Here is a 55,469-nt window from a genome sequence, read left to right on the forward strand (position 1 = left end):
CGGCAGATGTGGCCGCAGGCCCGACGCCGCCCGCCTTCGCTTGGGCCTACAACCCTGAACTAGAGCCCTATCCCTACGATCCCGAAAAGGCCAAGGCGCTGATCGCAGAAGCCGGGGCAGACGGGGCGGAACTGACGTTCTATGTCACCGAAGGCGGCTCGGGCATGCTTGATCCGGTTGCTATGGGCACGGCCATTCAGGCCGATCTTCAGGCCGTCGGCCTCAAGGTCAAGATTGAGACCTATGAGTGGAACACCTTCCTTGGCGAAGTGAACCCCGGCCTTGAGGGCAAGGCGGATATGGCCGAAATGGCTTGGATGACGAATGACCCCGACACGCTGCCCTTCCTTGCGCTGCGCACCGAGGCATGGCCCGACAAGGGCGGCTTCAACTCGGGCTACTATTCGAACCCCAAAGTTGATGCCCTTCTGGAAGAGGCTCGTGTCTCGACCGATCAAGCCAAACGCGCCAGCCTCTACAAGGAAATGCAGGCCATCGTGCAGGAAGATGCGCCGTGGGTCTTTGTCGCCAACTGGAAGCAGAACGCCGTCACCTCGGACAAGGTCGAAGGTTTTGCCTTGCAGCCGTCGTTCTTCTTGCTGCTGGATGGCGTGACCAAGAACTGATCCACCACGATCCCAGCCGCGCGGGGCATTCTTGCGCGGCTGGTGTCGTTTTGGCCGGAGGCAAGGGCATGGCGGGATATATTCTAAAGCGATTGATCTCAGCCATTCCGGTGCTGTTCGGAATTTCGATCATCGTTTTCGTCATCATGGCGATGATCCCCGGCGATCCGGCTACGGCCATTCTTGGATCCTATGCAACACCCGAAAACGTGGAAAAGCTGAACCGCGATCTGGGCTTGGATAAGCCCATGGTGCGGCGCTACGTCATTTGGCTTGGCAATATGCTTCAGGGTGATTTCGGGCGCAGCTTTTCGCTGAACCGGCCAGTGCTGGACGAGGTGATGGACCGTTTCGGCGCCACGCTGGTTCTGGCGGGCACATCTTTCATCCTGTGTGCCCTCTTGGGCATTGCGGCTGGGGTTGTCTCGGCCGCGCGTCAATATGGCTGGGCCGATAAGGCGATCACCTTCGCCGTTCTGCTGGGCATTTCGATCCCGTCGTTTTTCCTTGGCATGATGATGATCCTGATCTTCGCGGTTCAGCTGCGATGGTTTCCCGTTTCTGGGATGTGGCCCATCTACGGCGCGCGCGATCTCAGCGCGCTAATTAGCCACCTGACGCTGCCCGCGCTGGCGCTGGCCGTGGTGGCCACGGGCGTGGTGGCCCGCCTGTCGCGCGCGGCGATGCTTGAGGTGCTGCGGCAAGATTTCATCCGCACGGCGCGGGCCAAGGGGGTTCACGAACGCTCGGTCATTTGGCGTCACGCCCTTCGCGCGGCGATGGTTAGTATCATCCCCGTTCTGGGCGTACAGGCAGGCTTCGTCCTATCCGGCGCGGTGTACATTGAGATGGTCTTTCAATGGCCCGGCGTGGGCCGAATGCTGGTTGATGCCATTCTCAAGCGCGACATTCTTCTGGTGCAGGGCGGGGTGGTTTTTGTGGCGGCCTGCTATGTGGGTTTCAACATCATCGTCGATGTCGCCCAAAGCCTTCTTGACCCAAGGATCAAGACATGAGCGCGTTTTTCAAACTTCTGGCGCGCAATCGCCTAGCGCTGGCGGGGCTGATCGTCATGGGGGCGGTGGTGCTTTTGGCGCTGCTGACGCCGCTTTTGCCGCTGGCCAACCCCGATGTGACCGATCTGGGGAACCGTTTCAAACCGCCCTTGTCCGAAGGGGCGCTGCTGGGCACCGATCATCTGGGCCGCGATCTGCTAAGCCGGCTGATGTGGGGCACGCGGCTGTCGCTGGCCGTGGGCTTTGCCGCCGCGATTATCGCAGCCACTTTGGGCGCGGCGATTGGGATCATCGCGGGGTTTTACGGCGGGCGTACGGATAACGTCATCATGCGCGGCGTCGATATGCTGATGGCCTTCCCCTATATCCTGCTGGCGTTGGCCATTGTTGCGGCGCTGGGGCCGGGGCTGCTGAACGCGCTGATAGCCGTGGCAGCCGTCAACATCCCATTCTTTGCCCGCAACATCCGGGGCATCACCGTGGGCATTGCCCATAAGGAATTCGTTGATGCCGCCCGGCTGTGCGGGATGACCGACACGCGGATCATCGTGGGCGAGGTGCTGCCCAATGTGATCCCGGTGATCGTGATTGCCATGTCGACCACCGTGGGGTGGATGATCTTGGAAACGGCGGGCCTCAGCTTTCTGGGCCTTGGCTCGCAACCGCCGCAGGCCGATCTTGGCTCCATGCTGGGCGAGGCGCGCTCGGCCCTCATCACCAATCCGCATACCTCAATCGTTCCAGGCGCGATGATCCTTGTGATCGTCATGGCCATCAACCTTTTGGGCGACGGCGTGCGTGATGCGCTGGACCCGCGTTTGAAATCCGGGGCGCTGTCTCGGCCCATGCCCACCACGCGGGTTGAGCGTGGCGCGGTTCCCGCGCCCAAGCGCAATGCTTTGCTGTCTGTTCAGGGGCTAGAGACTCAGTTCCACGTCAAGAACCGCATCTACCGGGCCGTTGGCGGCGTTGATCTGACGGTCGAGCCGGGCGAATGCCTTGGCCTGATCGGCGAAAGTGGCTCGGGCAAATCGGTGACGGCCCTTAGCATCATGGGCCTTGTTGCCTCACCGCCGGGGGTGATTACGGGCGGGGCGGTTTATTACAAGGGCGAGGATCTGATCGGCGCCCCGTATGAACAATTGCGGTCCCTGCGCGGTCGCCGGGTGGCCTATATCTTCCAAGATCCGCTGGCCACGCTGCACCCGCTTTATACTGTTGGCGATCAGTTGATCGAAGCGATCCGCGCCCATCATCCCACCCCCCGCGCCGAGGCCCGCGCCCGCGCCATCGAGTTGCTGAAATCCGTGCGCATCCCCAATGCGGACCAGCGGATTGACAGCTACCCGCATGAAATGTCGGGCGGGATGCGTCAGCGTGTCGGCATTGCCATGGCGCTGGCCAATGACCCAGAGGTCATCATCGCGGATGAGCCGACAACCGCGCTGGATGTGACCGTTCAGGCGCAGATCCTGTCGCTGCTGGATGACCTGCGCCGGGATCGGGGCCTTGCGATCATCTTTATCACCCACGATTTCGGCGTGGTGGCGCAGCTGTGTGACCGGGTCGCCGTGATGTACGCGGGCCGGATTGTTGAAGAGGGTCCGACAAAGGCGATCCTCAATCGTCCCGCGCATCCCTATACCGCCAAGCTGATGGCCTGCGTGCCGGAACTGGGGCAGGGGCGACGCGAACTGGCGGCCATTCCGGGCCTGCCGCCGGTGGTTGATGCTTTGCCCCAAGGCTGTGCTTTTGCCGATCGGTGCCACAAGGTTCAGGACGAATGCCGCATTGGCGACATCGGCTTGCGGGATTTGCCCACGGGCACCCGCGTGCGCTGCATCGCGCCGGAAACCACTGTCTCGGAGGCCGCACTATGACCACCGCGCTTGCCATCACCGATCTGACCAAGGACTTCCCGGTTGGAAAGCGTCTGTTCGGCCCGCCGCGCGGCGTGGTTCATGCGGTGCGCCCCGTCACGCTTGACGTGGCCGAGGGCGAAACGCTGGGCATCGTGGGCGAAAGCGGCTGCGGCAAGTCCACGCTTGCGCGGATGTTGGTCGGGCTTTTGCCGCCCACGGCGGGCACGATCAAGATCAATGGCCAGCCGCTGGATAACGCCGACCCGGCGCTGTTTGGGCGCAAGATCCAATACGTGTTCCAAGACCCAATCAGCAGCCTGAACCCCCGCAAAACGATCCGCCAGATCATGGAGGCCCCGCTTAGGCATTTGCACAATATGCCCGCAGCGGACAGGGCGAGGCGGATCAACCAGATCTTCGCCGCCGTGAACCTGCGCGAAGAGTTTCTGGATCGCTACCCGCATGAATTCTCGGGCGGGCAGGCGCAGCGCATTGGCATCGCCCGCGCATTGGCGGCAGATGCGCGGATTGTTATCCTAGATGAGCCTGTCTCGGCGCTGGATGTGTCGGTTCAGGCGCAGGTGTTGAACCTACTGGCCGATCTGAAGGGCCAATTCGGCCTGACCTACCTGTTTATCAGCCACGATCTTGCCGTGGTCGAGGCGGTCAGCGATCGGGTGGCGGTGCTCTATTTCGGCTCGGTCGTAGAGGTGGGGCCAGCGACGGCGGTGTTTTCCCAGCCGCGCCATCCCTACACCAAACTGCTGGCCGAAAGTGCGCCCGTTGTGGGCCGACCGCTGGCCGCGCCCGAAGGCCGGGAAACCGAGCTGCCCGATCCGCTGAACCCGCCCACCGGCTGCGCGTTCCGTGAGCGCTGTTCGAAAGCCAGTGCGATCTGCGCGCAGATTGCCCCGGTGATGACCGAGGTTGCGGATGGCGTGTCAGTGGCCTGCCATCATCCGTTGACTGGCCCTGCCTAGTGGGTCTCGAACCGGGAACCGCGCAAAACAGGCTCTATTCCTGCGCAAGTTGCGTGGTGATCTGGGCTGGCCCCGTGCGACGGGGAGGCGCGTTTGACGGCGGCAATGTGATCCCTTTGCAGGCGATATCAGATCAACGTCGCGGCCAAGTCTTCATCGATCACAAGGTGGCTTGGGTATCCACCTTTGAGCGCGGCGCGGGTTGCGTTGGACTTGGCGACACCGCTGACCACCAACAGACCCGCCATATCGCGCATCAGGGCCTGATCGGCTCCGATCATGCGGTCATCTAGATCGCCCAGAACCGGCGCGCCGCCCGCATCAATAAAACGCCCCGCGATGATGCCCACCGCGCCGCGTTCGGCATAGGCGGCCACATCGGCGGGCGTTGCGATGTTGAACTGCACCACATGGGTATCGGCTGTGCAGGGGCTAAGCGAATATATCGCCTTTGTACAATCGTGCAGACGCGCCAATTGCTCGGCGATGATGGGTTCGGCCTTTAGGCTTTGCGCCAAAGCCGGATCCGAGCACACCGCAGGCGCGTTCAGGTTGATACATTGGCCCGACATGCGCCGCGCGATTTCCGTGGTGCAGCTTTCGCAGGTCGGCAACAGCGGGTTGGCGAGCGAGCCGATCAACTGGCGCACCACCAGCCCTTCAACCGGCCACCATGGCATGCGTTCGGACACAAAGGACACGGTCTGGCCCCAACTGACCCCAAGCGTTTCGCCCGGTCCGACGAAATCCGGCAGGAAGTGCGCCGCCGCGTCACAGACCTGCAACATGCTGTCCATGTCGCTGTCGCCCGCAGGCACAACATAGGCCGAGGTCAGCCCATAGGTTTCACATAGCCGGTCGGCCATTTCGTTGACGCGAAAATGTTCGCCCGCGATCTTTACGCCGACGATCTGCCGTTCACGCGCAAGGCGCAGGTAGGTGATAACCGTGGGCCGCGATAACCCAAGCTTCTTGGCGATGTCGGCCTGATTTATGCCCTTCACGTAATAAAGCCACGCCGCTTCGGCAACGGTTCGATCCGATGGGTGATTGGCGCGCGCCATGACCTATGCCTCCTGTCAAAACGGCGTGAATATGCGATGTTACACGCGGGCGTCAGTGGCGTCAAAACGCAGAACGGGCGCGGTAACCCCGGAATCTTCGGTGAAATCCCGGTCGGGTGTCAGGCCCGCTTGATGCAGATCGTCGTGATAGCCCCTCACGGCCTCCAATGGGGTGACTTGAAGGTCAGCCACGCGGCGCATCCAGCGGATCAGGGTGGTCTGGCATTCGGCTTGATTAATCTTGCGCCCGAACAGCGCGAGCCGCGCGCCGTGCCGTTCGGATTGCGCGATCAGCTCGAACGTGTCGCGATGCGTTGCCCCTGCGCCGCCCAGTACCCCGACCACCATCGACGGATCGTGGCTGCACAGTTCGGCCATGGCCTTCGGGCCGTTGTAGGCGACCTTCAGGAAGGCGGGGCGCTCGGCTTGGGTCAGGCTGGCCATCAGGCGGAGGATGTTGTCGTTCACAAACGCCCCCAGATCGGCATCGGCCACCACGCCGGGAACGTTCGGATTGAACACCTCCAGAAAATGCTGAATGCCACGCGCACGCGCCTCGTCGCGAAAGGCGGCATAGGCCTCAAGCGCCCTCAGGTCACGCTCAATATCGTTCACGAAGGTGATTGAATAAAGGCACAGATCCGCCGGAGCCAAAAATAGGTTCGCCCCGCGATAGGGGTATGACGGGGCCGAATTATAGGCCGCGCCGCGGATGTTGCCCCAGACACAAGTGGTTTCATTGCCGCGAAACGCCGGTTCGATGGCGGTTCCTTCGAAGGCGCGGGTGTCTTGCAGCACCTCCATTGTTCCGGCGGCGGTCAACATGATGTCGACCACATCCTGCGCGATGATCTTGCGCACCTCGTCGATAAACTGCGGGCGGGTACGGGGCGAAAGCGGACGACCGTCCGCAGCGCGGTGCATCCCAAGCGCCGGAACGCCGCCGGTGACTTCTGTGTCTTTTGCGTCGGCGATCATGTAGTCGCCAACCTGATAGGCCCCGGCGCGGATGCGGGCGATCTTTTGCGCAAAGCGTGTCGACATCACTTACGCCCCCAGCAAACTGCGACCCGAAACCGGGTCAAACGCATGGATTTGATCGGGGCGCAGCGCGAAACGCACTGCATCCCCCGGTTTGACGCGGCGAAACTGCGCGGTGACGAATGAGATTTCGCGCCCGTCGACTTCGGTGATGACCTGGCCTTCGGCCCCCATGTTTTCAACCAGAACGACCCGGCCCGCGATGGCGTTGGGCGCACCCGGCTCAACCAGATCCATCGAAGCCGGGCGCAGGCCCAATTCAACCTTTTGCCCCGGACGCAAGCCCGGAAACAGATCGCGCGACAGCGACAGCGCGATGCTGCCTGACCGGGCAACATGGCCGGGCTCAATCGTGGCATCGATGAAGTTCATCGCAGGCGTGCCGATGAAGTCAGCCACAAAATGCGAGGCGGGCCGTTCAAAGATTTCATCCGGGGTGCCCATCTGTTCGATCGCGCCGTCGCGCATCAGCACGATACGGTCGGCGATGGTCATGGCCTCAAGCTGGTCGTGGGTCACGAAGATCGTGGTGGTTTTCAGTTGCAGATGCATCTTGCGAATTTCAGTGCGCAGCTTTTCCCGCAGCTTGGCATCCAGGTTGGACAAAGGCTCATCGAACAGGAACACCTTGGGCGTCTTGATCATCGCGCGGGCCATGGCGACGCGCTGTTGCTGGCCGCCCGACAGGTTCTTGGGTCGCCGGTCCAGAAACGGGGCAAGGCCCAACATGTCGGCGACCTGGGTCAAGCGGGGCGCGATCTCGGCCTTGGGCAGGCCCTGACGGCGCAGGCCAAAGGTGATGTTATCGGCCACGCTCATATGCGGATAAAGTGCGTAGCTTTGAAACACCATGGCGACGCCGCGATCTCCGGGGGGCAGGTCGGTGACATCGGTTCCCCCGATTTCGATACGCCCGCCGGTCACGGTTTCAAGTCCGGCGATCATACGCAGCATGGTCGACTTCCCGCAGCCAGATGGCCCAAGGAAAACAACAAATTCGTGGTCGGGGATGTCTAGGTTCAGCCCATCGATGACGGGATAGTCCCCGTAAGATTTGACGATGCTGCTACAGGTAATATTGGCCATTGATCTGTCCTATTTCCGGCCGCCTTGGACCGAGGTATTGAGAAGGCCCATCAACAGGCCGATAAACACAAGCGGGGGGACAACCAGCACCACGGTGGCGGCATTGATCACGCCCCACGGCACCTCTTTGCCTAGCGATGTGATGGATGCGGCGACCACCGGAAGGGTGGCGTTTTGCGCCGCCAGCGTCAGCGCCAACAGCAGCTCGTTCCACACCAGAACAAAGGTGAAGACGATTGCGCCAAACAGCGAAGGCGCGGCAACCGGTAGGGAAAAGCGCCAGAACACCTCAAGCGGCGAACAGCCCTCCATCGCGGCGGCCTCTTCGATGTCGCGCGGCACCCGGTCAAAGGCCGGAACCGCCAGCCAGATCACCGTGGAAATCGTCGTGACCAGATAGACAAGGATCAGCCCGAACAGCGTGTCGTAAATCCCAAGATCCAGATAGATCACGATAAACGGGATCGCGATGGCGACAGGCGGCATAAAGCGCAGCGACAGCACGAAGAACTGAACGTCATCGCCATACCGGCGCGCGTGCCGGGCCAAAGTATGCGCCGCCGGAATTCCCAGAACCGCACCGATCAGGACCGAGACCGACACAACCACCGCCGAATGCAGCAAACCGTCCCGGATGGTGGGGTTGCGCAGGATCGTTGCGAAATTGTCCAGTGTTGGGTCAAAGATCAGCTTGGGCACAGGCGTTACGATATCCCGCAGCTCTTTGAAGGCGCCCAGAACAGTCCACAGGATCGGCCCCAGGGCCACGACGATCAACAGGGCCAGCAAGGCGCGGGTAAGTGTGGCAGAAATTATGCGGCCCATTTCTTCCCCGCTTTCCAGATGATGGTGAAGGCGATGGTTGTCACCAGCAAAAGCAGCAGCGACATTGCCGAAGCATAGGAAATTCGCCCGCCCATATTGATGCCCATCTGATAGGCATAAAGATCCAGCGTCTCGGTTGCCTTGCCCGGTCCGCCGCCTGTCATCACGAAAATCAGATCAAAGGACCGCAGGCTTTCAACCGCTTTGACAAGGGCAAGGCTGATGAGCGGGCCTTTCAGCATTGGCAGGGTCACATAGGCGTGGATTTCCCAGCGCCGCGCATTGTCCAGCATCGCGGCCTCGATCGGGTCGCGCGGCAGGGTTTCCATCAGCTTCAGAACGATGACCGTAAAGAACAGGCCCCATTGCCAGATATCGACCACCGCCACAGACATCAGCGCCAGCGACGGATCGGCCAGAAACTCAACCGGGCCGATCCCCAGCAATCCGCAGAGGTAGTTGATAACCCCAAGCGAGGGCGAATACATGAACCGCCAGATAAAGGCCGCCGCCACACGCGGCAGCAAAACCGGCACCAGAAAGGCAAAACAGATCAGGTTGCGCCAAAGCGGTTTTTGAACGGTTTCATAGATCAGCACCGACAATAGCACCGCAAGGCCAAGGGTGCCGCTGACGGTGATCACCTCCCACAGGGCTGAGATTTCGAGCGCGTTGAAAAAGCGGCTGTCACGCAGCAGGCGCAGGAAATTATAGGCTCCGACGAAGTCATAGTCAGGGCTGCGCAGCGTTCGGTTCGACAAAGCGAACCAGATCGCCCCCCCGATCGAGACCAGCGCAAGCGTCGCGAGCAGCGCGATCGCGGGCACAAGCGTCAGCCGGACAAAGGTATTTCGGGTCATGGTCATTCCTTGAAGGGTGCGCCGCACCGTTTAGGGCCGGTGCGGCGACGCGCGTTACTTCAGCCGGGCCAGGCTGTCTTCGGCGAAGAACGCGGCTTCAGCCAGCGCGCCCTGAACATCGTCGCGCGTCCCCGAGAAGACCTCTTCGAGCGCAAGGCCAAGGTTGTCGCCGATTTCCGGCCAAGCGGGGCTTGCCATGATCAGAAGGCTGGTTTTTGGGCCAGTGGCCAGCAGTGCGTCGATGTATTCCTGCGGGACAAGGGCCTTGTAGCCATCGCTTTGCAGGGTCGAGACGCGGCCGATATCAGATGCGATGCCCGCATTGATCCGGTTCTGCTCCATTTCCTTGGAAGTGGCCCAGCCGACAAAATCCCCGGCGATGGTCTTTTCGCAATCCTCAGATGCGCCGACCTTGGAGATGGCCCAACCATGTGCCCAACCCGCCGAAGGCAGGGGCGCAGGCGGAGGCGCATAGCCCACCTTGCCGACGACTGCGGATTTGGCGGGGTCTTCCATCCACGGGCCGAACACGTCGCTTTCGATCAGGATCGCCACCTGGCCGCCACGGAACGCCTCAACCGAGTCCGACCAGTTGAAGGTGGCCACGCCCGGAGGGGCATAGGACATCAGGTCGGTATAAAGCTCGGTGGCTTTCACGCCTTCCGCGCTGTTGAAGGCGGGGGCATCGCCGTCCATCCATTCGCCGCCCATGGCGCGGAAAAACGGTGTCCAGCGCCACACGTTCATGCCCGATCCGCGCTGTCCGCGCGCCGACCAGCCATAGGCGCCATTGTCGGCATCGTTCAGGGTTTTGATCGCGGCCACCATGTCATCAAGCGTTGTCGGCACGGCGATCCCGGCGGCTTCAAGCAGATCCTTGCGGTACATCATGACATCGCCGCCGCCCACGAAAGGCGCAAAATACTGAACGCCGTCCACGGTTGCGACATTGCTAAGATCGGTGCGGAAATCGCCAAGATCGTAGGTGTCAGGCACCACATCGGCCAACGGATGAACCCAGCCCGCCTCAACGTATTCGGCAAGGTTGGCCTCATCAATATAGATGACTTGATACGACCCCGCCCCGGTCGAGGCATCAAGACGCGACTTGGCGCGGCGCTCGTTCTCACCCAGTAGGGTGATTTTGACCTCAGTGTCCCATTTGTCGTTGAACTCGGCCAGATGGGCATCCAATGCGGTCACCGCAGGCATGCCTTGGGCGATCACGTTCAATGTGCCCAGCGACCCGACACAGGCTTCTTGTGCAATAAGGGGCACGGCAATCGTACAAAGAGCGGTGGACAGGCTTAATGTCTTGAAATCCATTTTTTCCTCCCATGGATTGGTAATAGTCCCGCGTCACATTGCGGGTCGTGGTTCTGCCAGGGCCAACTGATGCGCATCCAGCGCAGTGAACCGGGCAAATCTCTGGTCATAGAGGTCGGCAAGGGACGCGTCAGGCTCGTAGCGATGCGCAATGCGCGTCATGTTCAATGCCGCCTGATGCAGATCGTCATAGGCCTCAGCCGCCACCGCCGCGCAGATCGCAGCACCCAACGCGCCGACCTCTTGGGCATCGACCGCTTCAACGGGACGCTGACAGACATCGGCAAAGATCTGACACCAAACCGGCGACTTCGCCGCGCCGCCTGCCAAACGGATCACCGGCGGATGCGGGCGGCCAGCCAGGGTGACCGTGTCTTGGGCATGCCGCCGCGCCTGAAAGGCGACACCCTCGTAGATTGCGCGCAGCATGCATCCCAGATCGTCCGCCGCGCCAAGATCAAAGAACCCGCCCTGTTTCGGTGCAGGGCCAAAGACATAGGGCAGGAAATGGCAGCGCGCGCCATGCACCGGGGTCTGAGCCACCAGGGCGTTCGCGGTTTCGAAGTCAACGCGCCCGCCCAGGGCCTTGTCCAAGTACCAACTTAGGTTCGCGGCAGAACACGGGCTGCCCTCGGCCACCAATCGGTGGCCCGGATCGCCATAGATCATGTTCAGGATCGGGTGCGCCTGCCCGTTTGGTGGGCTGTCGACCTCGATCGAATTGATCGACCACGTCCCCGCAATCATAGTGAACACATCCGTGCCATAGGCCCCCGTTCCGAGGGCGCAGGCCGCCACATCCATCATGGACCCCGCCACAGGCAGCCCCTCAGGCAGTCCGGTTTGCGCAGCGGCTTTTGCCGTGATGCGCCCGGCGATGGCGTCGCTGGGAACAATGTCGGGCAGAAGATGCGCGTGGGCATCCAACCCCAGACGGCCTAGGACGGACTGCGCATAGCCGCCCCGCGCCTGATCCATCAGGCCGCCGCCGCTGGCATCTGTCGGATCGGTCAAGGCCTGACCGGTCAGCAAGAACCTGATCGCATCCTTGCAGGACAGCGCCCAACGCGTCCGCGCCATGACCTGAGGTTCAATCGCCGCGAGATGGGCAAACAGCATCAGCGATTGCCCGCCCCAAAGCCGCGTTCCCGTAACGCGGGAAATCAGATCGGCTTCTCCCGATTGGGCCAAGCGCTCGACCAGTGGGCTGGCCCGGTGATCCACCGATACGATGCCGCCGCGCGTTCCGTGCCCGGCCTCATCAAGCAGGAAAAGACCGTTGCCAAACCCGGTGCAGGCCGCTGCGATGATCTGGAAGTCGGCGCAATCGGCCACGATCTTTTGCAAGGCCGCCACCGTCCCCGCCCAAAACTGGCCAAGGTCACGTTCAACTCGCCCGGCGCCAAGATGTTGGGTGTGCACATCCGCCGTGCGCAAGGCAATCTGGGTGCCTTTCAGGTCATAGGCGACCACCTTGACCGCCGTTCCGCCGGCGTCGATTGCGATGATGACAGGCGCGTTCATGCCGCCCCCTCCACGGTTCGGGGAAGCAGGCCGATGATACGCGGGTCTTCCATGGCGGACGCAGATTCGCTGCGGATGATGGCCGCATCCCGGCCCGTTTCCGCGCGCAGGATTTCGGCAATCTCGGCAAGGGTTCGCATCGACAGGCCCTTGCCAAAGGTCAGGCGCAGGCGGCGCAAGAGGATGTCCTCAAGATGCATCGCACCGCGCGCGCGAATGGCATAGACGACCTCGCCACGGCAAAACGCAGGCGCATCGATCAGCGCTTTGGCCCCTTCATCGCGGCAATAGGGGGCAACGTCATGGGCCAAGGCCCCGTATCGTTGCACCAATTGCGCCGCCAGATCGGTTTCAATTCCCTGCGATGCCAGATCGGCAGGAGTGATCGGGGCCGCGCCGGGATAGGCACGTTCGCGCGTGGAAACCTGACGGACGCGGCCCAGAAGGGCCAGAACGCGATCCGTGGTTTCTTCACCAAAGGCCCGAAAGGTCGTCCACTTTCCGCCGACCAGCGATAGAACTGGCGGGGTCAACCCTGCGAACCGGTTTTCTTCCAGCGCATGATCCCGCGCGGCATTTGTCACGGAGGAACCGCCGCTTCCCCGGCGCAACGGGCGGATGCCTGTGGTCAGCGCAACAATGTGCGAAGGCTCGACCGAGATATCGTCAAACAGGGTGTTGATTGCCTTGAGAAGGTAGTCAATTTCGCCCTCGGACACGCAATGGTCATCGGGGTGCGCAGTCTCGACCTCAGTGGTGCCGACAAGCACATTCTCGCCTACGGGGAGGGTGATGACCATGCGCCCGGTGCGATCGTCAAAGTAAAATGCCCGCCCCTTCATCCGCGCATGCAGCGACGGGTGATCGAGGACCAGATGCGCGCCTTTGACCCCGCGCAGATAAGAGGTCGGAGCGCCGAGTTCAGCGTTGACCAAATCAATCGCAGCCCCGGTTGCATTGACAATCACACGCGGACGCAGGGTAAAGGTTAGGTCACCTGCCGGATCGGTAACGGCAATCGCATCGCCATCCCGGCACCAACGGACATGGTTCAAGGCAAAGCTGCGCCCTTGCGCCAAAGCCTCGCCCAGCATCTCGAAGACCAATCCTTCAGGCTGGACAATTTGCCCGTCGTAGTAGGACACAACGGCACGCGTGTCCTTGCCCAGCCCTTTGGGAAACTCGGCGCGCCGCAGAACGGCCCGATGTGAAGGCAGGGGATGGGTGCGGCGGCCCAGTGCTTCGTAGACGCGCAAGGCACCTTCTAGTGCGACATAGGACAGCGGGCCGCTTTGACGGGTCAATCCCAAGAAACGGCCAACCGACCGCCCGAAGCCCGACACCAGATGTTTCAGCGGCACGGTGATTTCCAACGGTTTGACGAGATGCGGCGCGTGGGCGATCAGCAGGTTGCGTTCACGCGCTGATTCAGCGACCAGCCGAAATTCACGCCCTTCAAGGTAGCGCAAGCCGCCATGGGCCATCCGACTGGAGGCGCTGCTGGCGCCCATGCAGAAATCGCCGGTGTCGATCAGGGCGCATGTCACACCATTCAGGGCAAGGTCTCTGAGCGTGGCAACGCCGTTGACCCCGCCGCCGAGGATCAGCACCTCGGGTGTGGCCATCGTTTGTGCCATTGCCAGATTTTCTGCCCGGAACCTGCGCATGTCTCCCCCTGAATGTCATGCAGTCAAACTTTCGAGGCTCAGACAATCAAATAAGTTTTCTTTTGTAAATAGCATTTATCGTTTGTTAAACTTAGGTCGTAGGGAGCGGGTTGGATCGAGGCCAAGCCGGGGCGAGTTGACCCTTCAGGGGTGTTAGGCTGACTGGTCGCTAATCAGCTGCCTTATGGAGAAGCGTGACGGCCCTCAAATCAACAATAAGAACTATACATATAGCTTTTGCCACTTTATGAGATTGCCAAGGTTATTCGTGTTGGTTTGGCTCGCCCAGCCACACAGGACGCAAAGGGGATGCAACGTATGGGGATACAGCAAAAGACCGAGGAGACAGCATCGGTTTCCTATGAGCACCGCAACGGTGTGGCTATCCTCACAATCGACAACCCGCCGGTCAATGCAGGCTCGCACGGGGTGCGGATGGGGGTCGTTCAGGGGATTGAACGGGCCACCGCCGAGGGCGTTTCCAGCGTGGTTCTGATCGGCGCGGGGCGCTGTTTTGTGGCCGGGTCTGATCTGAAGGAATTCGGAAAGCCATTGCAGTGGCCGCAATTGCCCGACGTGATCGCCGCGATTGAGGCCGCACCTTTTCCGGTGATTGCCGCTTTGCACGGGGTGGCCTTGGGGGGCGGGCTGGAACTGGCGCTGGGGTGCGATTATCGCATTGCCGCCACGGGCACCAAGGTTGGGCTGCCCGAGGTGTCGTTGGGCTTTGTGCCGGGGGCCGGGGGCACGCAACGGTTGCCGCGCCTTGTGGGCTTGGCCAAAGGGATTGAGCTGATCTGCAATGCCGCGCGCATTGATGCGCAAGCGGCGCTTGCCATTGGATTGGTTGATGCCATGGCACAGGGCGATTTGCTGGATGCGGCATTGGCCTTTGCGATCCAGCATCCGACAAAGCGCCCGGTGCGGGGGATGACACCGCCCGCAGAGACGGCGAAGGTGATCGACGCCGCCGCGCAAACGGCGATGCGCCGGGGCAAGGGCCGCCCGAATGTGGCTGAGGCGATCCGCCTTGTGCGCCTAGCGGCAGAGCCGGATATGGACGCGGCCTTGGCCGAGGAACGCGCGGTATTTCAGGCGATGCGCGTTGCACCCGATGCGGTGGCGCTTCGGTATCTGTTCTTCGCTGAGCGCCGCGCGGCCATGGTGGATGGGCTTGAGGCCAGTGCTCGGGCCGCAATCGCAACCGTTGGCGTGATCGGCGGCGGCACCATGGGGCAGGGGATCGCGCGGGCATTTCTGCAAGCCGGGCTTTCGGTCCGTCTGGTTGAGCGGGAGGACGAGAGCCTAACGCGCGCTATTTCGCAGATCGGGGCGCATTTGGACGGCCTGCTTGCCAAAGGCCGGATTGGCGCCGCGCAGCGACGTGCGCAGGGCGAAGCGTTGATTGGCGCGACGGACTACGCCGGGCTTGCCGATTGCGACCTCGTGATCGAAGCGGTGTTCGAGGACATGGCCGTAAAGCGCGAGGTTTTGGCAAGGTTAGAGCCTATTTTGGACTCCGGCACGTTGATCGCAACCAACACCTCATACTTGGATATTGACCAGATGGGCGAAGCACTGGCGCGGCCTGACCGGTTGCTGGGCCTGCACTTCTTTAGCCCCGCCGACGTGATGCCCTTGCTGGAGGTGGTCCGCGCTGGCGCGACCTCGGATACCACGTTGGCGACCGGTCTGGCCCTTGCGCGAAAGCTGGGCAAGCAGCCGGTCGTGGCGCGGGTGGGCGAGGGGTTCATTGGCAATCGCATCTATGCGGCCTATCGGCGGCGGGCCGAATTGCTGGTGCTGGACGGTGCCGCCCCCGAGGACGTGGACGCCGCCGCGACCGCGTTCGGTTTTGCCATGGGGCCGTTTGCCGTGTCGGATATGTCCGGGCTTGATATCGCTTGGGCCATGCGCAAACGGCAGGCCGCAACGCGCCCAGCCGAGGCGCGGTATGTGGCGATCCCGGATCGGCTGTGTGAGGCCGGGCGGCTGGGCCGGAAAACCGGCAAGGGTTGGTATAACTACAGCAGTGGCAAGGCGCAGCCCGATCCCGAGGTCGAAGCGATCATCCGTGCCGAACGGGCTAAGGCGGGCATTACGCCCCTGCCGTTCGATATGGCGCAGATCCAGCGCCAATTGCTGGCCGCCATCGTGAATGAGGCCGCTTGCCTGCTCAGTGAAGGCATCGCGCAGCGGGCTTCGGATGTGGATGTGGTTTTTGTGAATGGCTATGGTTTTCCCCGTTGGCGGGGCGGTCCGCTGTATTGGGCGTCGTTGGAACCTGCCGCCATGATCGCCGCCGATCTGGCGGATTTGGCCGGTGCTATTGGCTTTGGTCACACTCAGGGGCCGGTCGCCCAAGTGTTGGACGAAATCCGTTCCCTGAAATCAAATTAACCGGATCAAGGCCCAGTGCCTGATCCACCCACCGACGAAATGAAATAACCATCATGAAACTGCATTGGTCCCCGCGCTCGCCCTATGTCCGCAAGGTGATGATCGTTCTGAAGGAAACCGGGCTAGAGCCTCGGGTCGAACTGTCGCGCAATGTCGTGGCGCTGCATATGCCAACGCCGCAGGCGGTGCTGGCCGACAATCCGCTGGGCAAGATTCCGGTGCTGATCACGGATGCGGGCAAGCCGATCTATGACAGTCGGGTGATCTGCGAGTATCTGGATGGGTTGGCGGGGGGCGGATTTTTCCCCGCTGATAACGCCCTGCGGATGGAGCATCTGACCTGGCAATCCTTGGGCGACGGGCTGACGGATATTCTGTTGCTTTGGCGGACTGAATTGGCCCGCCCGGCGGGCGCGTGGGAGGCGGTGACCGATGCCTGGCGCATCAAGATCCGCGCGGGGATGCGCCAGCTTGAGGCCGACGCGCCGCGGTTGTCGGCGCTGCCTTTGGGGATTGGGCAGGTTTCAGTGATCTGCGCCTTGGGTCAGTTGGATTTCCGCTGGACCGATTGCAACTGGCGTCGGCACTTTCCGGCGCTGGCAGCGTTCCATGCCCAGATGCTAGAACGCCCCTCGGTGCGGGATACGGTTCCTGACGATGACAACGCCGGGGACAACGTGGCCGATATCACCGCCGGGCATCTATGGTTTGACCAATAAGTCCTAAAAACTAGGTTTTGTGATTGATAGCCGCGCACCGCGCCTGTACCCTGTCCGTCAGAAGAAATTCGGGGTGCTGGACATGCCAGATAGCAAGGCCGGAAACGCGACGGTCGCGGCGCTACAGAAAAGCAACGTGTCGCGGTATATCCAATTGGCGGGCCTGTTCCGCCAGCGGATCGAAAGCGGCGAATGGGAAGTCGGCGCGAAGATCCCGACGGTGAAAGAGCTGTCAGAACAATGCGGCGTGGCCACCATGACCATCCGGCAGGCGCTGGCCTCGCTGGAAAAGGACGGGCTGATTGCGCGGTATCGGGCGAAAGGCACCTTTGTTCTGGACCGCCCCAAGCGCGACCTGTGGTGCGAGGTGAAGACTGATTGGACCGGGATGTTGATCGCGCGGGACAATGCGACGATCAACATCCTCAGCGATGATCGCAATGTGTCGCTGCCGCGCTATGAGGGGCATATCGGCAACGCGGCCCCGGCCTATCGGCATTTGCGCCGCCTGCATTCGCGCGATGGCACGACCTTCTTGCTGGCCGATGTGTTCGTCGATGAACGGCTGTGTTCGCAGATCGACGAAGAGGCTTATAGCAAGGTGACGGCGATGCGGTTGGTGTCGGACTTGCCGGGGCAAACCATTGTGGACGCGAACCAGATTGTGACGATTGGCTCGGCCGATCTGGAAACCTCGGACCTGTTGAACGTTTCAATCGGTGATCCCGTGGCCAAGGTGCAGCGGATGGCGGTGAACCAGCACGGCGATATCATCCTGCTGGCCAACGGCATTTACCGCGGCGACATGATGAAGATCGAGGTCAAGCTGCGGTGACCGCCGCGCGGTGCGGCGGCCCCATCGGGATCAGCTTTTGAACACCGGCGCGCGTTTTTCGCGGAAGGCGGCCATGGCCTCGGCGGTATCCTCGGACGTGGACAGGGCCTTGGTCTGCCCCTGTTCAAAGCGATAACCTTCGTAGATCGAAACGCCTTCGGTTTGCTGGAAGGATGTCTTGGCCGCCCGAACCGCCGAGGGGCTGGCCTTGGCGATATCGGCGGCAATGCCGCGTGCGGTGTCCAACAGATCCTCGGGCGCGGTGCAGGCCGAGGCCACGTTCATCCGCAAAAGGTCAGGGCCATAGGCGCGCCGGGCGGTCAGGATCATCATCCGCGCGTCGCTTTCGCCGAAATGGCGACGCACATGGGCGACGCCGCCGGCAAGGCCAACCATCACCTCGGTCATCTGCAAGAACCCCTTTTCTGAGGTCACGATGATATCGCAACACAGCGCGGTCACGCAGCCCGCGCCAATCGCGGCACCGTTCACGGCGGCGATGATCGGCTTGGGGCATTCCAGCAGGCAGTCAAAGCTGGCCCGAACGCGGCGGTTGTGCGCGGTGTAGTGGCCGGGATCTTGGGTCGGACGTTCCGACAGATCGGCCCCGGCGGAAAAGGCCTTGCCCGCGCCGGTGATGATGATGGCCCGCACATCGCTGCGGTCGCCCAACTGGTCAATCACCTCAACCAGTTCATTGCGGAACTGGTTGTTCTGGGCGTTCACCGGGGCGCAGTCGATGGTAACGGTTGCGATATCGTCGCTGACGTCAAGGGTTAGGGTGTCATAGCTGGTCATGTCGGGGTGTCCTGAATTCTAAGGTCAGTCGATCTGAGGGCGCAGCATCTCGAACGAGACCTCTGGCACGGTGTATTCCATGTAGCCCATCCGCCCGAGCGGCTTGAGCAGGCTCACGTCAACGCGCCCGTCGCGGATCACGCGGGGGTCAATGTGGATGCCCACCACCTCGCCGATGGCGATCTTGTTTGTGCAGATCTGGCCGGTTGAGGGGGTCAGTTTCAACACCTGCGACAGGCGGCATTCGATGGCCACGGGGCTTTCGGCAACGCGCATCGCGGGGATGTTGGTGCAAGGCGCGGGCGTCAGGCCCGACGCCTCAAACTCATCGACATCGGCAGGGTAGGGGGCCGAACTTTGGTTCATCGCCTCGCGCAGATCATACGTCGCGATATTGACGCAGAAGGCGCCCGTGGCCTCGGCATTGGTGACGCTGTCTTTGACGCCATCGGATGAGAACATCACGAACGGCGGTCGCCCGGTGATCGCGTTGAAGCACGAATAGGGCGCAAGGTTGTTCACGCCATCCGGGCTGATGGTGGAAATCCACCCGATGGGGCGCGGTACGATCAGGGCCAGCCATGGATTGTGCGGCAGGCCGTGGCTTTCGGTGCGGGGGTCGTAGAACATGCCGTTACCCCTGGGCCGCGGGCATTGCCGATAGAACGCCCGGTTCGGTGGGTAGCGAGACGGAAACCCCCTCGGGCACCGGAACTTGATGCACGTTCAACGTCATCGCAACCATCGAATAGTACCCGATCACGGCAGTCAGCTCGACCGCGCCGACCTCATCCCAACGGCGAACAATGGCGGCGTAAACGTCGTCATCAACATTGCCGGTGGCCACCAGTTGGCGGGCGAATTCATAGATCTCGCACGCGGGTTCATCGCCCTTGAAGTCTGGGGCCGAACAGGTGCGGATCGCCTCACCAATTGCGGGGTCCAGCCCGGCGCGATCTGCATCGCCAAGGTGAATGGCCCATTCCAATTCGCTGTTCCAACGCCGGGCGGTGACAAGGATTGCCAGCTCGTTCAGATGGGTCGGCAGTGAGGTTTCGAAGCGCAGCACTTGGCCCAAACGCTGCCAGCGGTCGGCCAGCATCGGGTTGTGCAGCGCGGCCCGCAGTGGGCCAACAAGCGTTTTGCGTGGGCCCGAGACGATCTGGTCATAGACCTCTTTCTGGGCCGGGGTCATCGTTTCAGGGTCAGGAAAGCTGATGCGGGTGGCGCTGGATTTGGGCTGAGCCGTCATAGGGTTTCCTCCAAATCAAGGGCTGCCAGAATGTCGTGGGTGTGCTGGCCCAGCAGGGGCGGGGCCGTGTCAAAGCGCAGTGGGGCGTTGCGAAAGTTCAGCGGGCTGACCACCTGTTTCAACTGGCCGGCAAGCGGGTGCGGAATATCGCGCAGCATCTTGCGGTGCTTGACCTGCGGTTCCTCAAACACCCGGTCGATGGTGTTGATCGGGCCAGAGGGCACACCGGCAGTGGCGAATTTACCGACCCAGTCGTCAATCGTGCCATGGGCCAAAGCGGCGATCAGGATCGTTTCCAGCGCGGGCAGGTTTTCGACCCGCGCGGCATTGGTGGCGAACAGAGGATCATCGGCAAGGGCGGGCTGGCCGATGGTTTCGGCAAATTTGCGGAACTGCCCGTCATTGCCCACGGCCAATACGATAAACCCATCTGCAACCGGATAGACGTTTTGCGGCTGAATATTGGGGTGGCGGTTGCCGCGCCGCACGGGTGTTTTGCCCGAGACAAGGTAGTTCATCGCCTGATTGGCCAGCATCGCCACGGACACATCCAGCATCGCCAGATCAATGTGATCGCCTTGGCCGGTTTCGGTGCGGTTGGCCAGCGCCCCCAACACACCGATCGCGGCATACATGCCGGTCATGATGTCGATGATCGGCACGCCCACCTTCTGCGGCCCGCCGCCGGGGGCGTCATCGGCATCGCCCGTGACGCTCATCAATCCGCCCATGCCTTGGATCATGAAATCATAGGCGGCGTCCTGCGCCATCGGCCCGCTCAGGCCAAAGCCGGTGATGGAGCAGTAAATCAGGCCGGGGTTTTCTTTCTTCAGGTCTTCATAGCCAAGCCCCATCCGGTCGAGCGTGCCTGTCTTGAAGTTCTCAAGCACGATATCGGATTTCGCGGCCAAGGCCCGCACAGCGGCGCGGCCTTCTTCGGATTTCAGGTCCAGCTCAACCGAGCGTTTGCCGCGGTTGACGGACAGGTAATAGCCCGCCTCTTTCGTCGGGTTGCCGCCTTTGTCTTTCAGGAACGGTGGCCCCCAACGACGGGTGTCATCGCCTTCGCCAAGACGTTCAACCTTGATGACATCGGCCCCCATGTCCGCCAATATCTGTCCGCACCAAGGCCCTGCCATGATCCGGCTTAGGTCTAGCACGCGGATGTGCGAAAGTGGTCCGGGCATTAAGGTGTCTCCTTGTCGGGGGTCGTGTCGTCTAGAAAGGCCAAAAGCGCGGCGTTGAACGCCTCGGGGGCCTGAAAGTTCGGAATGTGGCCAGCGTCTGGAATGGTCGCGAAGCGTGCGTTCGGGGCGGCGCTGAGCTGCGCAGGAACGATCTGGGGCATGGCGCCATCGAGCGTACCGGTCAGGCCAAGGACCGGGCAGGTCAGCGTGGGAACCACATCGGACAGATCATAGCTTTGCAGCGCATGGGTCGCGGCGGCGAAGCCTTCGGCCTTGGTGGCGGCGATCATATCATAGAGGCGTTTGACCATGGGGTCGTTCGGGCCTGTGCCGGGTAGCCAATTCTTGACCGTTTGCGCGGCGATGGCCGTCATGCCGGCGCCTAGGGCGGTGTCGCGGCGTTCGGTCCAAAAGGCCACCCGTGCCGGGGCGCTGCGGCAGATGCCATCAACGGCGACGAAACGGGTGAACCGCGCGGGGCTTTGGGCATGGGCGGCAAGGCCGGTCGGCACGCCCATCGATAGGCCAACAAAGCTGCAATCGGTGATGTGCAGATGGTCCAGCAGTGCCACCAGATCCGCACCGTATTGCGCGAATGTCATCGGCCCGTCCGGCACGCTTGCACGCCCATGCCCGCGTTGGTCGTAGCGCAGAATGCGGTAGCGGGTCGCCAAAGTCGGGATCTGCGCGTCCCATACCGACAGGTCCGTCATGACCGAGTTCGAAAACACCACCCAGGGCGCGCCCTCAGGGCCGTCAATGCGGGCGTGCAGGTGGCCGCCGCTAGGAAGGGGGAAATCAAAGGCGCTCATTCCGTGGTGCCCTCTGCGCTTGCCGCGCGTTTCGGAGCGGCCAAGAAACCGCGCCCCATCACCAGCGCCAGAAGGACCAAGCCGAAGGTATCGGTGCGCCATTCCGGCACCAGCAGGCATAGCCCCCCGACCAGCAGCACCCCGGTTTCAATCCGTGTCGCGGGCCGGGCGAGGAAGTAGATGTAACGCTCGGACGCGGCCGATAGCATCAGGATCGACAGGATCGCGGTGGACACGGCCATTGCGACTTCGGTGATATTGCCCTGAAGGATCAGCGCCGGGTTCAGAACGAACAGGAAGGGCAGCACGAACAGGATCGCGCCTAGCCGCATCGCGGTCACCCCCGTGCGCATGGCAGGCGCTTTAGCAATGGACGAGGCCGCAACCGCCGCCATCGCAACGGGGGGTGTGATATAGGACAGCATCGCCCAGTACAGAATGAACAGGTGGCTGGCCATTACCGAGAACCCGCCCTGCACCAGTGCGGGGGCCAGCACCACAGCCAGGAAGATGTAGCAGGCAGAAACCGTCATCCCCATGCCAAGGATAAAGCTGGTAAACGCCCCAAGGATCAGCAGCAGATAGGGGTTGCCGCCCGCGTATTGCAGCAACTCTCGGCTAAAGGCATTGCCGACACCGGTGATCGACAGCGCCCCGACCACAAGGCCGACACCAGCCAACACGCCCACCAGCATGCCAATGGTGCGCCCGGTCTCCATCACCATCTCAATCACGGGCTTCAGGCGTTCGTCTTTCTTGGCGCGGATCAAGGCCGTCGCCAGCAGCAGAAGGGTGACGTAAAAGGGGGATTTCGCCTCGGCATTGGTGGCCAGCAGCAGGACAACCAGCGCGGCAAGGCTAATCAAGTACACCCAACCTGACCGCAGCACGCGCCAGACCTTGGGCAGTTGGTCACGCGGCAGGCCCTTCAGCCCGTTGCGCGCGGCATAGCAATCCGTCTGGATCAGCAGCACAAGATAGAACAGCAGCGCGGGGATGGTGGCCGCGACCATGATATCGGCGTAGGGCACGTTCATGAACGAGGCCATGACAAAGGCGACCGAACCCATGACGGGCGGCATCAACGCCCCCCCGGTTGAGGCGCAGGATTCCACCGCGCCCGCATAGGCCGCCGGATAGCCGCATTTCTTCATCGTTGGGATCGTCATGGATCCCGTCGAAATGACGTTGGAAATCACGCTGCCCGAGAGAGAGCCGAAAAAGCCCGAGGACAGGATCGCAACCTTGGCCGGGCCGCCGCGCGCATGACCCATCAGCGCGCTGGCCAGATCCATAAAGAACACCCCGCCACCCGAAGCCGTCAGCGCCACGCCAAAGACGATAAAGCCGATCAGCAGGTCGGCAATCACGCGGATCGGAATGCCAATGATGCTTTCCACGCCGAGCGAATGGCTCAGAACCGTTTCAGAGAGCGACAGCTGCACGCCCCACAGGAACCCCGGCATCGCGCCAGTATAAAGCGGGAAGCTGGCGAAGATCGCGCAGATTACGAACAGCGGGAACCCTGCGCAGCGGCGCACGGCCTCAAGCGCCAGAAGCACCAGAAGACCCGCTTGAACAACCACATAGGTTGGCGCGACAAACTCCCACCCTTTGTACAGGATGCTTTCCGAGTTTGCGGCGAAGAACATGCACACGCCAAAGGCCAGCGCGGCCAGCGCCCAATCATACCAGCGCACGCGCGTTGCGTCAGCGTCTCGGGCGGGTGAGGTCAGGAAGGACACGGGCAGGAATAGGCCAACAACGATGTAGTAATAAGTCGTCGAGATGGGGCGGAAGCCAAGGATTTTCAGGTTGAAAATCTGGTTGGTGATGATGCCCAGCCCGATCAGCGACAGGGCAAAAACGGCGAACCATGCAGCGCCAAACAGCCGGGTGTCAGGCTCGGCCCAGGGGCGCATCGGCGGTGTGTGATCGGAGGGGGTGTCTGCGTGCATGGTGCGTCCGAGAGGTTGGGTATTGCGGCGGATTGGCCAAGGGGATTGCCCCGCGCGGGCCTTGATACGGCGGCGCGGGGCATTGGTTTGGTTACTTCAGGTGCTCGGCGCGCCAGGCTTCCCAATAGGCGAGCCAATCCGCGCCTTTGACGCCTTCACGATCGGCCTTGGCGGTTGCCTCATCCCAACCGGCCTTGACCGTTTCGATATGGGCGATGCGGGCATCGTTCCACTGTTGGTCTTTGTCGGTCCAAACACCGACTTCCTTCAGGTACTTCACCGCGCCGGAGTGGAATGGCGCACCCGCCGGGGTGACGCCCGCGATTGCGACCGACCAACCGGGCATGACAACCGATGCGTCTTTGTACAGATCAAAGCTCTGATCCAGCGCCTTGATCAGGTTGTAAACCTCATCCTCGCTGGCATTGGCGTTCGCTGTCAGTTGCGGATAGCGATAGCCCAGAAGATCGGCTGGGTTGTCGTCGGAAATGCTGACACCAACCTTGGCCTGCGAATGCGAGAAGAGGCTGGCGAATTTGCCGACGCGGTCCCAACCTTCGGTATCGGCGGCAGGCATCGATAGCCATTGCACACCGCGCCCGCCTTCGGCTTCACGCAGGAAGGACGAGGTGGGAACGGCAGGGGCGGCGTCAATCTCGCCTGCGACGAAGGCTTTCGCCATCGCGCCGTAAGACGGGTATTCGACCTTTTCGACATCTGCCGTTGTCAGGCCCGCAAAGGCCAGAACGGTTTCGGTGTTCAGCGTGGTCGAGGCGTTGGCCAGAACATAGCCCACTTTTTTACCCTTCAGATCGGCGGGCGTGGAAATGCCGGTGTCTTTGCCGGTCACAAGGCCCACTTGCGACGGACGCCCCAGGATAACGCGCAGATCCTGCGGGCCCCATTCACGTGCGCCGAATTCGAACATCGCGTCGCCCGCGAAGTAGTTTTCGTTGCCCATGAAGCCATATTGCGCGCGGCCCGCTTGCAGCGGTAGCAACCGACCAATCGAGGTGCCCGACGGAATAATCCGAACGGTCAGGCCGAATTTCTTGTCCAGCGCATCCGCTATGGCCGAGGCTTCGACATAGCCTGCGGTGCCAACATCGTAAGACGTCCAGACTTGGGTGCGGGGCAGGGTGACATCCTGCGCCGTCGCGGCGGTGGTCAGGAACGCGGCGGCCAATGCGGCGGCGGCTCCGGTGGTGAATATCTTGCGCAGCAAAATCAGTCCTCCCTGGCTGAGCGATCTTTTATGCGGCGGGTCAAAATGGATCGTCCCGGCCTGCTGTGAGGTGAGGCTTACCCTGTCTTCGCTATAAAAGTCAATGTTATACTTTTTAGAGTATTATGGTTTTGTTCGGTCGGCATATCCAGCACAGCCTAGGCCAGCTTGTTGCGCATAACCCCAGTTGAGCTGCCGAATATCGTTGTGGGCCGGGCCGACAGATAGCCTGCCGTCGTCGTTTTCCTCGGCCATCAGCAGCAACGGTCAGTCCAGTTCAGAGGCCTGTGCCATGAAATCGCGCCTTACGGATGCGGTCCAGCGATCAGGTCGCGCACGATATCTTGGTCTTCGAGTTTCACCCGTCGCCCTTGCAGGCAATGACAGTCAAAGAACCACAAATTTATCTTATTCTAAATTGGATTTTGAAACGTCGGGCTTTGTGTGGGTGGCGGCGCTGAAAATCCGTCTTGTGAAGATTGGCAGGCGGCGTTTTGTCTGCATAAGCAGCGGGACTTGCCCAAGTGGTGACAGCCCAACGCAGCAAATCCGCCCCAAAGGGCGGCGATAGAAAGTAGTTTAAAGCATATTTATGATGTTTGTGAGGCGCTTAACGCAGCTTGGGCGGTGCCCAGCCTTGCGCGACGTTCAGCACCGCTTGCAGCGCCATGGGCACAAAGCAGAACACCGGGGCGATCTTGAACCAAGTCTCGGGGATGCGGAAGACGGGGGTTTGCAGGCCGCGGAATTCCCAGACATTGCCAAGCTGAACCAGAACGGAGATCGACAGTACAATCGTTGCCATGTTGATGATCGTATCGAACAGGCGGCGGCGCTTGCGGCGCTGGCGCTTGATGAACGCGGCCTGCACCTTGGTGCAACAGGGGCTTGGCCTGACCTTGCTTGACCAGTTCACCGTTCTGACGCAACTGCCCACCGGCACGCGCTTGGCCCATCTGGATCTGGACTACCGCTCTCCGCTGAACGTCATCAATTTCAAATCCGTGCCCCTGTCGCGCGTGGCCTAAGAGTTTCTGGGCTGCGTTCGGCAGATCCTGAAACCCTTCGCTTAGCGCCTAGCCCGACAATCGCGCGCCTTCCCAGCGGCCCTCTTGCACCGCTTGCTGTACCAAATCGCAGATCAACGCGCTGATCCGTTCGCGCAGGAATGTGGGCCGCTCATCTGCGGCGGAAACCAGATAGAGCGTGCGGATCGGCGTGGGATCGATCACCGGGCGGGCCACCAATTCGCCGGTGCGCAATTCGTCACTGACCAGCACTTTGGGGGCCAGCGTACAGGCCAACCCGGCTTTCATCGCGTTCAAAGTCCCAGCGATCGAGGCCAGCTGAATCCGCGCGTTCGCCTCAAGCCGCGCCAGTTCGGCGGGGCGGTCCACCAGCGCCCGAGACAGCGATCCGCTTTGCAGCAGGGCAAGGGGCAGGGCGGCCATGTCCTCGAGCCGGATCGGCTGGGACGGATCGCCAATGATTTCGCGCCGCCCGATGCAGAACAGCTCTTCCTCGATCAAGGGCACACGCTGGGTTTGGCCATCGGGGGCGGGGTTGAAGATCAGCGCGGCCTCAACCTCTCCGGTGCGCAGGGCGGTGTAGGTCATGCCTGACAGCCCCTCGCGGATCAGCAGGCGGACCTTAGGCAGATCCTCCATCACGGTGCGCATCAGTCCTGCGCCGATCACGTTGATCACCGAATACGGCATCCCGATCGCGATATTGCCTGCTATCTCGGCATGTCCCAGCCGCACATCCGAGGCGGCGGTTTCAAACGCGGCAAGAATATACTTGGCGTGTTCCAGCAGTTTCAGCCCGGCGGCGGTCGGGTCCATCCCGCGCGGTTTGCGGGTGAACAGCTTGGTGTCCAACTCTTCCTCCAGCCGGGCGATATGCAGGCTGAGGGCCGAGGCGGCGGTGTTGCAATGGTCAGCCGCGTGCGAAAGGTTCCGAAATTCGCAGACGGCGGTGAAATAGCGAAGCTGACGTGTGTCCATGCCTGCATTCTAATATCCAGAATGCTCCTTTCGAAAGGATATAATTTTCAGATCGGTCTTGGGCGGCAATACTGCACTCAACTTGACATGACCGGAGCCCCCGATGACACAAATCCGACCCCTTGAAGGCCTGCGCGTGGTCGAGATGAGCCATATGGTGATGGGGCCGTCGACCGGCATGTTTCTGGGCTTTCTTGGCGCCGAGGTGATCAAGGTTGAGCCGCCGAAAGGCGACAAGACCCGCGATCTGACCGGCATGGGCGCGGGGTTCTTCCCGACGTTCAATCGCGGCAAGAAATCCGTCACGCTGGATGTGAAAAACCCCGAGGATCTGGCCAAGCTGCATAAGCTGATCGCCACCGCCGATGTGTTTGTCGAAAACTTCCGCGATGAAACGCTGGCCAAGATGAGCCTTGCCCCCGACCAGCTGCGCGAGGCCTATCCGTCGCTTGTGGTGGCCTCGTGCAAGGGGTTCTTGCAGGGCCCCTACGAACATCGCGCCGCAATGGACGAAGTCGTACAGATGATGACCGGCATGGCCTATATGACCGGGCCAACCGGGCGGCCTTTGCGAATTGGATCGTCGGCCAATGACATTATGGGCGGGCTGTTCACCGCATATGGTGTGCTGGCCGCGCTGATCGAACGGGGCAAGACGGGGCAGGGGACGGCCGTGCGCTCGGGCCTGTTTGAAAACTGCCTGCTTCTGGTGGCGCAGCATATGGTGCAGTTCGATATCGAGGGCACCGAAAGCCCGCCGATGCCCGAGCGCGTGTTCTCATGGCCGGTCTATGATCTGTTCCCCACCGCCGATGGCCGTCAGATCTTTGTTGGCGCGGCCACCGATGGCCAGTGGGACAAACTGTGCCGGGGCTTGGGGCTTGATCATTTGCTGGATGATCCGCGCCTGCAAAACCGCCCCGATCAGATCAAGGCCCGCGATTGGACCTTGCCGCAGATCGCCGAGAAGGTCGCCGCGCGCCCCTTTGCCGAGATGGTCAAAGTGATGGAGGAGAACGACCTGCTGTTCGCTCCCGTCTCACGCCCGGCGGAAATGTATGACGATCCGCATGTGAACCGGCCCGGCGGGCTGTTCACCTCGCATTACCCGGGCAAGCCGGACTTCCGCGCCCCCTCCCTGCCGGTTCAGATGAACGGCTTGCCCGTGGTGTCGGCCACGGTGGATGTGCCGTCGATTGGGCAGCACAACGCCGAAATTCTTGGGCCGTTGAAGACCGAGGCCGCGGAATGAGCGTTGATCTGAACAAAGCCTACCCCGCAGGCCAGATTGCGATCCGCGAGGTCGGCCTACGCGATGGGCTGCAACTGACCAAGGTCTGGCCCGATACGGCGCAAAAACGCGCTTGGGTCGCGCAAGAGGCGGCAGCAGGAATGCGCTATTTCGAGGTGGGATCGTTCCTGCCCGCCGATAAAGTGCCGCGCTTTGCCGATGTGCGCGATGTGATTGATGAAGTTGCGGCTCAGGGCGCGCATGGCGTGGCCTTGGCGCTGAACCAGCGCGGGGCGACCGATGCGCTGGCCACGGGTGTGGATGAAATCACCGTCGTGATTTCTGCAAGCGCGGCGCATAACGAAGCCAACGTCCGCCGCACGCAGGACCAAAGCCTAAGCGAAATGGCCGCCGTGGCGCAGCTGCGAGCTGATAGCGGAAAAAGCACCATTCTGAACGCAGGCATCGCCATGGCCTTTGGCTGTTCGCTGTCGGGCGATGTGGCCGAAGATGACGTGATGCGCATAGTCGATCGCTGCCTTGAGGCTGGCGTGGATATGGTCGGGCTGGCCGATAGCGTGGGCTATGGCGGGCCGAAACAGGTCGCCCGCCTTGCCCGCCGGATGGAAGAGCGTCTGAACGGCGATCCTTGGGTTTTGCACCTGCATGACACGCGCGGGCTTGGGCTGGCCAATGCCGCCGCCGCGCTGGATGCCGGGTGCCGTGTGTTCGATGCCTCGCTTGCGGGTCTTGGGGGCTGCCCATTTGCGCCGGGGGCCACGGGCAATGTTGTGACTGAAGATTTGGTGTTTCTGGCCGAAACCATGGGCTTTGACACCGGGATCGACCTGCCTCGCCTGATCGAAACCCGCGCTTTGCTGAACCAAGCCCTTGCGGGCGAGGCGTTGCATGGCGCGTTGGCCAAGGCAGGGACGCCGAATTTGCAACGCTGGCTTTAGGGCCGGGGGAAAGGGCCGCTTCACCACGAGGAGGGTGGACGGCCACCACGAAGACAACAATAGTTCAAACGGGAGGAAAACACATGAAACGTAAGGCTTTGACAGTGGCAACCGCTGCCCTGATGGCCGCAGGGGTCGCAGGTGCGGCCAGTGCTGAAACGGCAATGCGCTGTAGCCACCAGCTGCCGCCCGCCCACACTGTTGCCCAAGTGATCGACCGCTGGGCCGCCGAGGTTGAAACGCTTTCGGGCGGCGAGATTGACGTGCAGGTCTTTGGGGCCGATAGCCTTGTGGGCGCGAAGGAAAACATCGTGGCCACCGCCAAGGGCGATATCGAATGCGCCTTCTCGGTGCAGTTCCAGTGGGGCAAAACCCTGCCGATCATGACCGTCACCACCGCGCCTTATGCCTTCTCGGATCTGAACATCTGGCGCAATTGGGACGGCTCTGAGGCGGCCAACTTCCTTGAGGACAAGCTGCGCGGCAAAGGCGTTGAGAACGTGGTTTGGCTGTTCCAGACCAACAGCTCGGTCTTTACCTCGAACGGCAAATTCCTTGCCGCCCCTGCCGATTTCGCGGGTATGAAGGTGCGCGGCCTTGCGCCCGCCTTTGACGCGGGCCTTGGCGCGCTTGGCGCGGCCCCCACGGCGATCCCCGGCTCGGAAGTGTACCAAGCGCTGGCCACCGGCGTTCTGGATGGTGCGATGACCGGGTCAGACGCGGCTGTGTCGCGCAAGTACTACGAGGTGCAGGACCATTTCGTCGTCTCGCCGGTGATCTCGGTCTATTTCCACGGCTATGTGAACCCCAAGTTCTATGCGGGCCTGTCGGACACCGCCAAAGCCGCGCTGGATGAGGCTGGCGCGAAAGCCGCCGTTTGGGCGGTTGAGGCTGCCGAAGCTGGCATCGCCTCGGCCCCCGGTGATCTGGAGGCCAAAGGCGCGCAGGTGCATATCGCGACTGACGCAGAAAACGCCGCGATGGAAGCGGCCATGCGCCCGGCCTTCGATGCGGCCTTCCAAAGCGACGATCCCGACAGTGTCAAACTGCTTGGCCTGATCGACGCGCTGCGCTCGGGCTCGTAACTTCATGTCCGGAACGGATCACAAACTGGGGGCGGCTTCGGTCGCCCCTTTGCCCGAAAGGGTGCTAACGCCGATCGTCTGGCTTGGCGGGGCGCTGAGCGCTGTGCTGATCCTTGGGGCGCTGGCGCTGACGGGTTATTCGGTGTTCATGCGCTATATTCTGGCCCGTCCGCCTGTGTGGGTCGATGACGCCACGGGGTTTCTGCTGGTGGGGCTGGTGATGCTGGGCGTGGCCGAGGCCTATCGGCGCGGCAATCACATCGCCATTGATCTGCTGACCGACCGTTTGCCGCCCCGCGCTCAGCCTTGGCGCTGGGTTTGGAGCGATCTTTGCGTGCTGGCCTTCTCGGTGGTGCTGACCCTCAGCACATGGGAGGCGATCCACTTTTCCCGCAGCTTCGGCGCCTATACCTCGGGCTCGATCGAGATCGAGGCGTGGATTCCGCAACTGCCAATGCTGGCGGGCGCGGCGCTGCTGGGGCTGTTTGCCACCGCGCGTTTGATTGGCCATTTGGCCAAAGGGGCCAAGACATGACCGCCGTTCTGATTTTCACGGGCCTGATTTTCCTGCTTCTGACAGGCATCCCGATTTTCGCCGCGCTTGGTCTTACGGCCACGCTGATCCTGCTGGTGTTCGAAGGCGGCGTTGGGTCCGTTGCGGACACGGTGTTTGCCCATTTGAACAAGCCGATCCTGACGACGATCCCGCTGTTCGTGTTCATGGCACAGGTGATGATCCGCGCCCGCGTGATTGATGACCTATACGATATGGCCCACACGCTGATCGGCCATATTCGCGGCGGCTTGGGTGTGGCCACGGTGCTGGCCTGCACGATCTTCGCGGCGATCTCGGGGTCTTCGGTGGCCACGGCGCTGTCCGTCGGCTCCTCTGCCATCCCGCAGATGGAGCGTTTGGGCTATCCGCGCCGCGAAGCCTTGGGCGTTGTGGCCGCAGGGGGCACATTGGGCATTCTGATCCCGCCGTCCGGGCCGATGATCCTCTATGCGATTGTCTCTGAAGCTTCGATTGGCGCGCTGTTTCTGGCGGGGATCATTCCGGGGCTGGTGCTGGCCGTGCTGTTTGCCGCCTATTCTATCCTCAGCGCCACCCTGCGCGGGGTCGAGCGCCCGCCCTTTGCCGGCCTTCCCGCCATGGCGCGGGCGGTGCGCCGGTCGATCTGGGCGATCCTTGCGCCGCCGGTTGTGATGGGGGGCATCTATCTTGGTGTCTTTACCGCCACCGAGGCCGCCGCCGCCGGATCAATCTATGCGCTTTTGGTGGCTGTCTTTGCCTATCGCAACTTTGGCCTCAGCGATTTGTGGCACTGCGCGTATGAATCCATGCGCACCTCGATGATGGTGTTCATGATCATCGCAGGGGCGGCCATGTTTGGCCATGCCATCACGATCATCCGCCTGCCCGTGGGCGTGACGGAAATGGTCACTCAGATGGGGTTGGGGCCGCTGGGGTTCATGCTGATTGTCATGGCGATGATCTTTGTGATGGGGATGTTCTTTGAATCCATCGCCATCATCCTGATCACCACGCCGATCCTGCTGCCAACGATGATCGCGATGGATATCGATCTGGTGTGGTATGGCGTTCTGCTGATGATCAACCTTGAGCTGGCAATGATCACCCCGCCCGTCGGCATGAACCTGTTCGTCATTAAAGGCATCACCGATGCCCCCCTGACCGAGGTTGTGCGCGGCGCGGCGCCCTATGTGGTGCTGATGATCGTGGGGCTGGCCCTGTTGATGATCCTGCCGGGGCTGGCCACCTGGTTGCCCTATTCCGCCGGGTTCGGGCGTTAAACCAAAGCCGCCCTTGGCCACCAAGGGCGGCCCCCCGTCACCGGGGCCGTTTTGCCTGGGCTTCAGGCGCTGGCGAGTGGAAAATCGCTAATTTACCGGACATAAACGGTTTATTCCGCATCTTCAGGCGTTTCTTTAACCTCCGGTAGATCCCGTTGCAGAACCGCCGCGAAAAACCCGTCCGTGTCGTGCTGGGCCGGGGTCAGGGACAGATAGGCCTCATGGCAGGACCGCAGATCCGGCGCGATCTGGGGCAGGGGGACCACCTTGAAACCGGGGGTCTTGGCCAAGAACGTTTCAATCTGGCCTTCGTTTTCTTCGGGCAGCAGCGAACAGGTTGCATAGACCAACCGCCCGCCGGGTTTGACCAGCCGCGCGGCGCTGGCCAAGATCCGGGCTTGCAGCGCGATCAGGCTCTCTAGGCCCTGTTCTTCTTCGGGGCGCCAACGGGCATCGGGGTTGCGCCGCCATGTGCCGGTGCCGCTGCAAGGCGCATCCACCAGCACCCGATCAAAGCTGCCTTTGCGGCGCTTGATCCATTTGTCCGTTTCGCTGGTCAGCACTTGGGTTTGCGCGTTATGCGCCCCGGCCTTGCGCAGACGTTCGGTGCAGCGCTTCAGGCGGCCTTGGTTGATATCGCAGGCCACGACAAGGCCCTTGCCCTGCATCTGGGCCGCGATGGCCAGCGTTTTGCCGCCAGCCCCGGCGCAGAAGTCGGCCACGCGGTCACCCGGCTGGGCATCAACCAGCCCGGCCACAAGTTGCGAGCCTTCGTCCTGAACCTCAAGCGCACCGCTTTTCAAGGCGGGCAGGCGGGTCAGCGACAGGCGTTTGCGGATGCGGATACCGTTCGGGGCCACCTCGGAGGGTTCGGGCGACAGGCCAAGGTTTGCAAGCTCGCGCAGCATGTCCTTGCGCGTGGCCTTGAGCGTATTGACCCGCAAACCCAGTGTCGGAGGGGTCAGCATCGCGGTCATTTCCGCCTCAAACCCGTCGCCGAACCGGGCTTGCAGCGGGGCAAGCGCCCAGTCGGGGCATTCAAGGCGCACCTCGTCCGGCATGTCGCGGTGGATCAGGGCCACGCCTTGCAGCTTGATCAGCAGGCTATGTTCGTTCTGGCTCAGGGCTTCGGGGGCGAATTTGCGCCCGTTGAACAGGCGGTGGATCTGGTCGGGGCCACGCCCTTGGCCAAGCGTCAGCCAGACCAGCAGACGGTTGCGGGGGGTGTCGCTGCGCCCGTGGCGGGCCAGCCACCAGCCAAGCCGCGCCCGGTGGCGCAGCATGTCTTGCAACAGACCAAAGATTGCACCCCGGTCGGCATCTTCCATCTTGCGGTGCGTCCGAAAGAACGCCGACACGATGGCATCTGCGGGGCGGGCCGCGCGGTCGACCTCTTGGATCAGGTCGAGGGCGGTTTGCATTTGAATGGCAGGGGTCAACATGGGCGGTCAATCTGGCTGAGAGGGCAAGGGCGCAGGCAATCGTCAGCAAGGCGCCCGCCGGTCTTTCGACCATGCGGGCGTGTTTAAGGGCAAGGGACGCCTTTGGGAACCGGCATTTTGCGCGGGCGGGTTTGCCTTAGTCGGACTGTGCGGCAAAGGCATCGGATCGGATTTCCTTGAGGCCAGCCGGAACGCGGATCATGAACAGGGCGGCAATGCCGTGGGATTGGGCAAAGCGCGGGCCTTGATCGGGGCCAAGCACCGTCAGGACAGTGGCCAGCGCGTCGGCCTCCATGCAGGCGCTGTGCAGGACGGTGACAGACAGCAGGTCTGAGGCCAGCGGCTCTCCGGTGTTTGGGTCGATGGTATGCGAGACTGTTTCGCCCGCAATGGTACGGCGGTTGCGATAGTTGCCCGAGGTGGCGGCGGCCATGCCATCCAGCGCGATCTGGTCAAAGATGATCCGGTCGTCGCCGGGAACGGGCAGTTCTAGGCCAATTGTCCAAGGCTCGCCTGCGCCATTCCGGCCCCGCGCGATGATCTCGCCCGCCGCTTCGATCAGGTAGTTGGTGATGCCAAGCGCCTCGACCGCGCGGGCGGCCTGATCCACGGCAAAGCCCTTGGCGAGGGCGCAGAGATCAAAGGCGATATCGCTGTGCTTGGTGACGGCAGGGGGATCACTGTGCAGCGTATAGCTGCCAAGCTGGGCAAGGGTGGCGTCGGCTGCGCCAAGCCTTGGGTCTGGCCGCGCGCCCGGCGTCGGCAGGGGGCCAAAGCCCCAACGGTTCACGGCTTGGCCCAGGCCGATGTTCAACGCGCCGCCGGATTGCCGCGCCAGCCGGTCGGCGCAGGCCATCACGGTCAGCATATCGGCAGGCACCGGAACAGGCACGCCAATTGGGGCAGCGTTCAGGCGCAACAGGTCGCTGTCATCGCGGTAGGTGGACATTTGCGCATCGACCAGCCGAAGCGCGTTAAGCGCGGCTTGGGCTACAAGTTCCGGCACCATATGGGCGGCGGGCACGTGGCGGATCTGCCAAGGCCCGCCCATGACGGTGCCGCTGGCGTGATGGGTGCGTTTTGCTTGCATAGGGTGCGCCCCAGCCAGTCGCCCGGCTGGGGCCTTTTCGGTTTAGTTGATCGCAGCTGCCAGCGCGGCAGCGGCATCCGTGCCCGCCAGCGCGGCGTTCTCGGAGATCATATCGGCAGCGGTTTCACCGAAATCATCGGCAAGGCTCGCATCTGCGCCAGCTTCCAGCAGATAGGTCACGATAGCCGGATCTTGGCCTTTCAGCGCCACGCGCATCAGCGCCGACATCTTTTCATCATCGACCGCGTTCACATCCGCGCCGCCTTCGACAAAGCCCTTGATCACCGCAAGCGGGTGGCCAGTGATGGCGGCGGCCAGAACGGCGTTCAGACCATTGCTATTCGTGACCGACTGATCGGCCCCGGCAGCAACCAGCGTTGCGATGATCTCCACCGCGCCTGCGCGTTCGCGCCCTGCGGCGACCAGCAACGCGGTGTTGCCGCCTGCGTCAGCCGCATTCACATCGGCACCGGCGGCCAACAGCTGGGCGACGACCTCGGGCTCATTCCGCTCAACCGCGTAGAACAGCGGGGTCTTGCCAGCGGCATCGGCACCGTTCACATCAAGCCCGGCCTCAAGGAAGCGGGCAATCACCGCGCCCGAGTTGCGATAGGCGGCAATCGACAGCGCGTCGCGTCCTGCAGTGTTCTTGGCATCAAGCGAGAAGCCGTTTTCCAGCAGGTAGTCGTACACCGCCATTTCCGAATTCCGAACGGCGGCCAGTAAAAGGGCATCATCGCCATCGGTGGTTTTGGCGTGGGCATCAGCCGAGATCGCGTGCATGGCTTTGACAACTTCAAGGCTGCTGTTGCGCTGTGCGGCCAGCATGAAGGCATCGGCCCCATTGGTCGTGCGTGCAGTGATATCGGCGATGGAGCCGAGGTATTCGACCGTTTCAAGGTTCGGGTTCAGATAGGCCGCCGCCAGCGCCACGTTGCGCCCGTCGCCATCGATCGCGTTGGGGTCAAGGCCAAGCGAGACAAGGTATTCAAACACGGCTTTGTCGGTCTGGCCGAAGGCGGCAAAGCCAAGCGCGTTGCGGCCCGATTCCTCGGTTGCGGTGATATCGGCACCCAAGCCAATGATGTGCTGCACCATCGCCAGATCGCCATAGCGTGCGGCCCAGAAGATCGCCGGGCGGCCATCGTGGCTGGGGGCGTTCACGTCTGCGCCTTTCGACACCAGCAGGTCGATCATTTCGGTCGAGGCACCGTATTGCAGGGCGCGGGTGATCGGAGTGTAATTGCCGCCGCCCACTTCGAGCGGGTCTGCGCCGCCTGCAATCGCGGCCTCAACAGCGGCCAGATCGGCGGATTTCCAGAACTTGCCGTCCAGCAGCGCATTGTCCGCAAAGGCGGGCAGGGCAAGGGCGCTGACCGACAGGGCAAGCGCGGCAACGGTGGATTTGAGAGAGAAGGTCATTTGCGTTTCCTTGTGGAGAAGATCCGGCAGCGCCGCGATCAGTAGATATCTTCGAGGTAGCGGTTGCGGCGCTTCAGCTCGTCGAGCGAAAGGCCGATCTCGGCTGCCAGGGCGGAAAACTCGGTGCGGATTTCGGCCGCCATGGCCGCGCCTCCGCACACCATGATCGTCGCGCCCGCTTTGAGCCGTTCGATCAGATGGGACCGCTCCGCCCGGATGCGGTCCTGAACATATTGGCCGGGGTCTGTGCGCGACCACGCCAGCTCGGCGCGGGCCAGACGGGCCTCAGAGAGCCACGCGGCGATTTCCTCGCCATAGATCGCATCGGCATCGGGGCGGCGGCCGCCCCAGAACAGATCGACAGGGCGCGACGCGGTGTTGTGGCGGATCATCCCGGTGAAGGGGGCAAGCCCGGTGCCTGCGCCGACCATGATCACCGGCTTGCGGCTGGTGGGCATCTGGAAGCGTTCGTTCCGCGCAATGGCCACGTCGATGGACGCCCCTTCGGCCAGATCGCACAGCCAGTTGGAACAAAGCCCGCCCTCAACTCGCCGCACCATGATCTCAACAAAGCCGTCGCGCTTGGAGCATGAACCCAGTGAATAAAGGCGCGGCACAGTGCAATCGGGCGCGTAAACCTCGATCAGATCGCCGGGTCGGTGGGCCGGAATGCGCAGCGCAGCAAAGCGCAGGACGGTGGTTTCAGAGCCTAGTGCACGGCCAAACACGGTTTTCGACGTCAGCGTCAGCGCCGAGGTTTTCGGGCGTTTGGGGGTGTAGGTCACCGTCAGCGGCTGGCCCAAACAATCGCCCAACAGATCGCACCAATGCTGGAAGGCGTGGGCCGATTGCTTATCAATCTCGAACGGCGCCATGGCGGGCTGGCCAAGTTTGGCGTTTAGGGCCGTGGCCACATCGCGGCCAAAGGCGCAGTATCCGGCAAAGGCTTTGTCACCGAAGGCAAGGCTGACATGCTGCACGCCGCTTGCTTGCAGCCGTGCCAAGCGGTCAAGGAAGCCCGTGGCCGATTTCGGCGCATCCCCGTCGCCATAGGTCGCGGCCATGGTGATCAGCATCCGCAGCTTGGGATAGTCGCGGCGCAATTCGTTCATCGCGCAGGTGCGGACCGGCAAACCTGCGGTGACGAAACCCTTATGCAAGGCCTCAGCAAAGCGCCAAGTTGCGCCGCCTTCTGACCCGACAAGGATCAGGATTTCCGCCTGCGCGACCGAGGCGTTGCCCTCCATCCGGCTGCGCCCATTGCGGCGGTTCCGCCACCAAACGAGCATGCCCGTGACAGTGAAGAATGGCACGCTCAGGGCTGAGACCATCAGCACCAAGGCCCATGGCCAAGCGCCCTCGGCTGTGTGCAGCAGCATGACGACTTCATAGATCCGCGCCGACAGCGCTTGCGGATCGCGCGACAGTTGATCGCCGGTGAATTGGTCGAAGAACATCCACGCCTGTGCCGTGCGCACAGACCAGACATCAAACCAATCCTCAGGGATCGGGAAAATCACTTCGCGGGCGGTGGCAAGGGGCAGGGCCTGAAGCCCATGCAGATCCCACGGGGCCACGGCGTCAAGCTCTTGCAGGCTTTCGGGGTAGGCGGGGGCCGCACCATCGCCGACCGAGATCACGTCAAACGTCAGGCCCGACAGGTACAGCGCCGTGACAGATAGAACCAGCAGCGGCACCAAGGCCAAACGGCCAACAATGGCATGAAGCGCCCCGCTGTCGCGCCCTTGGATGCGGGAAAAGCCTCGGCGCAACCCGCCGACGCGGCGCAGGAACAGCCCGACGCCCGACACCGTCAGGATCGCCATCGCGGCTCCGGCAATCGCCGTCAGAACGCGACCATCCTCGCCCAGAAAGAACGATCGGTGCAGCGTGCGCATCTGGGTGTAGATCGCGGGCTCTTTCTTTTCGGCGGCGAAATCCCCTGTGGCGGGGTCGATGATCCGCTCTTGCCGCCGGTTCGATTGGGTGAAAGTCAACTTCCAATCGCCCGCCGGGGTCAAAAGCAAACGCTCGCCCATGATATCGGGGTTGGCGTTGGTGACGACCTTTAGCAGGTCAGCGACAGACATGCCGCTGACCACCGATTGACTGGTGGCCGTGTCATAAATTGGCTTGGTCGCCAACACGGCCCCGCTCAGCGCAACGACCGAGACAAGAAGCCCGAGCATCAGCCCGGCAAAGGAATGAACGCTGCGCCACATGGCGGATCAATCCCACTTATAGCGCAGATAGCGCACGTAGCCGGTGCCGGGGATCTTGGCGCCCTGCGCCTCGGCGGTCAGAACGGCCTCGGCATCGGTGGGATAGTTCGACTGATCCTCGACCGAGCTGTCCACGCGCACGCTATACCCTGCGTCCAGCACTTCGGGCTCAAGCTCTACCCGGATCACAGCGCGGTCGCCGGGGCCGGTTGATGCGCCTGTCACCGCCGACAGATCTTCGCGGGCGCGGCCGACGTATTTCCACCAGCGCGGCTGATCGGGATACCAGCGTTCTTCATCGCCCGAGACCCAAAGCGTGCGCACATAGCGGTTGTCGGGGCTGACCAGATACAGCGAGAAATAGGCCTTTTCGCCTTTGTAATCGTTCAGCTGCACAAGGAATGTCGCCTCTTCGGCGGCAGACATGGCCGGGGCCATCGCGGCCCCAAGGGTCAGGGCCGCCGCGCCAATGCGCAGACGAGCAGCAAGAGAGTTGGGGCGTGCCATATGCCAGAATGGCAGGGCACGGGAATCCTGTTCGCGCAAGATTGCCTCCAGTCGGTTCGAAATGTCGGGAACTGGCTGGAAGGCGCGACAGGCGCAGTTTTCTAGCTGCGGGCTGAATAGGTGACTTTTTTACTAGGGTAAAGGGGCAAAATCAAAAACGGATGAAGTTTCATCAGATAGAGGGCGAATGCGATCCCGGCTTCGCGGGGTCGTCTGCGCGAAGGTCGAAGAGAACAAATTTCACAGGGATGCTCGGGCATCAAGAATACGGATAATTGTAATTATGTAAATATTCGATGAACGCTGAGGGCGCTTTGGACGATGTCGCCGGCGATCAACAACCGGCGGCCCTCGGGCGCGACCGAAAACACGGTCTTGGGCGCGGGCCATGTGGCTGATACCCCAATCCGCGACATGGGCGCGAAAATCTGCCTTGATGGCAAGGGCGAATATGCGTTCCACACCCAATTGCGCGACGGCGAAGACACCATCACCGGCGATCAGGCCCGCACGCTGTTCCACCAAGCTTGCGGCAAAGCGATTGATTGCGAAATCCTGTTCCACATGGGCTGGACGGCGGGCCTGCGCTGGTCACGAACAAGGTCCGGCAGGGGCGCGTGCTCATCGGCGGGGATGCCGCGCATCTGTTCACCCCGGCGGGCTAGGCTACAACACCGCCGCTGAGGACGCGGCGAATATTCATTGCCAAAGCGGCTTGCCCGGTGGCAGGCCGCCCCGATCAATTCACCGGTTGGCGCGGGCAAGATGCGAATGATCCGCACGCGATCTGGGATCGTCTGCTGGGCCTCGCCGCAACCCAGGTCGGGGCAAGTGTCAGGGTGATGCCTGCTTCGGCCTGATAAACCGCCGAATGGCCTGCGGCATTGTGCTGGATCTTTTCTAAGCAGGGCAGACCAAGCCATCACGGCCTTGGCCGCAAAGCAAAGATTTGGGCGCGGCGGGAAACTGCGACGGCCTATTTATGTGGTCCAACGCCGTAGGGTGGGTTTTCAACCCACCGCCCCCTCAGAACTTCGGATCGTCCAGAACCATCTGCGTTTGGGTCACAATGGCGGCTGTCTTGCCATCGCTCCGGCGCACGGTGGTTTGCCAGATCTGCGTTTTGCGCCCCTTGTGCAGCGGCGTTGAGGTACAGGTGATCGTGTCCCCCGCCGGGATGGCGCGCAGGAAGTTGGTTTTGCTTTCCACTGTCACCGTGCTTTGCCCCGGCTTCAGGTTCAGAAACGTGGCCGTGCCGCCCATATTGTCGCAAATCGCCATGACCGCCCCGCCGTGCAGGGTGCCATTGCGATTTAGCAAATCCGGCGAGACATGCAGCTCGGCGACCACTTCATCTGGGGTGGCCGACACCACCTTGATCCCCAGATACCGCGCAAAGGGCGGCTGGTTGCGGGCAATGGCGTCAAGATCAGGCGTCTGGGTCATGGGGATCCGCATGTGAAAAGGGCAAGTCGGGCGAACGTGCCTCAGATCTGCCCGAACCGCCACCCTGAAACGTTGGCCTAGCCATTTACCAAGATCGCGCGGCCAATGATCTTGCCCCCTTCAAGACGGCTGAGCGCGGCCTCGGCCTGATCCAGCGCGAAGGGCATCGTCGGGATCGGGCGCAACGCGCCTTGGCGGGCCAGCGCGATCAACTCGGAAAATTCCGGCAAAGACCCAACATAGCTGCCCGAGATCTGCACCTCTTGCGCCTCTAGCGTGCTGGCCCCAACGGCGACCAACGGAATTCACCGCGCGCGTAATCCTCGCGGGCTTTGGCCAGAATGGCCTCGGCCCCGCCCATATAGGCGATCATCTTGCGGGCCGATGCGGCCCCCGGCAGCGGGTCCAGATGCACCGGGTTGGCGTCATACCAGCTAAGATAGCGTTGATAGATCGCCTTGGCCTTATGCTTCAGCGCCCCGTAATAGCCCCGGCAGGACCATTCGCGCTCTAACTCCGCAGGCAGATGCAGCGCCTCGGCCACCTCGTCGGGCTTGAGGCCGGGAAAGAACATGTGCATTTCGGCGGGGGCCTCGGAATCCGGGGCCATGTAGAATTCAACCTCAATACCGTCGATCACATGGGTTTCGGTCTTGTCCAGGATCACCTGCGTCGGTGCGATCAAAGACCGCGCGCACCTCACGCGTGCCGCGATGCTGGCGATACAGCTCAATCGCCGCTTTCGCTGTCTCAATCGAGGTCACGGGATCAATCACGATCAGGCCGCTGTCGCCCTCAAGGATCGTCAAAATCGCGCGTATCGTCAAAGGGCAGAGCCTTGGCCGCCGCGGCCAAAGCCGCAATCGTCGTGGGATGGGCCGCGCCCTGATGTTCGATCATGCCTGTCCTCCCATGCCATGCAATGTCATCGGGCCAGCCTAGGGGGGTGGGCAAAGGCAGAACAAACCTTTCACCGCGCCGAAAGACGCAATTCACGGATATGAAATGCGCCCCCTTAGGGCCGTTGGCAACAGGGGGCCCACCCTGATAGGGAGGGGCAAACCCCGCCCAAAAGGATTGCCAGATGTTTCAGCCCTCGCCTTCGTTCAAGACCAACCTTGATGCCCTGCCCTCGATTGATGGCATCGCGCGGATTGAATTGGTCGATGCCTCTGGCACCGTGGTTGACACGATCGAGAACCAGCCGGGCAAGAAGGGCTCGCTGGCGGTGTATCAGCACCTGAGCCAAACCTTCGGCGCGCTGAACGCTGAGGCTGCGGCCCATGGGTTGGCTGTGTTCGCTGAACATACCGCCGATGCCAAGGCCCGCCCCGGCGCGCACCCTAACATCGACCGTTTGTTCGAGATCGCAGAGGGCGGCGCGGCGCTGACGATTTCAGTGATCGCCGCCTGAACGCCTGCGCCTTTCCGGGTTAGAACCGGTATAGTTGGGCCGGATTAGTGTCGAATAACAACCCCTGCTGCGCGGGGGTCAGCACCCGTTGGCACAGATCCAGCATCGGGGCGATGCGCGGCACGGGCGGCGGCGTCATCACATGCGGCCAGTCGCTGCCCCACAGGCAGCGTTCGGGGAACGCGGCCATCAGGCGGGTGATTGGCGTTTCCAAATCATCGTAACGGTGGGCCAGTGCGCTCACCCGTGTCGGCGCCAGTTTCACCCAAACGCGGCCCGTCTCCATCAGCGCCAAAAGCGCGTCCAGATCCTTGGGGCTCTGCGGGTCGATATGGCCCATGTGGTCCAGCACCAGCGGCTGGCCCTCGGGCATCGCGCGCAGCGCATCGGTCACCAGATCGAACCGCGACGGGGCGGTGTTCAGCTCCATATGCCAGTCAAACTCGGCAACGCGGGCGGCCAGGGCGGGCAATTGGCCCAGCTGGCTGATCCCCAGCTTGGCGCTGTCTTGGATGCGGGCGGCGCGGACGCCTGCGGCGGTCATCTCGGCCAGCCCCTCGGTTTTGTCCGAGATCATCGCAACGCCGCGCGTTTCCATCCCCTTGGGCGGGGCCGTCAGCGCCTGCAACACCGCGCTATTGTCCGTTCCATCGACCGAGGCTTGAACGATCACCGCGCGGGTGATGCCGTTCGCCTGCGCCTCATCCGCCCAATAATCCGCCAAGTCCTGTTCCGGCGGGGCATAGCTGGCCCCTTCCCGCGTGATGCCCTTGGCAAAGGAATGGATATGGCAATCGCAAATCATGCCCGCCCCTTTCGGATCAGCGGCAATACCAGCACGCCAAGGGTGAACAACACGCTCAGGGCCACGAACCCGATGGCGATGGGCGAGCCAACGAAGATGCCAAGGCGTCCGCCACTGGTCAGCAGCGCCTGACGCATTGCCTGTTCCAGCGCACCGCCAAGGATCAACCCGATCAGCAGCGGCGGCAGCGGGAAGCCCGCGCGGCGCAGGACAAATCCCAGAACCCCCGCGCCCAGCATCACCCAGACGTCAAACAGCGAATTGTTGACCGAGAACGCCCCGAACACCGCCATGATCGCAATCACCGGAAACAGGTGGCGCGGCTGGATGCGGATCACATGCACCGCCACCTTGAACAGCCCAAGGCCGATCAGGATTGTCGGGATCGAGGCGAGTAGAAGCGCCTCGATGATGGCATAAACCTCGGTCCCGTGGTTGCGGAACAGGAACGGCCCCGGCGCAAGCCCGTGCAGCATAAACGCCCCAAGGATCACCGCCGTCACGGCATCGCCCGGAATGCCAAGCGACAGCATCGGCACCAAGGCCCCGCCCGTCACGGCATTGTTGGCTGCCTCGGGCGCGGCCACGCCTTCGTCGGTGCCCTGCCCGAACGCGGCGGGATTGGCGGACCGCGACCGGGCAAGCCCATAGCTCATGAAGGCAGGGATGGTTGATCCGATGCCCGGCAGAATGCCGATGAACGTGCCAATGGCCGACGAGATGGCCAGCGTCACACGCATCCGCCACATCTCGGCCCAGCCAAGGGTCGAAGGGCGCAGTTCGGCCATCTCGGCGGTGTCATTTCGGCGGGGGGCTGCGGCCTGCATCAACACTTCGGACAGGGCAAAAAGCCCGATCAGCACCGGCACCAGCGCAAAGCCGCTTTCCATGTCGAAGGAGCCGAAGGTAAAGCGCGGCGAGCCGTCGATCGGGTCCAGCCCGACCACACCCGCGCAGACACCGACCAGCACCATGATCAGCGCGTCCAGCTTGGAATCGCCGCCCAAAAGCACGATGACCAACAGCGCGAACAGGATCAGCACGGCCATTTCCGCCGGTCCGAAATCCAGCGCGACCGAGGCCAGCGGCTCGGCCAGGGCCAGCAGCACAAGGCAGCTAAAGACGTTGCCGAACACGCTGGCGAACAGGGCGATGCGCAGGGCGCGGCCCGCCTCGCCCTTTTGCGCCATCGGAAAGCCATCCAATGCCGTCGCCGCCGCCGAGGGCGTGCCCGGCACGTTCAGCAAAATCGCCGAGATCGAGCCGCCAAAAATCGCGCCTTGGTAGACCCCCAGAAGCAGCAGCATCGCCGCAATCGGGGCCATGGAAAAGGCGACGGGGATCAGCAGGGCAATCGCCATGCTTGGTCCAAGGCCGGGGATCGCGCCGATGATGACGCCAATCACAATGCCGACCAACATTGCCAGCACGACCCAGATGTCAAAAAGCGCAAGGAATGCGTCGAAAATCATTGTGGTCTCCGGCGGTCAGGGCAGCGGTACGGCCAGAATGAACCGCGCACCAAGCCCGACGATAGCCGCTGCAATCAGTGGCACGGCGATCAGGGCCAGCGGCTTACGCTCGCCAAAGGCCAGCGCGGTCACGATACCAAGGCCCGCCGCGCATGGGATAAAGCCCAGCATCGGCATAGCCCAAAGCCCCGCGATCAACGCGGCGGTCACAAGGCCAGCCCGAAACCAGCCAGCGCCCAAACCTGCCCCCCCACGCCACAGGCCCAGCCCAAGCCGCAGCCCCGCAAGCCCCGCCAAGACAATCAGCGCCACGCGGGGAAAGCTGCGCGCATCCGGCCCGTTTGAGCCGAAGCCCCACAGCGGCACCTGCGCCTCAAGCAGCAACAGGCCCGCAATGGCCCCGACCAGCAAGCCAAGGCTGGTCAGGGTGCTGGCACCAAAACGGTGCGGTTTGGCGGGGCTGGCCGTCACTTCGACAGACCCATCTGCGCGGCCACGGCGCGATAGGTCTCAAGGTTCTCGGCGATGGTCGCGGCCAGCTCCTCGCCGCTCATCAGGCGGACGGGCTGGTTCAGCTTGGTCATGAAGTCCTTGAACTCGGTCGATGCGGCGACCTCGGTGAAGGTGTCCGACAGTTTGGCCACAATCGCCGGATCGGTGCCAGCCGGGGCGAACAGGCCGACAATCGACGGGAATTCCTGATCGTGGCCGGTGTCCTTCAGCGTCGGCGCGTCGGGGAAATCGGGGTCACGGGTGCCATCCAGCACGGCCAGGATCTTAAGCTGGCCGTCTTGCACCAAGTCGCGATAGGCCGGAACCAGCGCGATATCGACGTGATGGCCCAGAACAGCGGCCGTCGCGGCGGCTGATCCTTCGAAGGGCACATGTTGCAGCGCCGCGCCGGTTTCGCCTGCCATCGCGGCAAAGGCCAGATGCGCGCCGCCCATGGCCCCCGCCGTGCCGTAGGTCAGGGTTTTGCCGCCCGAAGCCGTGGCCAGCAGATCGTCAAAGCTGTTCAGCGGGCTGTCACCGGGAACCACAACGCCGTGATACGGGCCCGAGTAGTTCAGCAGCGGAATGAAATCGGTCAGCGTGTCATAGCCCACCGGACGCAGCGCGGGGGTGACAAAGGTCGGCGACGAGGTCGAGGCAATCAGCGTGTAGCCATCGGGGGCGGCCTCGGCCACGGCACGCATGGCGTTGGTGCCACTGCCGCCGGGGCGGTTTTCCACCACGATCGAGGTGCCAAGTTTTGCCTCGGCCATTTGCGCGATCTGGCGGGCCGACACGTCGGTCGTGCCACCAGCGCCGTAAGGCACGACAATGGTGATCGTCCGGTCGGGGTAGCCTTCGGCGGTGGCGGATTGCCCGGCCAATGTCATCGCGCAGGCCAGCGCGGCCCCGACAAGGGTGTGATTGATGGTCTTGATCATCTTCATTGGCTCCTCCCAGCCATTGCTGGCGGTGGCCAGCGATTGACCCCAGTCGCGTCCAGAACGGCCAAAGGGGTGTTGTCTGCCAATCGTGATAACATCAACATTACTTAAGAAAAGCGGATAATATTGAAGTTCAGATTCAGCATTTCTGCATCAATGGCCAGCCGTCCATCACCTCAAAGCCAAAAGGCCCGCCCTGAATGCAGGGCAGGCGGCAAAGTTTCAACGGTCAATTCCGTGTCAGGCGTGGGCAAACATCTTTGCGCCGCTGATGCCCAACTCAGGCGGGAATTCGGCCTTCAGGATGCACCCGGAATCGGACTCGGTGATGTACAGCGTGCGCCCCTCTGGCCCGCCAAAAGCGCAGTTGGTCGTACCAAGCCCCTTCGGGCTGCGCACCACGGCAATCGGGCGGCCAAGCGCGTCATGCACCCAGACAAGGCCCATGCCGGTCTGGCACACCACAACCCCGCCAGCCGAGGTCAGCGCCAGCCCGTCCGGCCCCGCGCGCCCGCCCGAAAATTGCAGGAACAGCCCCGCCTTGATCACGCGCCCCGATCCGCTGAACGGCAGGCGCCACACCGCGTTGGCGCGCGTGACGGCCAGAAACAGCACATGGTCTGCCAGATCCAGCACAAGGCCGTTCGGGCTTGGCACTTTGTCGATCAGGCAATCCAGCTGGCCCGACCGCTCATCCCACCGCCACACCCGGCCCGAGGGGTCCTGTAGGCCTGTCTGCCCTTGGTCGGTGAAATAAAGCACGCCGTCGCGGTCAAAATGCAGATCGTTGCAGCCCTTGAACCCTTCGGTATCGGCATCGCCAAGCGCGGTGGTCACGGTGCCTGTGTCCGGGTCAAGCCGCATGATCCCGCGCCGATAGTCAGCCAGAAAAATCCGCCCGTCGCGGTGGATCTTTAGCCCGTTGGGCTGACCGTCATATTCGGCGATCTGCGCAACAGTCCCTTCGGGCGCGGCGCGGAACACGCGGCCAAAGGGGATATCGACGAAATACAGATTGCCCGCGCGGTCAAACGACGGCCCCTCAAGGAAGCTGTCCACCGGTTGCCCGCGCCGGTTTTTCTCGGCCCAGTAGGACGGAGTATCGGGCCGCCGAAACGGTGCGGGCAACGCAGTGAACACGGTGGCGTCGAGGACGACGGGTTCAGGAAAGGGGTAGGTCTGGGTCAATAGCTTGCCTCCGGCAGGAACAGCGCGATCTGCGGGAACGCGATCAGCAGCAGCATGAAGGACACGATAATGATGAAGAACGGCAGCGTGCCCATGATCACATCTTCAACCGTCACCTTATCGGATGAACTGGCGACCACGAACAGGATCACGCCAAGCGGCGGCGTCAGCTGGCCCAGTTCGACCAGGATCACCACGAACACGCCGAACCAGATCGGATCGACCCCAAGCGCCAGCAGCGCCGGAAAGATCACCGGCACGATGATCGCAATCATGCCCAGCCCCTCCATGAAGCAGCCAAGGATCGCAAAGGCGACCATGATGATCAGAAGGAACGTCAGGCGCGAGACTTGCGCGTTTTCCAGCGTGGCCACCAGATCCTCTCCGATGCCGGACAGGGCGGTGGCATAGGCAAAGATCATCGAGGTGAAGACGATGAACAGGATATTGCCGCTCATCGTCGCGGTGCGGGCCAGCGCCTCGCGCAGCAGATCCCACGACAGGCGATTATAGATCCCGGCTATCAGGATCGCGCCCACGGTGCCCACGGCCCCCGCCTCGGTCGGGGTGGCGAACCCGCCATAGATCGAGCCCAGAACGATCACGATCAGCATCAGGAACGGCACGATATCCAGCGCCGCGCGGCCCAGATCGGGCAGGCGCATCGGCGTGGTGTCGCGCGGCGCCAGCGCCGGATTGCGCAGGGCGCGGAACGCGATGAACCCCATATAGCACAGCGCCAACAGGATGCCCGGCACCAAGCCCGCCGCAAACAGCCGCGCGATCGAGGTTTCGGTAAAGGTGGCGTAGATGATCATGGTGATCGACGGCGGGATCAGAATGCCTAGCGTACCGCCCGCCGCCAACGATCCAGCCACCAAACGCCGGTCATAGCTGCGCGCAGTCAGTTCCGGCAGGGCCACGGTGGACATGGCCGCCGCGGTGGGGGCCGACCCGCCCGAAATAGCGGCGAAAATCCCGCTGCCCGCGATATTGGTGTGCAGCAAACCACCGGGCAGGCGGCGCATGAAGGGCGCAACGCCGTTGTAGAGCCGCGTTGACAGGCCCGAGCCAAGCAGGATTTCGGCCATCAGCACAAACAGCGGGATCGCCGCCAGTGTGAACGAGTTCGCCGCGCCCCAGCTAACAAGGCCAAGCGCCTTGAACCCGGCAGTGCCTTTCAGCAGCCAGATGTAAAACAGGCCACTGCCCGCCACGGCAAATTGCACCCACATACCGCCAACGATCAGGCCGATCAGCAGGCCAAAGGCTAGGATCGCTTCCATCAGCGGGCCTCTTTGAATGTCAAAAGGAATTTCTCGGTCACGAAGACCGCGATCACGCCAAAACCAAGCGGCAGCACCATTTGCGGAATCCACAGCGGCGTGCGCAGGACGGTGGGCGCGAATTTACCCCGCGCCAGCGAGGACAGCATCAGATCCTTGGTCTTCCACGCAAGAACGATGCAGATGAACAGCGCGACCAAGGCAAAGCCCCGCACCAGCCAACGATTGGTGCGTTCGGGGCAGCGGTCCAGCAGGAAATGCACCTGAAATAGGGTGCCCGCCCGCAGCGACAGCGCCGCGCCGAAGAAGGTCATCATCACGACGCCATAGCCCGTCAGTTCCTCGGCAAAGCCGAGCGAATAGTTGAAGCCGCCACGCAGTAGCGCCTCAAGGCAGACAAGCGAGACAAGCGCCACAAGGATCGCCGCACAAAGCGCACGGGTGGCCGTGGCCAGCGCGTCGAAAAGGGGGCCAGCCGATGCCGGCCCCGAATTGGTGTTGGGTGTCATGTCACTTGCCGATGGCGGCGCGCACGGTGGCCAAGGCGGCCACATACGCGGAGCCGTTTTCCTCGGCCCAGGCCTGCCAGAACGGCGCAAGCTTTTCGGTCGCCATGGCCACATCACCATCCGCCGCCGCAACCAGCGTCATACCCGCCGCCGATTGCGCGGCTTTCTGCGCTGCTTCGTCCTCAAGGAAGGCGGCGGTGGTGGCCGGGCCTTCTTCGGCCACGATGGCGCGCAGTGTTTGCTGGGTTTCAGGCGACAGCGCGGCAAAGCGATCGGCATTGGCAATGATCATCGAGTTGCCGTAGTTCACCGCAAACCGGTAATTGTAGGGCAGGAATTCGTGCCAATTCTTGGCCCCGCCCGCCGAGGCGGTCAGAACGCCCTCGATCACACCACGCTCAAGCGAGGTCGGCACTTCGGAGCCTGACAGGGTGATCGCCGCGCCGCCGAATTCCTCGATGAACTTGCCCTGCTCGGGCGAGGTCACGCGGATCTTGTGGCCCTTCAGATCGGCAAGGCTGCCCATCTCAAACGTGGTGAAAATCGTCTGTTCGGGATAGCGATAGCCGCCCAGCAGAACCACGCCCTGCCCTGCAAAGGCCTCGACCAGCGTCGGTTCCATCGCGGCATAGGCTTTCGCCCATTCGTCGTCATTCTCGATCAGCATCGGCAGGTTCAGCACCCGCGCAATCGGCACCGTTCCCGAGAAGAAGAAATCGGCGGCCATGTCGATGATGCCGTCGCCCACAGCCTGCGTGATATCGGACGAGGCGATTTGCAGCGTTTTGCCAAGGTGCAGATCGATCTTCAGATCGCTATCTGCCGCCACACGTTCGGTGATGCGGGTCATGCCCTTCACAGCCGAGGTCGTTGAGACCGACGAATAGGTGTAGGCCGTCCAATCGTCAGCCAAGACAGGGGTTGCCAGCAGCAAAGCGGCGCTGAGGGTGGTCAGTTTCATAGGGTTTCCTCTAGGTTTTGGTGTTTGTCTTATTTCCAAGGCGTCGTTTCCCAGATGCGCGCGGCGACGGCATCCTGGGCTTGGGCCACGGCTTCGAAATCCGCGCCAAGTGCGAAAGACATCGGGTTGCCCTGTTCGGCCATCGTGGTTTGGAACGCCTCGTTCGCGTTCACCGCGTCCAATGCCGCGCGCAGTTTTTCGGCCACGTCGACCTCTAATCCGGCGGGGGCCACGATCCCGCGCAGCGAGGACATGGTGACGTCAAAGCCCAGTTCCTTGGCCGTCGGCACATCGGGCGCAAAGGGCGAGCGTTCGTCGCCCAGAACCGCCAGTACGCGCAGTTCGTCGGGGAAGTTGGTGGTTTGGCCCAGCGTCATGGTGCCAGCGGCCACATGGCCCCCCATCAACGCCGTGCGGGCCATCGACGCGCCTTTGAACGGGACAAGCGTGAATTCGGCGCCTGCGGCCTCGGCCATCATATTGGCGGCGAAATGATCGTTCCCACCAAGGCTGGACAGGCCAACCGTGATCGCGCCCGCATCGGCCTTTGCCGCGTCCAGCAGCTGGCCCAGCGTTTCAAAGGGCGATTTGGCCGCGACGACGATGGTGTTCGGATCTTCGACGAAATTGGCCAGATAGGTATAGCTGGACACGGTGTAATCGGCGTCGCGGTCCTTGGTCAGAGCCAGCGCGGCGGGCAGGTTGAATGTGCCCAGCGTGTAGCCATCGGGCGCGGCCTTGGCGACTTCGGTAAAGCCGATCTGGCCCCCCGCGCCGGGCATGTTCTTAACCACGACCGAGCCGCCAATCGCCTCTTCGAGGAACTTGGCAACGGTTCGCGCCATCACATCGGTGCCGCCGCCAGCGGAATAGCCAACGATGATTTCAATCGGTTTCTCGGGGTACTCGGCCAAGGCGGGCGTGGCGAGGGTCAGCGCGCAAAAGACGGCGCTCAGGGTGCGTTTCATGACAAATCCTCCGGTGGTCATGGGGTGAAAAGGCTTTCGTCGATGCCGTAGGTCTGCGCGGCTGTGCGCCAGAACAGGGCATCGCGTTCGGGCTGGCCAAGCGGAGAGGCCAGCCGTTTGAAGGCGTTCCAAAGGGTGCGATAGGAGAACTGGCCCTTATCGACGGGGAAATTGCTTTCGAACATCGCGCGGTCGGGGCCGAACAGATCAAGGCAGACCTGCACATGCGGGCCCCAATCCTCGGCCAGTTGGGCCGAGTCCGGCGGCACAGGCGCATCGGCATAGCGGTGGCCCATGACGGTCAGGCCAAAGCCGCCAATCTTGATCCGAGTGTTGGGCAGCGCGGCCACCTGCGCCAAGCCCTTGCGCCACGCATCGAACGCCTCGGCGCTGCGATAGGGCGTCAGGCCCAGCGGCCCGCCGCAGTGGTCCACCACAACCGTTAGGTCCGGCACCTTGCGGGCGATCGCGGCAACCTCGGACAACTGGGTTTGATAGGCCCAGATATCCAGAACCAGCCCCGCGCGGGCCAGTTCCTGCGCCGCCTGCAAGAACGCATCGCTGCGCAGCAAGCCATCCGGCGGCGGGTTGGGGTTGGACCGGATCGCTGGATCGCCATGCCAGGCGGTGGCGTTGCGAATGCCGCGCAAACGCCCCTGCCCTGCCCCGGTCAGCGCCGCCAACACGGGCGCGACCTTGGCCCCAAGCTGCATATCGGCACAGGCGATCAGGCCCACGGGATAGCGCGGCTGCGCCTGCGTCCAGCCAAGGATCGTCTGCACCTCGCCCACAGGGCGCAGCGCCTCGGGACCATCGGTCAAATACCCGGTACGACATTGCACAAACAGGCTGGCGCGGATGTCATGCCCGTCTTGGGCGTCCGTCATCAACTCCTCGGCGCGGTAGCGTCCTTCGGGGCGGTCCCACAGGTGGTGGTGGCAGTCAAAGATCGGCTGCTCGGGCGCAAGAACAGCCTCGCGCCGCTGCGCCAGCCAATCGGGCCGCACGGGGAAATGCGGGCTTGTCATCGCGGCCCCCAAAGGAACGGCCCACTGGCCCCTTCCGTGGTTTTTAGGCTCGAACACAGGCCCATTTACGCCTGACCTTCGGCCTGTCTGGCCTTGGCCAGACGCGATTTGACCAGCGGCACCACGATCACGCCGACGGTCAGGGCGACCAGAACAAGGCTGGTGGTGTTCTGGAACAGAACCGCCCAGTCTCCGCGCCCGATGCGCAGGGCAAGGCGCAGGTTTTCTTCGGCGAAGGCGCCAAGGATCAGGCCCAGCACGACGGGTGGCAGCGGGAACTTGAGCTTGTCCATCACCCAGCCCACCGCGCCAAAGCCCAGCATCAGATAGACGTCGAACATGCGGCCATGGATCGAATACACGCCGATGACCATCAGCACGATGATGATCGCGCCCAGCAAAGGCCGAGGCAGGTTCAGCAGCTTGGCGAAGGAGTTCGTCGCCAGCGAGCCGCCCAGCAGAACCAGCAGGATCGCGCCGAACAGGAACTGCCACATGAAGCCAAAGACGATATCAGAGTTATCGCGGAACAGCATCGGCCCCGGCTGCAAGCCATGCACCAAAAGCCCGCCCAGCATCACCGCAGCCACGGCAGTGCCCGGAATCCCCAGTGTTAGAGCCGGAATCAGTGCCGATGCGGTATCGGCATTGTTGGCCACCTCGGCGGCGGCAACGCCCTCGGGCTCGCCCTCGCCCCAAGTGTCGGGGGTTTTGGAGCTACGCCGCGCCTCGTTATACGACATGAACGCCGCCATCGAGCCACCCGCGCCGGGCAGAATGCCGATCCAGATCCCGATAAGCGAGCCGCGTAGCCACGTCTTCCAGAAGCCCTTCATACGCGGCAGGGCCTTCCACAGACTTTCAGTGCCCAGCTTGTTGTCGTCCACGCCGGTCTTCAGGGGCTTTTCCAGCAGGTCGATCACCGGCGGCAGGGCATAAAGGCCGACCAGCAGGATCACGATGGAGATACCATCCAGCAGTTCCAGCTGGCTAAAGGTGAAACGGTCGTTGCCATAGATCGGATCGGACCCAACAACTGAGACAAACACACCGAAACAGGCCGAAATCAGCCCCTTGATCACGCTCCCGCCCAGTAGAAAAATGATCGAGCACAGGCCGAACACGGCGACCCAGAACACCTCGGACGGGCCAAACAGCAGTGTGACCTTGGACAGCGGCGGCGCCAGCAGCATCAGCGCAAAAGCCGAGGCAATGCCGCCCAGCGACGACGACACCACCGCCACCTGAAGCGCAAAGCCCCCCTGCCCTTTCTGGGCCATCGGATAGCCGTCAAACGTGGTGGCAACGGCGGCGGGCGTGCCGGGAATGCGCAGCAGAACGGCAGGGATCGCGCCGCCATACATCGCGCCGTTGTAAATGCCCGCCATAAGGCCAAGGGCGACCAGCGGTTCCAGCCCGAAGGTGAAGGGCACCAGCACCGAAATGGCCATGGTGGCCGACAGGCCCGGCATGGCACCAACGACAATCCCGGCAATCACACCGATGATGACGGCCGCGAAATTGGCCAGCGCAAAGACGTTGGGCAACGCGTGAAGAAGATCAGTGTACATGGGTCAGCTCCAGAACCGGCCAGCGGGGAATTCCTGGTTCATGCCCAGATCGAAAATCAGCCAGATCGCGCCGACCACAGTGACGGTCGCCACCAACAGACCCAGCGGATGGCGAAAGCCGAACAACCACGCGACGGTGGGAATGATCAGCGCCGTACTGGGGTAGAACCCGACCAGATCGCAGGCCACGGCATAGGCCACGACCAGACCAAAGGCGCCGATCACCCGTTTGGGGGATTGGGCCACGGGTGCCGCCTTCTCGCCCTTGGCGGCGCGGCGCTGGTCGGCCAGCAACAGCAGCACAGACAGGGCAATCAGCCCGATCAGCATCGCGGCAGGCAAAAGCGCCGAGATGGGGCGCAATTCAAACGTCGGGACAAGCAGCGCAGCGGCGATCACGATCAAGCCGATGGCGGTCAGGGTCTCGGGGCGCAGCACACGCGGGCGGGGCTGTGACATGGGAGTCTTCCTGTGATGAAAATGGCAGGAATGGCTGGCGGCGAGGGAGCAACGCCACCAGCCAGCGTCTAGGCGCGATGCGCCTTAGTTCCAGGGGGTCTCGGCCCACACCTTGGCGGCCAGATCGTAAAGATCCGAGGTCAGCGCCTTGAAGGCGTCGCCGCGCACGATCTCGACCGGGTTCGCGGTGTCGGCCATCGCTTTGAGGAAGTCCTGATCGCCGGAAAGCTGCTCAAACGCGGCGTCCAGCTTGGCCACCACATCACCGGGCAGGCCAGCGGGGGCCACGAACCCGCGCATCGAGCCGTTGACCAGTTCGATACCCTGTTCCTTGAAGGTCGGCAGATCGGGCGCGAAGCGCGAACGCTCTTCGGTGGCAACGCCCAGTACGTTCAACTCCTCCGTGAAGCTGGCGACTTCGGAAATGTTCAGAATGCCCATCGCCACATGGCCGCCCATAAGCGCCGTCCGCGCCGGAGCCGAGCCTTTGAACGGCACGATGGTGAATTCCGCGCCCGTCAGGGTTTGCAGCTTGATCAGCGCGAAATGGTCATCCCCGCCCAGCGAGGACATGCCAACAGTGATCGCACCCGGCGCTTCCAGCGCGGCGGCAATCAGCGCGTCGATGGTGGTCAGACCGCTGCCCTTGCCGGTGACGATCACGTTGGGATCGTTCACCACGTTGGCCAGATAGGTAAAGCTTTCGCGGTCATAGCCTGCTTCGCGGTCGATGGTGCGCGCCATCATCCCCGGCAGGTTGAACGTGCCCAGCGTATAGCCATCGGGGGCAGATCCCGCGACTTCGGTCACGCCGATCTGGCCCGACGCGCCGGGCATGTTTTTCACAACGATGCTGGCACCCTCGCCCAGATATTTTTCAATGAACAGCGCGGCGGTACGGGCCATCACATCGGTGCCGCCACCTGCGGAATAGCCAACGATCACCTCGATCGGCTTTTCGGGGTATTCGGCCAAAGCCGCGCCTGCGGCCAGAACCAGCGCTCCGGTCAGGGCGGTCGTTTTGAAGATGTTGAACATGATACTCCTCCTGTTCATGCAGTGGTTATTCGGGCATCTCGCAGCCGCGCTCTTTCAAGGCGCGGTCTACCCATGTCCGGTCGTTTGTGCCCGCTTCGATGGCGGCCATCTGTTTGATTTCTGCTGCGGATTTCGCCTGTGTCTGGGCCAGAACCGCCTCGGCCTCGGCCAGCGGCACACAATGCACGCCGTCGCTGTCACCGATCACGATATCGCCCGGATGGATGACCATGCCGCCAAGGCTGACCGGCACGTTGACCTCGCCGGGGCCGTCCTTGTAGGGGCCGCGATGCGTGACACCAACGGCCCAGGTCGGCAGGTTGAAGCTGCGGAAGAAATCAAAATCGCGGATCGCGCCATTCAGCACGAAGCCCGCCACGCCTTTCTTCATCGCATAGGCCAGCATCAACTCGCCCATCAGGGCGTTGGTCAAATCGCCGCCCGCATCGCAAACGATCACATCGCCCGGCACGGCCATGTCGATGGCCTTGTGCAGCATCAGGTTATCGCCGGGGCGGGTTTTCACGGTCAGGGCAACGCCGGCCATGGTGCCACTGCTGTGCATCGGGCGCAGCGTGGGGCCAGCGGCGGTAACGCGCGCCATACTGTCCGAGACATTGGCGACAGGCAGCTTGGCAAACGCCTCAACCAGCGCTTTCGGGGCGGTTTGGGTGCGGTTCAATACGCGGAAACCTGCGGGCATGGGATGGTCCTTTGAATTGGGTCAGACAGCAGCGGATGAGGCTGCCAGCAGCTTGCGATTGATGATGCGTTCGGGCGGCAGCGGCTGGCCTTCCAGCACTTGGAAAATACCGCGCAGGGCCTCGGTGCCGACGCGAGCGTTGGCCTCGGCGGTGACGCCTCCGATATGCGGGGTCACAACAATGCCCGGCACGTCGAAGAAAATGTGATCGGCGGCGGGCGGCTCCTTGGCGAAGGTATCCAGCCCGGCCCCCGCGATGTGGCCTGCGTTGACGGCGGCCACCAAAGCCGCCTCGTCGATCAGGCCACCGCGTGCGGTATTGACCACGAAAGCCCCCTCGGGC

56 protein-coding genes (1 of these 56 running past the window's edge) are annotated in these 55,469 nt (G+C 62.6%); 15 read left to right on the forward strand and 41 right to left on the reverse strand.

Annotated features, from left to right (window positions below):
- The 4 genes from PRI8871_RS17500 to PRI8871_RS17515 form a co-directional block, all read left to right on the forward strand.
- Positions 1 to 626 (forward strand): ABC transporter substrate-binding protein (locus tag PRI8871_RS17500; protein ID WP_245897939.1); only part of this gene is annotated, 626 nt, incomplete at its 5' end.
- Between the two features lie 68 nt (positions 627 to 694).
- Entirely contained in the window at positions 695 to 1,642 is a 948-nt protein-coding gene (locus tag PRI8871_RS17505) for an ABC transporter permease (RefSeq protein WP_108887494.1), read from the forward strand.
- The gene (locus tag PRI8871_RS17510; RefSeq protein ID WP_108887495.1) at positions 1,639 to 3,522 is read left to right on the forward strand and encodes a dipeptide/oligopeptide/nickel ABC transporter permease/ATP-binding protein; all 1,884 of its coding nucleotides are present in this window, start codon (positions 1,639 to 1,641) and stop codon (positions 3,520 to 3,522) included. Before PRI8871_RS17505 ends, PRI8871_RS17510 begins: the two co-directional genes overlap by 4 nt.
- Positions 3,519 to 4,484: an ABC transporter ATP-binding protein gene (locus PRI8871_RS17515; protein WP_108887496.1), complete on the forward strand. Its 966-nt coding sequence runs from the start codon at positions 3,519 to 3,521 to the stop codon at positions 4,482 to 4,484. Before PRI8871_RS17510 ends, PRI8871_RS17515 begins: the two co-directional genes overlap by 4 nt.
- A 128-nt stretch (positions 4,485 to 4,612) precedes the next feature.
- On the opposite strand, the gene PRI8871_RS17520 is transcribed toward PRI8871_RS17515, so the two are convergent.
- The 8 genes from PRI8871_RS17520 to PRI8871_RS17555 are packed head-to-tail and all read right to left on the reverse strand — an operon-like array spanning position 4,613 to position 13,835.
- The gene (locus tag PRI8871_RS17520; RefSeq protein WP_108887497.1) at positions 4,613 to 5,548 is read right to left on the reverse strand and encodes a sugar-binding transcriptional regulator; all 936 of its coding nucleotides are present in this window, start codon (positions 5,546 to 5,548) and stop codon (positions 4,613 to 4,615) included.
- A gap of 39 nt (positions 5,549 to 5,587) precedes the next feature.
- Positions 5,588 to 6,592: a hypothetical protein gene (locus PRI8871_RS17525; RefSeq protein ID WP_108887498.1), complete on the reverse strand. Its 1,005-nt coding sequence runs from the start codon at positions 6,590 to 6,592 to the stop codon at positions 5,588 to 5,590.
- Between the two features lie 3 nt (positions 6,593 to 6,595).
- The gene (locus tag PRI8871_RS17530; RefSeq protein WP_108887499.1) at positions 6,596 to 7,675 is read right to left on the reverse strand and encodes an ABC transporter ATP-binding protein; all 1,080 of its coding nucleotides are present in this window, start codon (positions 7,673 to 7,675) and stop codon (positions 6,596 to 6,598) included.
- 9 nt (positions 7,676 to 7,684) lie between these two features.
- Entirely contained in the window at positions 7,685 to 8,500 is an 816-nt protein-coding gene (locus PRI8871_RS17535) for a carbohydrate ABC transporter permease (protein ID WP_108887500.1), read from the reverse strand.
- Positions 8,488 to 9,360, reverse strand: a complete 873-nt coding sequence (locus PRI8871_RS17540; RefSeq protein WP_108887501.1) for a carbohydrate ABC transporter permease — start codon at positions 9,358 to 9,360, stop codon at positions 8,488 to 8,490. The genes PRI8871_RS17535 and PRI8871_RS17540 overlap by 13 nt, the downstream gene beginning before the upstream one ends.
- Positions 9,361 to 9,414: 54 nt before the next feature.
- A complete protein-coding gene (locus PRI8871_RS17545) occupies positions 9,415 to 10,686 on the reverse strand; it encodes an ABC transporter substrate-binding protein (protein WP_108887502.1) in 1,272 nt (423 codons plus the stop codon).
- A 33-nt stretch (positions 10,687 to 10,719) separates the two neighbouring features.
- Entirely contained in the window at positions 10,720 to 12,210 is a 1,491-nt protein-coding gene (locus PRI8871_RS17550; protein WP_108887503.1) for an FGGY-family carbohydrate kinase, read from the reverse strand.
- Positions 12,207 to 13,835, reverse strand: a complete 1,629-nt coding sequence (locus tag PRI8871_RS17555; RefSeq protein WP_108887556.1) for a glycerol-3-phosphate dehydrogenase/oxidase — start codon at positions 13,833 to 13,835, stop codon at positions 12,207 to 12,209. The genes PRI8871_RS17550 and PRI8871_RS17555 overlap by 4 nt, the downstream gene beginning before the upstream one ends.
- Positions 13,836 to 14,195: 360 nt before the next feature.
- Between PRI8871_RS17555 and PRI8871_RS17560 the strand changes: the two genes are divergently transcribed.
- From PRI8871_RS17560 to PRI8871_RS17570, 3 genes are read left to right on the forward strand one after another with little or no spacing between them, the layout of a single operon-like run.
- Positions 14,196 to 16,277, forward strand: coding sequence for a 3-hydroxyacyl-CoA dehydrogenase NAD-binding domain-containing protein (locus PRI8871_RS17560; protein WP_181389512.1), 2,082 nt, complete (start codon positions 14,196 to 14,198; stop codon positions 16,275 to 16,277).
- Between the two features lie 53 nt (positions 16,278 to 16,330).
- Positions 16,331 to 16,996: a glutathione S-transferase family protein gene (locus PRI8871_RS17565; protein ID WP_108887505.1), complete on the forward strand. Its 666-nt coding sequence runs from the start codon at positions 16,331 to 16,333 to the stop codon at positions 16,994 to 16,996.
- 19 nt (positions 16,997 to 17,015) lie between these two features.
- Positions 17,016 to 17,831, forward strand: coding sequence for a GntR family transcriptional regulator (locus PRI8871_RS17570; RefSeq protein WP_245897940.1), 816 nt, complete (start codon positions 17,016 to 17,018; stop codon positions 17,829 to 17,831).
- Positions 17,832 to 17,861: 30 nt separating this feature from the next.
- Here the strand turns inward: PRI8871_RS17570 and PRI8871_RS17575 are convergent, their stop codons facing one another.
- From PRI8871_RS17575 to PRI8871_RS17610, 8 genes are all read right to left on the reverse strand, one after another.
- Entirely contained in the window at positions 17,862 to 18,629 is a 768-nt protein-coding gene (locus PRI8871_RS17575) for an enoyl-CoA hydratase/isomerase family protein (RefSeq protein WP_108887506.1), read from the reverse strand.
- 24 nt (positions 18,630 to 18,653) lie between these two features.
- Complete coding sequence (locus PRI8871_RS17580; protein WP_108887507.1) at positions 18,654 to 19,259, reverse strand: flavin reductase family protein; 606 nt, start codon at positions 19,257 to 19,259, stop codon at positions 18,654 to 18,656.
- 4 nt (positions 19,260 to 19,263) lie between these two features.
- The gene (locus PRI8871_RS17585) at positions 19,264 to 19,881 is read right to left on the reverse strand and encodes a carboxymuconolactone decarboxylase family protein (RefSeq protein ID WP_108887508.1); all 618 of its coding nucleotides are present in this window, start codon (positions 19,879 to 19,881) and stop codon (positions 19,264 to 19,266) included.
- Positions 19,878 to 21,068 carry a CaiB/BaiF CoA transferase family protein gene (locus tag PRI8871_RS17590; protein ID WP_108887509.1) on the reverse strand — a complete coding sequence of 397 codons (1,191 nt, stop codon included), beginning with the start codon at positions 21,066 to 21,068 and terminating at the stop codon, positions 19,878 to 19,880. Before PRI8871_RS17590 ends, PRI8871_RS17585 begins: the two co-directional genes overlap by 4 nt.
- Positions 21,068 to 21,880: an alpha/beta fold hydrolase gene (locus PRI8871_RS17595; RefSeq protein WP_108887510.1), complete on the reverse strand. Its 813-nt coding sequence runs from the start codon at positions 21,878 to 21,880 to the stop codon at positions 21,068 to 21,070. Before PRI8871_RS17595 ends, PRI8871_RS17590 begins: the two co-directional genes overlap by 1 nt.
- Positions 21,877 to 23,838, reverse strand: coding sequence for a TRAP transporter permease (locus PRI8871_RS17600; protein ID WP_245897941.1), 1,962 nt, complete (start codon positions 23,836 to 23,838; stop codon positions 21,877 to 21,879). The genes PRI8871_RS17595 and PRI8871_RS17600 overlap by 4 nt, the downstream gene beginning before the upstream one ends.
- A gap of 91 nt (positions 23,839 to 23,929) precedes the next feature.
- The gene (locus PRI8871_RS17605; RefSeq protein ID WP_245897942.1) at positions 23,930 to 25,063 is read right to left on the reverse strand and encodes a TAXI family TRAP transporter solute-binding subunit; all 1,134 of its coding nucleotides are present in this window, start codon (positions 25,061 to 25,063) and stop codon (positions 23,930 to 23,932) included.
- A gap of 610 nt (positions 25,064 to 25,673) precedes the next feature.
- Positions 25,674 to 25,868 (reverse strand): hypothetical protein, encoded by a 195-nt coding sequence (locus tag PRI8871_RS17610; RefSeq protein ID WP_245897943.1) that lies wholly within the window; start codon positions 25,866 to 25,868, stop codon positions 25,674 to 25,676.
- On the opposite strand from PRI8871_RS17610, the gene PRI8871_RS19715 reads away from it, so the two are divergent.
- Positions 25,867 to 26,091: a type 2 periplasmic-binding domain-containing protein gene (locus PRI8871_RS19715; RefSeq protein ID WP_219929049.1), complete on the forward strand. Its 225-nt coding sequence runs from the start codon at positions 25,867 to 25,869 to the stop codon at positions 26,089 to 26,091. The two genes, PRI8871_RS17610 and PRI8871_RS19715, sit on opposite strands and share 2 nt — an antisense overlap.
- Before the next feature lie 48 nt (positions 26,092 to 26,139).
- Here PRI8871_RS19715 and PRI8871_RS17615 read toward each other — a convergent pair whose 3' ends face one another.
- Complete coding sequence (locus tag PRI8871_RS17615; protein WP_108887512.1) at positions 26,140 to 27,069, reverse strand: LysR family transcriptional regulator; 930 nt, start codon at positions 27,067 to 27,069, stop codon at positions 26,140 to 26,142.
- A 103-nt stretch (positions 27,070 to 27,172) separates the two neighbouring features.
- Between PRI8871_RS17615 and PRI8871_RS17620 the strand changes: the two genes are divergently transcribed.
- The 5 genes from PRI8871_RS17620 to PRI8871_RS17640 all read left to right on the forward strand — a co-directional run bounded on the left by PRI8871_RS17620 (position 27,173) and on the right by PRI8871_RS17640 (position 32,159).
- Positions 27,173 to 28,321 carry a CaiB/BaiF CoA transferase family protein gene (locus PRI8871_RS17620; RefSeq protein WP_108887513.1) on the forward strand — a complete coding sequence of 383 codons (1,149 nt, stop codon included), beginning with the start codon at positions 27,173 to 27,175 and terminating at the stop codon, positions 28,319 to 28,321.
- Complete coding sequence (locus PRI8871_RS17625) at positions 28,318 to 29,259, forward strand: hydroxymethylglutaryl-CoA lyase (protein ID WP_108887514.1); 942 nt, start codon at positions 28,318 to 28,320, stop codon at positions 29,257 to 29,259. The genes PRI8871_RS17620 and PRI8871_RS17625 overlap by 4 nt, the downstream gene beginning before the upstream one ends.
- A gap of 83 nt (positions 29,260 to 29,342) precedes the next feature.
- A complete protein-coding gene (dctP, locus tag PRI8871_RS17630; RefSeq protein ID WP_108887515.1) occupies positions 29,343 to 30,344 on the forward strand; it encodes a TRAP transporter substrate-binding protein DctP in 1,002 nt (333 codons plus the stop codon).
- A gap of 4 nt (positions 30,345 to 30,348) precedes the next feature.
- Entirely contained in the window at positions 30,349 to 30,879 is a 531-nt protein-coding gene (locus PRI8871_RS17635; RefSeq protein ID WP_108887516.1) for a TRAP transporter small permease, read from the forward strand.
- Positions 30,876 to 32,159, forward strand: coding sequence for a TRAP transporter large permease (locus tag PRI8871_RS17640; RefSeq protein ID WP_108887517.1), 1,284 nt, complete (start codon positions 30,876 to 30,878; stop codon positions 32,157 to 32,159). The genes PRI8871_RS17635 and PRI8871_RS17640 overlap by 4 nt, the downstream gene beginning before the upstream one ends.
- A 110-nt stretch (positions 32,160 to 32,269) precedes the next feature.
- Here PRI8871_RS17640 and PRI8871_RS17645 read toward each other — a convergent pair whose 3' ends face one another.
- The 5 genes from PRI8871_RS17645 to PRI8871_RS17665 form a co-directional block, all read right to left on the reverse strand.
- Entirely contained in the window at positions 32,270 to 33,601 is a 1,332-nt protein-coding gene (locus PRI8871_RS17645; protein WP_245897944.1) for an RsmB/NOP family class I SAM-dependent RNA methyltransferase, read from the reverse strand.
- Between the two features lie 136 nt (positions 33,602 to 33,737).
- Positions 33,738 to 34,691 carry an FAD:protein FMN transferase gene (locus PRI8871_RS17650; protein ID WP_108887518.1) on the reverse strand — a complete coding sequence of 318 codons (954 nt, stop codon included), beginning with the start codon at positions 34,689 to 34,691 and terminating at the stop codon, positions 33,738 to 33,740.
- Between the two features lie 42 nt (positions 34,692 to 34,733).
- Positions 34,734 to 36,113, reverse strand: coding sequence for an ankyrin repeat domain-containing protein (locus tag PRI8871_RS17655; RefSeq protein WP_108887519.1), 1,380 nt, complete (start codon positions 36,111 to 36,113; stop codon positions 34,734 to 34,736).
- A 38-nt stretch (positions 36,114 to 36,151) separates the two neighbouring features.
- Complete coding sequence (locus tag PRI8871_RS17660) at positions 36,152 to 38,335, reverse strand: PepSY domain-containing protein (protein WP_108887520.1); 2,184 nt, start codon at positions 38,333 to 38,335, stop codon at positions 36,152 to 36,154.
- A 6-nt stretch (positions 38,336 to 38,341) separates the two neighbouring features.
- Positions 38,342 to 38,881, reverse strand: coding sequence for a DUF2271 domain-containing protein (locus PRI8871_RS17665; protein WP_146188705.1), 540 nt, complete (start codon positions 38,879 to 38,881; stop codon positions 38,342 to 38,344).
- A gap of 282 nt (positions 38,882 to 39,163) precedes the next feature.
- Here PRI8871_RS17665 and PRI8871_RS20045 point away from each other — a divergent pair, with 282 nt between their 5' ends.
- Positions 39,164 to 39,526 carry a hypothetical protein gene (locus tag PRI8871_RS20045; protein ID WP_245897945.1) on the forward strand — a complete coding sequence of 121 codons (363 nt, stop codon included), beginning with the start codon at positions 39,164 to 39,166 and terminating at the stop codon, positions 39,524 to 39,526.
- Between the two features lie 342 nt (positions 39,527 to 39,868).
- On the opposite strand, the gene PRI8871_RS17675 is transcribed toward PRI8871_RS20045, so the two are convergent.
- From PRI8871_RS17675 to PRI8871_RS17690, 4 genes are all read right to left on the reverse strand, one after another.
- A complete protein-coding gene (locus tag PRI8871_RS17675) occupies positions 39,869 to 40,288 on the reverse strand; it encodes a PaaI family thioesterase (protein ID WP_108887522.1) in 420 nt (139 codons plus the stop codon).
- Positions 40,289 to 40,365: 77 nt separating this feature from the next.
- Positions 40,366 to 40,587: a hypothetical protein gene (locus PRI8871_RS17680; protein WP_108887523.1), complete on the reverse strand. Its 222-nt coding sequence runs from the start codon at positions 40,585 to 40,587 to the stop codon at positions 40,366 to 40,368.
- Positions 40,560 to 40,955, reverse strand: a complete 396-nt coding sequence (locus tag PRI8871_RS17685) for an alkyl sulfatase dimerization domain-containing protein (RefSeq protein ID WP_181389516.1) — start codon at positions 40,953 to 40,955, stop codon at positions 40,560 to 40,562. The genes PRI8871_RS17680 and PRI8871_RS17685 overlap by 28 nt, the downstream gene beginning before the upstream one ends.
- Positions 40,912 to 41,097: an MBL fold metallo-hydrolase gene (locus PRI8871_RS17690; RefSeq protein WP_219929048.1), complete on the reverse strand. Its 186-nt coding sequence runs from the start codon at positions 41,095 to 41,097 to the stop codon at positions 40,912 to 40,914. Before PRI8871_RS17690 ends, PRI8871_RS17685 begins: the two co-directional genes overlap by 44 nt.
- A 275-nt stretch (positions 41,098 to 41,372) precedes the next feature.
- Between PRI8871_RS17690 and PRI8871_RS17695 the strand changes: the two genes are divergently transcribed.
- Complete coding sequence (locus PRI8871_RS17695; RefSeq protein ID WP_108887526.1) at positions 41,373 to 41,702, forward strand: DUF2322 family protein; 330 nt, start codon at positions 41,373 to 41,375, stop codon at positions 41,700 to 41,702.
- Positions 41,703 to 41,721: 19 nt separating this feature from the next.
- On the opposite strand, the gene PRI8871_RS17700 is transcribed toward PRI8871_RS17695, so the two are convergent.
- The 15 genes from PRI8871_RS17700 to PRI8871_RS17770 all read right to left on the reverse strand — a co-directional run.
- On the reverse strand, positions 41,722 to 42,507 hold the full coding sequence (locus PRI8871_RS17700; RefSeq protein WP_108887527.1) for an amidohydrolase family protein: 786 nt from the start codon (positions 42,505 to 42,507) through the stop codon (positions 41,722 to 41,724).
- Positions 42,504 to 43,979 (reverse strand): tripartite tricarboxylate transporter permease, encoded by a 1,476-nt coding sequence (locus PRI8871_RS17705; protein WP_108887528.1) that lies wholly within the window; start codon positions 43,977 to 43,979, stop codon positions 42,504 to 42,506. Before PRI8871_RS17705 ends, PRI8871_RS17700 begins: the two co-directional genes overlap by 4 nt.
- Before the next feature lie 15 nt (positions 43,980 to 43,994).
- A complete protein-coding gene (locus PRI8871_RS17710; RefSeq protein ID WP_108887529.1) occupies positions 43,995 to 44,450 on the reverse strand; it encodes a hypothetical protein in 456 nt (151 codons plus the stop codon).
- Positions 44,447 to 45,418: a Bug family tripartite tricarboxylate transporter substrate binding protein gene (locus PRI8871_RS17715; RefSeq protein ID WP_245897946.1), complete on the reverse strand. Its 972-nt coding sequence runs from the start codon at positions 45,416 to 45,418 to the stop codon at positions 44,447 to 44,449. Before PRI8871_RS17715 ends, PRI8871_RS17710 begins: the two co-directional genes overlap by 4 nt.
- A 237-nt stretch (positions 45,419 to 45,655) precedes the next feature.
- On the reverse strand, positions 45,656 to 46,603 hold the full coding sequence (locus tag PRI8871_RS17720) for an SMP-30/gluconolactonase/LRE family protein (RefSeq protein WP_108887530.1): 948 nt from the start codon (positions 46,601 to 46,603) through the stop codon (positions 45,656 to 45,658).
- Positions 46,600 to 47,889, reverse strand: coding sequence for a TRAP transporter large permease (locus PRI8871_RS17725; RefSeq protein ID WP_108887531.1), 1,290 nt, complete (start codon positions 47,887 to 47,889; stop codon positions 46,600 to 46,602). The genes PRI8871_RS17720 and PRI8871_RS17725 overlap by 4 nt, the downstream gene beginning before the upstream one ends.
- Complete coding sequence (locus PRI8871_RS17730; RefSeq protein ID WP_108887532.1) at positions 47,889 to 48,398, reverse strand: TRAP transporter small permease; 510 nt, start codon at positions 48,396 to 48,398, stop codon at positions 47,889 to 47,891. The genes PRI8871_RS17725 and PRI8871_RS17730 overlap by 1 nt, the downstream gene beginning before the upstream one ends.
- A 1-nt stretch (position 48,399) precedes the next feature.
- Positions 48,400 to 49,359, reverse strand: a complete 960-nt coding sequence (gene dctP / locus PRI8871_RS17735; RefSeq protein WP_108887533.1) for a TRAP transporter substrate-binding protein DctP — start codon at positions 49,357 to 49,359, stop codon at positions 48,400 to 48,402.
- A 29-nt stretch (positions 49,360 to 49,388) separates the two neighbouring features.
- Positions 49,389 to 50,327: a tripartite tricarboxylate transporter substrate binding protein gene (locus tag PRI8871_RS17740; protein WP_108887534.1), complete on the reverse strand. Its 939-nt coding sequence runs from the start codon at positions 50,325 to 50,327 to the stop codon at positions 49,389 to 49,391.
- Between the two features lie 17 nt (positions 50,328 to 50,344).
- A complete protein-coding gene (locus tag PRI8871_RS17745; RefSeq protein ID WP_108887535.1) occupies positions 50,345 to 51,355 on the reverse strand; it encodes an amidohydrolase family protein in 1,011 nt (336 codons plus the stop codon).
- 65 nt (positions 51,356 to 51,420) lie between these two features.
- Positions 51,421 to 52,926 (reverse strand): tripartite tricarboxylate transporter permease, encoded by a 1,506-nt coding sequence (locus PRI8871_RS17750; protein ID WP_108887536.1) that lies wholly within the window; start codon positions 52,924 to 52,926, stop codon positions 51,421 to 51,423.
- A gap of 3 nt (positions 52,927 to 52,929) precedes the next feature.
- Positions 52,930 to 53,385 (reverse strand): tripartite tricarboxylate transporter TctB family protein, encoded by a 456-nt coding sequence (locus tag PRI8871_RS17755; protein WP_108887537.1) that lies wholly within the window; start codon positions 53,383 to 53,385, stop codon positions 52,930 to 52,932.
- Between the two features lie 84 nt (positions 53,386 to 53,469).
- Positions 53,470 to 54,423 carry a tripartite tricarboxylate transporter substrate binding protein gene (locus tag PRI8871_RS17760; RefSeq protein WP_108887538.1) on the reverse strand — a complete coding sequence of 318 codons (954 nt, stop codon included), beginning with the start codon at positions 54,421 to 54,423 and terminating at the stop codon, positions 53,470 to 53,472.
- Between the two features lie 25 nt (positions 54,424 to 54,448).
- Complete coding sequence (locus PRI8871_RS17765; protein ID WP_108887539.1) at positions 54,449 to 55,126, reverse strand: RraA family protein; 678 nt, start codon at positions 55,124 to 55,126, stop codon at positions 54,449 to 54,451.
- Positions 55,127 to 55,147: 21 nt separating this feature from the next.
- On the reverse strand, positions 55,148 to 55,469 hold the final stretch of the coding sequence (locus tag PRI8871_RS17770; RefSeq protein ID WP_108887540.1) for a hydroxyacid dehydrogenase. 674 nt of this gene lie beyond the right edge of the window; 322 of the gene's 996 nt are visible here — the last part of the coding sequence; its start codon lies off the right edge, out of view; it ends in the stop codon at positions 55,148 to 55,150.

The sequence above is a fragment of the Pseudoprimorskyibacter insulae genome (assembly GCF_900302505.1).
GTDB lineage: Bacteria > Pseudomonadota > Alphaproteobacteria > Rhodobacterales > Rhodobacteraceae > Pseudoprimorskyibacter > Pseudoprimorskyibacter insulae.

What these genes read in the sequence shown, in the direction of transcription:
- PRI8871_RS17580 (WP_108887507.1), bottom strand. Translation starts at nt 19,259, where the DNA reads ATGTTCTACGACCCCCGCACCGAAAGCCACGGCCTGCCGCACAATCCA.
- PRI8871_RS17705 (WP_108887528.1), bottom strand. Translation starts at nt 43,979, where the DNA reads ATGATTTTCGACGCATTCCTTGCGCTTTTTGACATCTGGGTCGTGCTG.
- PRI8871_RS17515 (WP_108887496.1), top strand. Translation starts at nt 3,519, where the DNA reads ATGACCACCGCGCTTGCCATCACCGATCTGACCAAGGACTTCCCGGTT.
- PRI8871_RS17725 (WP_108887531.1), bottom strand. Translation starts at nt 47,889, where the DNA reads ATGGAAGCGATCCTAGCCTTTGGCCTGCTGATCGGCCTGATCGTTGGC.
- PRI8871_RS17640 (WP_108887517.1), top strand. Translation starts at nt 30,876, where the DNA reads ATGACCGCCGTTCTGATTTTCACGGGCCTGATTTTCCTGCTTCTGACA.
- PRI8871_RS17765 (WP_108887539.1), bottom strand. Translation starts at nt 55,126, where the DNA reads ATGCCCGCAGGTTTCCGCGTATTGAACCGCACCCAAACCGCCCCGAAA.
- PRI8871_RS17575 (WP_108887506.1), bottom strand. Translation starts at nt 18,629, where the DNA reads ATGACCAGCTATGACACCCTAACCCTTGACGTCAGCGACGATATCGCA.
- PRI8871_RS17585 (WP_108887508.1), bottom strand. Translation starts at nt 19,881, where the DNA reads ATGACGGCTCAGCCCAAATCCAGCGCCACCCGCATCAGCTTTCCTGAC.
- PRI8871_RS17635 (WP_108887516.1), top strand. Translation starts at nt 30,349, where the DNA reads ATGTCCGGAACGGATCACAAACTGGGGGCGGCTTCGGTCGCCCCTTTG.
- PRI8871_RS17650 (WP_108887518.1), bottom strand. Translation starts at nt 34,691, where the DNA reads ATGCAAGCAAAACGCACCCATCACGCCAGCGGCACCGTCATGGGCGGG.
- PRI8871_RS17760 (WP_108887538.1), bottom strand. Translation starts at nt 54,423, where the DNA reads ATGTTCAACATCTTCAAAACGACCGCCCTGACCGGAGCGCTGGTTCTG.
- PRI8871_RS17525 (WP_108887498.1), bottom strand. Translation starts at nt 6,592, where the DNA reads ATGTCGACACGCTTTGCGCAAAAGATCGCCCGCATCCGCGCCGGGGCC.
- PRI8871_RS17520 (WP_108887497.1), bottom strand. Translation starts at nt 5,548, where the DNA reads ATGGCGCGCGCCAATCACCCATCGGATCGAACCGTTGCCGAAGCGGCG.
- PRI8871_RS17645 (WP_245897944.1), bottom strand. Translation starts at nt 33,601, where the DNA reads ATGTTGACCCCTGCCATTCAAATGCAAACCGCCCTCGACCTGATCCAA.
- PRI8871_RS17745 (WP_108887535.1), bottom strand. Translation starts at nt 51,355, where the DNA reads ATGACAAGCCCGCATTTCCCCGTGCGGCCCGATTGGCTGGCGCAGCGG.
- PRI8871_RS17565 (WP_108887505.1), top strand. Translation starts at nt 16,331, where the DNA reads ATGAAACTGCATTGGTCCCCGCGCTCGCCCTATGTCCGCAAGGTGATG.
- PRI8871_RS17545 (WP_108887502.1), bottom strand. Translation starts at nt 10,686, where the DNA reads ATGGATTTCAAGACATTAAGCCTGTCCACCGCTCTTTGTACGATTGCC.
- PRI8871_RS17755 (WP_108887537.1), bottom strand. Translation starts at nt 53,385, where the DNA reads ATGTCACAGCCCCGCCCGCGTGTGCTGCGCCCCGAGACCCTGACCGCC.
- dctP (WP_108887515.1), top strand. Translation starts at nt 29,343, where the DNA reads ATGAAACGTAAGGCTTTGACAGTGGCAACCGCTGCCCTGATGGCCGCA.
- PRI8871_RS19715 (WP_219929049.1), top strand. Translation starts at nt 25,867, where the DNA reads ATGTTGATGATCGTATCGAACAGGCGGCGGCGCTTGCGGCGCTGGCGC.
- PRI8871_RS17595 (WP_108887510.1), bottom strand. Translation starts at nt 21,880, where the DNA reads ATGAGCGCCTTTGATTTCCCCCTTCCTAGCGGCGGCCACCTGCACGCC.
- PRI8871_RS17600 (WP_245897941.1), bottom strand. Translation starts at nt 23,838, where the DNA reads ATGCACGCAGACACCCCCTCCGATCACACACCGCCGATGCGCCCCTGG.
- PRI8871_RS17695 (WP_108887526.1), top strand. Translation starts at nt 41,373, where the DNA reads ATGTTTCAGCCCTCGCCTTCGTTCAAGACCAACCTTGATGCCCTGCCC.
- PRI8871_RS17535 (WP_108887500.1), bottom strand. Translation starts at nt 8,500, where the DNA reads ATGGGCCGCATAATTTCTGCCACACTTACCCGCGCCTTGCTGGCCCTG.
- PRI8871_RS17510 (WP_108887495.1), top strand. Translation starts at nt 1,639, where the DNA reads ATGAGCGCGTTTTTCAAACTTCTGGCGCGCAATCGCCTAGCGCTGGCG.
- PRI8871_RS17730 (WP_108887532.1), bottom strand. Translation starts at nt 48,398, where the DNA reads ATGACACCCAACACCAATTCGGGGCCGGCATCGGCTGGCCCCCTTTTC.
- PRI8871_RS17715 (WP_245897946.1), bottom strand. Translation starts at nt 45,418, where the DNA reads ATGAAGATGATCAAGACCATCAATCACACCCTTGTCGGGGCCGCGCTG.
- PRI8871_RS17750 (WP_108887536.1), bottom strand. Translation starts at nt 52,926, where the DNA reads ATGTACACTGATCTTCTTCACGCGTTGCCCAACGTCTTTGCGCTGGCC.
- PRI8871_RS17610 (WP_245897943.1), bottom strand. Translation starts at nt 25,868, where the DNA reads ATGGCAACGATTGTACTGTCGATCTCCGTTCTGGTTCAGCTTGGCAAT.
- PRI8871_RS17555 (WP_108887556.1), bottom strand. Translation starts at nt 13,835, where the DNA reads ATGGCCACACCCGAGGTGCTGATCCTCGGCGGCGGGGTCAACGGCGTT.
- PRI8871_RS17740 (WP_108887534.1), bottom strand. Translation starts at nt 50,327, where the DNA reads ATGAAACGCACCCTGAGCGCCGTCTTTTGCGCGCTGACCCTCGCCACG.
- PRI8871_RS17660 (WP_108887520.1), bottom strand. Translation starts at nt 38,335, where the DNA reads ATGTGGCGCAGCGTTCATTCCTTTGCCGGGCTGATGCTCGGGCTTCTT.
- PRI8871_RS17615 (WP_108887512.1), bottom strand. Translation starts at nt 27,069, where the DNA reads ATGGACACACGTCAGCTTCGCTATTTCACCGCCGTCTGCGAATTTCGG.
- PRI8871_RS17505 (WP_108887494.1), top strand. Translation starts at nt 695, where the DNA reads ATGGCGGGATATATTCTAAAGCGATTGATCTCAGCCATTCCGGTGCTG.
- PRI8871_RS17530 (WP_108887499.1), bottom strand. Translation starts at nt 7,675, where the DNA reads ATGGCCAATATTACCTGTAGCAGCATCGTCAAATCTTACGGGGACTAT.
- dctP (WP_108887533.1), bottom strand. Translation starts at nt 49,359, where the DNA reads ATGAAACTGACCACCCTCAGCGCCGCTTTGCTGCTGGCAACCCCTGTC.
- PRI8871_RS17675 (WP_108887522.1), bottom strand. Translation starts at nt 40,288, where the DNA reads ATGACCCAGACGCCTGATCTTGACGCCATTGCCCGCAACCAGCCGCCC.
- PRI8871_RS17625 (WP_108887514.1), top strand. Translation starts at nt 28,318, where the DNA reads ATGAGCGTTGATCTGAACAAAGCCTACCCCGCAGGCCAGATTGCGATC.
- PRI8871_RS17700 (WP_108887527.1), bottom strand. Translation starts at nt 42,507, where the DNA reads ATGATTTGCGATTGCCATATCCATTCCTTTGCCAAGGGCATCACGCGG.
- PRI8871_RS17540 (WP_108887501.1), bottom strand. Translation starts at nt 9,360, where the DNA reads ATGACCCGAAATACCTTTGTCCGGCTGACGCTTGTGCCCGCGATCGCG.
- PRI8871_RS17590 (WP_108887509.1), bottom strand. Translation starts at nt 21,068, where the DNA reads ATGCCCGGACCACTTTCGCACATCCGCGTGCTAGACCTAAGCCGGATC.
- PRI8871_RS17655 (WP_108887519.1), bottom strand. Translation starts at nt 36,113, where the DNA reads ATGACCTTCTCTCTCAAATCCACCGTTGCCGCGCTTGCCCTGTCGGTC.
- PRI8871_RS20045 (WP_245897945.1), top strand. Translation starts at nt 39,164, where the DNA reads ATGTCGCCGGCGATCAACAACCGGCGGCCCTCGGGCGCGACCGAAAAC.
- PRI8871_RS17620 (WP_108887513.1), top strand. Translation starts at nt 27,173, where the DNA reads ATGACACAAATCCGACCCCTTGAAGGCCTGCGCGTGGTCGAGATGAGC.
- PRI8871_RS17560 (WP_181389512.1), top strand. Translation starts at nt 14,196, where the DNA reads ATGGGGATACAGCAAAAGACCGAGGAGACAGCATCGGTTTCCTATGAG.
- PRI8871_RS17550 (WP_108887503.1), bottom strand. Translation starts at nt 12,210, where the DNA reads ATGAACGCGCCTGTCATCATCGCAATCGACGCCGGCGGAACGGCGGTC.